Source organism: Paenibacillus sp. FSL R7-269 (genome assembly GCF_000517865.1).
GTDB lineage: Bacteria > Bacillota > Bacilli > Paenibacillales > Paenibacillaceae > Paenibacillus_AQ.
In genome coordinates this window covers 1-57671 of record NZ_ASPS01000147.1, presented here as the reverse complement: position 1 = coordinate 57671, position 57671 = coordinate 1, and the positions used below count along the sequence as shown (strand labels likewise).

Here is a 57671-nt window from a genome sequence, read left to right as displayed (position 1 = left end):
AGTATATCACATTTTTTCAGCAGGTTAATGCAACACTCGTCATAGTTATGTCATTGGATTGTCATTCCCTGCAGCGCCCGGGAGTTGTTAGCCGCTTACAAAAGGGGCATAATAATGATATGTGTTTAATCACAGTATTCTATCAAATCTAATGGAGATCTTATCATGACCTACAACGACACTTTTATCCGTGCCTGCAGACAGCAGAACACGGAGTACACCCCGGTATGGTACATGCGGCAGGCTGGCCGGTATGATCCCGACTACCGTACAATCAAGGAGAAATATTCGTTGCTTGAGATCTGCAGGCAGCCCGAGCTTGCGGCTGAGGTGACCCTGATGCCTGTGCGCAAGCTGGGCGTGGACGCAGCGATTCTGTATTCTGACATCATGAATCCGGTGGCCTCCCTCGGTGTAGATTTTGACATTGTGAAGAACATCGGGCCGGTTATCGAGAATCCGATCCGCTCTGCAAGCGATGTGGACAGGCTGAAGCCGATTGATGTGGAAGGCGATCTGGGCCATATTCTGGAGACCATCGCTATACTGGACAAGGAGCTGGACGTTCCGCTGATTACCTTTGCCGGAGCGCCGTTCACCATCGCCAGTTATTTGATCGAAGGCAGACCGTCCAAGACTTATCACCGCACCAAGGAGCTGATGTTCAGCCAGCCTCAGGTGTGGGAGAAGCTGATGGAGAAGCTGGGCGATATGGTTATCGCCTATCTGCGCGCCCATGTCGCCAGCGGCGGGAAGGCGTTTCAGCTGTTCGACAGCTGGGTCGGGGCGCTGGCTCCGCGTGATTTCGAGCAGTATGTGCTGCCGACGATCACCCGGATTTTTGCTGAATTATCCGATCTGGAGGTTCCGAAGATTTACTTCCCCGGTGTTAGCTCAGGGGAGCTGCTCCCCAGCTTGACCAAGCTGCAGGCCGATGTGATCGGACTGGACTGGCGGGTAAGCATCACCGAAGGACGACGCAGACTGGGCGGAGGCTATGCGGTTCAAGGCAATCTTGATCCATACCTGCTGACCGCTCCGATGGAGTTGCTCAAAGCCCGGGCCAAGGAACTGATTGATGAAGGCATCACGCAGCAGGGATATATTTTTAACCTGGGACATGGATTGTTCCCTGAAGCTTCACTCGATACGCTCAAGGAATTAACGGATTACGTGCATGAGTATTCAGCAGCAGCAATGAAACAGGCGGCACCGCCGCTGGCATAGCTGAAGAAATAGCATCAAGATGGCAGCAGCCTTTGCTGCTCTCTTTGCTGTATAGGACGTTAATTATTCGTAAAAAGGGGATGGAAACCGTGGCCAACAAAATTGGAGTACTCGTGATGTCGTACGGCACGCCTGAGAGTCTTGAGGATGTAGAGGCTTATTATACGCATATCCGCCGGGGGAACGCTCCTTCTGCTGAGCAGCTCAAAGAATTGACAGACCGCTATAAGGCGATTGTCGGCGGGGTTTTTCCGCTTAGAGAGAATACCGACCGTCAGGTGGAAGCCTTGCAGGCCAAGCTGAACAGCGGGCAGATCCAGTATGTCTGCTACCAGGGGCTGAAGCATGCCAGACCGTTCATCGAGGATGGTGTCGAGGCAATGGTCCGGGACGGAATTACCCAGGCGATAGGCATCGTGCTGGCTCCGCATTACTCTGTGATGAGTGTAGGAACCTATATCAAGCGCGCCAAGGAAAAAGCCGAAGCCTGCGGTATTCAAATGGAGTTCGTTGAGAGCTACCATATGCACCCCGAGCTGATCGATGTACTAAGCCGGAGAGTGACTGCCAAGCTGGACGAGTTCGAAGAAACGGGCGCGTCGCGGGAAGAAGTGCGCGTGCTGTTCAGTGCACATAGTCTTCCTGAACGTATTCTGGCGATGGGCGATCCGTACCGTGACCAGCTGCTGGAGACCTCTAAGGCGATTGCTGCACAGGCAGGGGTTGAATCCTGGCAGTTCACTTGGCAGAGTGCGGGCCGGACAGCGGAGCCTTGGCTGGGACCGGATATTCTTGATACACTGCGTGAGCTGGCCGAGAGTCAGGTAAAATACGTGCTGTCAGCCCCGATCGGCTTCGTGTCCGACCATCTGGAGGTGCTGTACGATCTGGATATTGAAGCGCAGCAGCTTGCCTCCGAGCTGGATATGCGTCTTCTGCGGATTGACTCGCTGAACAGTGATCCGGCTTATATGGCGGTGCTCAGCGATGTGGTGCGTACGAAGGCGAACCAGTTGAAGGTGAATCTGTCATGACAGATTCACCGCGCAAGGTGGTCATCATCGGCGGAGGCCTCAGCGGCCTCAGCGCCGCGTTCTATATCCGCAAGTTCTACCGTGAGGCGGCAGTAGAGCCGCAGATTACCTTAATCGAGAAGGACAAGGTCCTTGGCGGCAAAATCGAAACGTTGCACCGTGACGGCTTCGTGATTGAGAAGGGACCGGATTCCTTCCTGGCCCGCAAGACAGCTATGGTCGATCTGGCCAGGGAGCTGGAGTTGGACCACGAACTGGTAAGCACCAATCCGAACGCCAAGAAGACCTACATCCTGCAGCGGGGCAAGCTTCATCCGATGCCTGCCGGTCTTGTGCTGGGCATTCCGACAGAGCTGAAGCCCTTCCTGAAGAGCGGACTGGTCTCCTTCGGCGGCAAAATGCGGGCGATGATGGATTTCGTACTCCCGCCCCGCCGCAGCGCTGAGGATGAGTCGCTTGGCGATCTGATTGAGCGCCGTCTGGGTACAGAGGTGCTGGAGAATATGACGGAGCCGCTGCTGGCAGGAATCTATGCAGGCGATATGCGCAAGATCAGCCTTCAGGCGACCTTTCCGCAGTTCGGTGAGGTCGAGCGCCAGTACGGCAGCCTGATCCGTGGAATGACGACCGGCAGGAAGCCGGTGGAGACCCATACCGGGACGAAGAAAAGCGCCTTCCTCACCTTCCGTCAAGGGCTGCAAAGTCTCGTGCACACGCTCATCCATGAGCTGCAGGATGTGCGGCAAATTACGGGGACAGGAGCGAAATTCATCCGTGTATTGGGAGGTGCCGGTTCTTCCGGCACTTCCCGTTATGAGGTGGAGCTTGAGAGCGGTGAGCTGCTGGAAGCAGACGACATCTATGTTACGGTGCAGAACTTCGCAGCCGCAGAGCTGCTGCGTCCCCATGTGGATGTGTCGGCGCTGGATGCAGTGAACTATGTATCGGTAGCTAATGTTGTTCTGGCGTTCACCCGGCAAGATATCGTTACCGAATACGACGGATCGGGCTTCCTTGTTCCGCGTAAGGAAGGGCGGAACATTACCGCCTGCACCTGGACCTCTACCAAATGGCTGCATACCAGCCCTGATGATAAGGTCCTGCTGCGTTGTTACGTGGGACGGTCTGGGGATGAACAGAATGTGGAGCTGCCGGATGAAGCGCTGGCGGAGCTGGTCCGCAAGGATTTGAAGGAAATCATGGGGATCACCGCAGCACCGCTGTTCACAGAGATCACCCGGCTGAGGTCGTCCATGCCGCAGTATCCGGTCGGCCATCCCGGCCGGATTGCCGGCCTGCGCAGCGAGCTGGCGCAGAAGCTGCCCGGCGTCTACGCCTTTGGTGCAGGCTATGACGGCATCGGGATGCCGGACTGCATCAAGCAGGCGAAGCTTACGGCTGAGACTGCCGCAGCCAGCCTCCCGAAGCTGCCGGAGCCGGCGGGAGCTACAATCTAAAAAGAAGCGGTGGAGCGGAGCAGTGGCGCTCCACCGTTTTTAGATATGAGGCCCCCGCAAAGTACCTGAGTCATCATCTAAGCTAAATCCCCACTTTTGCTGGGTTATTTAGTAAATGGCTCCGTTCCCGGCTTGGAGCGGCAGCTGATAGATATGCTATAATAGAAACACTTTAAGGGTAAAGGAGATTACTTGCACTCATGTATCCGCCGAGATCAGGCAATAGACAAGGCAAGAGACAACATAGCAGGCGGCGGCGCAGAAGGATATGGGCTTGGGTCAATGTGGCGTTGCTGCTGATGATTACCGCTGCGCTCGCTTATTCATTCATGGACGACAAGGACCCGCAGGGCTCTGCTGCTCCGCCAGCGGCGCTCGTTACCTCGCCTTCGCCGGAAGAAGCAGCAACGGCGGCTGCCCCTACGGAAGCCGTCCCTACAGAGGAACCGCCTGGGACAGTGGCTACAGCTACTGCTGGACTTGCTCCGGAGGAGACACCGGAGGCTTCTCCAGAACCTACGGCTACGGCGGCAACCATTACGGCAGCTCCTACCCCTAGACCAGCGGATCAGGCAACCCCTACGGATGCGCCGAAGGCCACAACGGGAAGCAGCAGCGGGCGGGTCGCAGGCTTGCCGGAGAACACCTCCGGCGGGACGGTGAAGCTGAGCTTTGCCGGAGATATCATCTTCAGCGGAAAAGCAGGCGCGCTGCTGGAGCAGAAGGGCTACGATTATTCCTACAGCGCGCTGGATGGAATGTTCAAGAAGGATGACCTCACGGTAGTCAATCTGGAAACTCCGATTACTGCACGCGGGGTCGGGGCCAAGAACAAGCAGTTTGTATTCAAGGGCCCGCCGAAAGCACTGGATGCGCTCAAGGCCGCCGGTGTGGATGCCGTCAATCTGGCTAACAACCACACGCTGGATCAGGGGGAGGAAGGTCTGCTGGACACCCTGAAGCATCTGGGCGAACGCGGAATCCCTCACGTGGGGGCAGGGCGGAATAGCCAGGAGGCCTATTCGGCACAGTATTTTGAGCGTAATGGAATTAAGATTGCCCTGCTGGGCTTCACACGGGTGATGCCGGTGATTGAATGGAAGGCGGAAGCGGGCAAGCCTGGCCTTGCCTCGGTGTATGACAGTGCGGAAGCGCTCAAGGCGATTACCGCAGCCAAGCAAAAGGCCGATGTCGTCGTTGTCGTCGTCCATTGGGGACGGGAGCGGATGGAGCAGTATGACAAGACCCAGCAGGTGCTCGGGCATAGCTTCATTGATGCCGGAGCGGATCTTGTGATGGGCGGCCATCCGCATGTGCTACAGGGAATTGAACCATATAAAGGCAAATGGATCGCCTACAGCACAGGCAACTTTATTTTCACACGCGGTTCTATCCCGGCTACTTGGGAGACGGCGGTATTCCAGGCGGAATGCAGCAAGCAGGGGCAATGCGCTCTTAAGCTGAAGCCGATGGATGCCGAGCTGGCGCAGCCGGTGCCGATGAATGATGCCGACGGGCAGCTACTGCTGCACAGAATACAGTCTATTTCTTCCGGCCTGATCAAGGTCCGCAATGACGGCACTGTGACCCAAGCGGTGAAATAGCCGGAGGTGCTTATAATGATGAAGAATATGTGTGTAGCCCACCGCGGTTTTTCCGGTAAAGCGCCTGAGAATACACTGGCTGCCGTACGGATGGCGATTGCGTTGCCTTATGTACGCTGGATAGAGATTGATGTGCAGCTGACGAAGGACGGGGTGCCTGTAGTCATCCATGATTATTCCCTGGACCGCACGACCAACGGACACGGCAAGGTGAAGAATATGGAGTATGAACACATGCGGCGGCTGGATGCGGGGGGCTGGAGGGGGCGTGCTTTTCGCGGAGAGCGGGTGCCTTCACTGGAAGAGGTGCTTGCTCTGGCGTCAGGCCGGCTGCGGCTGAATATTGAACTGAAGACGGTGGGGGAGATGTATCCCGGTCTTGCACAGGCGGTCATTGATCTGGTGAATGCCAGAGGAATGCGCGAGGAAGTGGTGCTGACCTCGTTCGATGCCAGTGTATTGCGGCGGATCAAGGAATTGGACGCGAGGTTTCATACGGGGCTTATCTATGACTCCAGATCCGGTGATCCTGGGGGTAAGCTAGATGAGCTGGGCTGTTCCTTCTTATCTATAAGCTTCGACCGGCTTAGCCCGGTTCTGGCCAAATCCCTGATTGAACGCGGGGTGCAGGTGATGGCCTGGACCTTGAACAAGGGCAAGGAAATGCGCCGTCTGTCGGAGATTCATTCCGATATTATGATCTGTACCAACCGTCCGGATATTTGGGGCGAACTCTTTTTGAAGGCTTGATCAGGCAGCTGTAAGCACACCAATTCATAGAGGAAGAGAGCTGAAGGAACAATGAGCAGTGCGATCAATAATGTATACTGTGTAGGACGTAACTATCAATTACATGCGGAGGAGCTGGGCAACAAGGTGCCTGCTGAGCCGCTGATCTTCCTGAAGCCGTCTCATGCTGCTGTGGCCCTGGATAAAGCGATCATCCATCTGCCCAAGGACGCCGGACTGATTCATTATGAGGGTGAGCTGGTGCTGCGAATTGCACGTGATTACGTGCCGGGGATGAGTGTGCAGGAGCTGGTGGATGTGATGGCGCTGGGCCTCGATTTCACGCTCCGTGATGTGCATAATGATCTGCAGCGCAAGGGTCTGCCGTGGACTGCTGCCAAGGGCTTCAAGAACGCGGCTCCGCTGACCCCTTACATGGCATTGCCCGAGGAAGAGGAACTGGAGGCCACTGACTTCACCGTCCGCAAGAACGGAATTGAGGTTCAGCGCGGGAACGTGAAGAACATGATTTTTTCCCTGCAAAAAATCGTTGACTTCATCGCCGCCCGCTACGGTCTGGGCAAAGATGATATTATCTTCACCGGAACCCCCGCCGGGGTAGGTCCGGTAGTGGCGGGCGATTCGTTCGAGCTGTTCTGGGGCGAGCGCCTCATGGGCACCTGCCTGATCGGTTAAGGCGATGTTCTCAGGACTTGAACTACTGCAATGGCTGATCGGGGCCTGCGGTGCGCTGCTGGTTGCCGGGGCCGCCTACTGGAAGCAGTCGCTTAGCTTCTCAGGGATGGTGGCGGCAGTGGTGATGGGGACGATCTATTTCGGTGCAGGGAATCTGTTCTGGTTCGGTATCCTGCTCGTGTTCTTCATCTCCTCCACGCTGCTGTCGAAGCTGCATCATGAGAATAAGGCAGAGCTGGAGGCCACGTATGATAAAACCGGACGCCGCGACGCGGGCCAGGTCTTCGCCAACGGCGGACTCGGAATGCTGGCCGTTCTACTGAACGCGATCTATCCGCTGGAGCTCTGGAGCTTCCTATTCATCGGGGTGATGGCTACCGTGACCTCGGATACATGGGCGACAGAGATCGGCACGCTGGCCCGGAAGCCTCCCCGGTCGGTGCTGACCGGTAAGGTGCTCCAGGCAGGCACCTCCGGCGGCGTATCCCTGCCCGGGACGCTGGCTGCAGCGGCGGGAGGGGCGCTCATCGGCGCAGCCTCCTGGGTGCTGCGGGCGGCCTCCGGCATGACGCCCCATGCCTTCTGGCTGCTGGTGCTGGCCGGACTCCTGGGCGGGCTTGCGGGAGCTTTTGCCGACTCGCTCTTGGGTGCTACTGTGCAACGGATGAACCGCTGCACGGTCTGCGGCCGCGAGGTCGAAGCCTCTAAGCACTGCGGGAAGCCTACGGTATACGCCCGGGGCTGGCGCTGGATGGACAATGATACTGTAAATGCTGTAAGTTCTATAATAGGCGGTGGTGTAGCGCTGCTGGTCAGTTATATAAGTTACATAGGATAAGGACGGACCTGAGGGTTAAGCCTGCCGTTGCGTTATCCGGTAACATGCTGGATTTTATGGGTTGGGAGGTGAACCGTTGAGCAGTGCATCCGTAGACAAACATGCAGCTATTCTGGATGCCGCTTATGAGCTTTTCGGTTCAGGCGGCTTTTATGAGACGAAGATGTCGGAAGTGGCCGAACGTGCTGGCATTGCCAAGGGTACGGTTTATTTATATTTTAAAAGCAAAGAGGAGCTCTTCATGGCGGTTACCCGCCGCGATTGCGATGGCTTCCTTGAGCAGCTTGAGGGCAAGCTGAGGACCCGCTCCACATTGACAGACAAGCTCTCCGTTATTGCGGAGCATCATCTGTTCTATTACTATGAGCGCAAGCAGCATACGAAGCTGTTCTTCCGTGCGCCTAACAATAACCCTGAGCTGGTGGCTTATATGGCACAGTTCATGGAAGCCTATATGCAGGCTGTGGTGAAAGTGCTGCTGGAAGGCGGGGCTACCGAGCCCGAGCTGATGGCGCAGTCGTATATCGGGATTCTGGACCGTCTGAAGATGGACATCCTGTTCGACCCTGAGTTTGCCGAGGCAGATGCGGATAAGCGGGCAAAGTTTGCGGCGAGGCTCTTTATCACCGGGGCACTGGGCAGCTTGGATTCGGCGCTGGGGGACTTCCCTGCTGAAGCTGAATCCTAAGGGAATACAGCCAATTCCGGTTTCAAAATATAAGGCAAGCGAGGACAACTGATGAATATTATGACGGTGGAACACCTCTCCAAGAGCTACGGGGAGAAAACCCTGTTCCGTGATGCCTCCTTTGGCATGGACGACAGGGATAAGATAGGCGTAATTGGCGTCAACGGCACGGGAAAATCAACCTTTCTGAAGATTATCGCCGGGCTCGATACAGCAGATGCAGGGCAGATAAGTATCGGCAATGATGTGCGGGTGCAGTTCCTGGCACAGAATCCGCCATATGAGCCTGGAAATACGGTCTTGCAGCAGGTATTTGCCGGAGAAGACCCGGAGCTTGCGACGATGCGGGAATATATGGAGGTTATGTCTCTTCTGGAGCAGAATCCGGGAGATTCAGGGCTGGAGAGCAGGCTTGTCCGGATTGGGCAGGCCATCGACGCCGCCGGCACTTGGCAGCTGGAGAGTGAGGCTAAGACGGTCCTTACGAAGCTGGGCATTACCCAATTCGATGCCCGGATGGAGAGCCTGTCCGGCGGACAGCGCAAGCGTGTCGCGCTGGCTGCGGCGCTGATTACGCCGTCGGAGCTGCTGATTCTAGATGAGCCTACCAACCATATTGACACGGATTCCGTAGCCTGGCTGGAGCAGTATCTGCAGAAGCGGCGCGGGGCGCTGCTGATGGTAACGCATGACCGTTATTTCCTGGAACGGGTAGCCAGTGTAATGCTGGAGCTGGACGGCGGGAATCTGTACCGGTATGAAGCGAACTATTCGCGGTTCCTGGAGCTGAAGGCAGACCGTGAGGAACGGGAGGCTTCGGCCGAGCAGAAGCGCAAGAATCTGCTGCGCACCGAGCTGGCCTGGATTCGCCGCGGGGCTAAGGCCCGCTCCACGAAGCAGAAGGCGCGGATCGACCGCTTCGAGAAGCTCAAGGAGAGCACGGGAGGCGCATCGGCGTCAGCTATGGATATCTCCGTAGCCTCTACAAGACTTGGCCGCAAAATCATTGAGATTCAGGATCTCACCAAATCGCTGGACGGCCGGACCTTAATTAAGGATCTGAATTATATTGCTGTGCCGCAGGACCGCGTGGGGATTGTCGGCAAGAACGGCAGCGGCAAGTCTACGCTGCTTAACCTGATTGCCGGTAAGCTTACACCAGACAGCGGCGAGGTACAGCTTGGGACGACCGTGAAGCTGGGCTATTTCACCCAGGAGCATCAGGACATGGATCTCAGCCTGCGGGCGATCGAGTATGTGAAGGAAGAAGCCGAGATCATCAAGACCGCAGACGGTAGTGTCATCACCGCCGGGCAAATGCTAGAGCGCTTCCTGTTTCCGCCCGCGATGCAGTGGACGCCAATCTCTAAGCTATCCGGCGGCGAGAAAAGACGGCTCTACCTGCTGCGTGTCCTTATGGGAGCCCCGAACGTGCTGCTGCTCGATGAGCCGACGAATGATCTGGATATCGGCACACTTGCTGTGCTGGAGGATTACCTTGATGAATTCCCTGGTGTAGTCTTCACCGTATCGCATGACCGCTACTTCCTGGACCGTACTGTGGATAAGCTGATTGCCTTTGAGGATGGGGGAATCCGCCTGCATGTCGGCGACTATAGCGAATATGAAGAGTGGCTGGCGAAGAACGTCCCTTCCGGCAGCTGGAACTCCGGCAAGGCAGAAGGCGGCTCCGGCCGCAGCGCCAGCGGGGCTGGTGCCGCTGCTGAGCAGGGCGGGAATGCACAGGCCGGGTCAGCGCCGCGCGAGAAGCTGAAATTCACCTTCAAGGAGCAGCGCGAGTACGAGGGCATCGACGAGGCCATTGAACAGGCGGAGCAGCATCTGACAGACCTCTCGGCACAGATGGAAGCGGCCTTTGCCGACTCCGGCAGACTCCAGGAGCTGGTGGAGAAGCAGCGGCAGGCCGAGGCAGAGCTGGAGCGCCTGATGGAGCGCTGGACGTATCTGAATGAATTGGCGGAGAAGATCGCGGGTAAGTAGGTTAGAGTAGGTAAGAGTAGGTAAGTAGTAACGCTCAGAGAGGAGCCAGTGACCCAATGACTGCGACTCATTCGATAGATGCTGCCGTGCAACTCCGGTCCTCTGGCCGGGCAGAAGAAGCAAGGACCATGCTGCTAGAGCTGCTGTCAGCAGACGGGAGCAATGCCGAGCTGCATTATCAGCTGGCGTGGACGCATGATGTGCTGGGCTTGGAACGCGAGGCGGTATCCTATTACGAGCAGAGTCTTGCCCTGGGGCTTCCAGATGCGGAGCAGAAGGCAGGCGCGATGCTGGGCCTGGGCAGCACGTACCGGACGCTGGGGCAGTATACAGAGTCCCGTACGCTGCTGGAGCAGGGTGCGCTTGAATTCCCGCAGCGTGCGGAATTCAATGCTTTTCTAGCCATGACGCTGCATAATCTCGGTGCACACACCGAAGCCATGGAACTGCTGCTTACCCTGCTTGCGGATACATCCAATGATCCCGGTATCCAGGATTACCGCAAGGCTATTAAGTATTATGCGGACAAGCTGGAGCAGGTATGGCCTTAACCGGAGAATAGGGGAAGGTGAGCCGGAGCCGGCCCAGAATGAGATGCAGAGTCAGATGGGGAAGCGGAAATCCTGCCCAAAATGCAACATCTCAATCGTCAACAAAGCGCTAATCCGCTATTGTTGTACAAAAAGCAGCATCACCCGATTCTAGAGCGGATTAAAAGGATAATTGTTGTATTTCATGCAGGAATCCATGCTAATGTCCAAGAATTCATGCGACTGGGTTGCAATAGTTGCAACATTTCGGTCTGGTAGGACCAAATATACTCAACCCAAAAGGCAGCACCAGCTATCTAAATGAGCTGGTGCTGCCTTTTGGGTACTGTGAGTGTATATCTTAGTAGACAATCAGATTAAAATAAGTGATTTCATTCCATAAATGCGGTAAGGGGTGAAGCTGCGTTCTTAGCGAAAAAACAGGGATAAGTGTATTCTGTGCAACTAAAAACAGTGAAACGGGTGGACTTCCTCGTCTAATTGTAGTCTGTACAACTAAATTTGTCCGGATTGGTGAAAATCCAGAACTAGAGGTATTTTAATTGCACCAAATACAGCTAAACAGAGATTCGGCGGCACCTCCGGCGATTTAGTTGTACAAATTACAATTTAGCCTACCTCTTGCACCTTAATCGGGGCGAGGTAAACCCTCAGCAAGCCATTAGTTAAAGTAATTCTCACATGTTTAAATCTGATTAGCTACTAGTCCCCCTAGTTCTTTACGCCGCCTTGATTGAGAAAATTCGGCTGTGAAGCGAATAGGTGAGTGGCTGTCCCCGTCCAACTTTAGCGACTCACTCCAGCGGCTACTGCTGTAGAGCGTGACCTGCCATGGCTATTTGCCGCCTGCCACCGCAATCATCTGTACGACCGGCCGTGAATCGCCGGTCAGTACCGCCTCGTCTGCGTTCATCTGCGATGAGCCGTCTCCGTCGAGGAAGATTCCTTCACGTCCCTCGCCCGGGACGGTCTCCTGCACGGCGGCGCGGAATTCCGCCGCCGTGCAGAGCGAATTCGTGACGAGCAGCCAGAGCTTCCCGGACTGGTCATAGACCAGCCCGGAGCGCAGGCGCCGCTCACCCTCATAAGGCAAATGCTCTGCGGTCGCAGCCGCCTCCCACAGCTCTTCCTGCTGCAGGTTCATGCTGATCCCGCCCTGCGCCCAGTAATGCCCGCGATCGCTTACCGCCAGGTCATCGCCAGAGGCGGCGACCTGTACGCTGAGGGCTCCCGCAGCACCGTCCCAGACCAGCGTTCCACGCGCATACTTCGCGTTGAACCAGCCAGAACCGTAGCTGCGGGCTTCATCGTTCACGGGCTGGTCGTTCATGATGGCGATGGACAACAGGTCATCGCCGTAAAAGAAGCCGCCATTGATCCCATAGGCGGCAATCTGACGCAGCGGTAAGCCAGCGCGCCGTAGCACCACATCCTCCGGGTTCAGCGATAGCATATGCAGTTGAACCCCGCCCGGACCTGCAGCTTCCCGATAGGTGTAGTTATGCGGAAGGCCCGAGAAGACCTCGCGCTGACTTGTACCTGTAAGCGGGAACACAGCAAAGAGGAGCGCGCTTAGCATCAGCAGCGCTCCTATAGCCAGAATCCTTAACTGCGCCGCCCTATCAGTTCGCCCCAACATAAGCCGCCAGCAGCTTCGCCGTATTCAGCACAGCTTGCTTGTGGGTACGTTCCATGGAGTGGGAGGCGTGTACGCCCGGTCCAATCAGTGCGGCCCGGATGTTATTTCCGCCACGCAGCGCAGCAGAGGCATCGGAGCCGTATTGCGGATAGATATCGACCGCGAAGGGTATAGCCAGACCGTTCGCCAGCTCGATCATGCGGCTGGTCATGGCATAGTCATAAGGGCCGGAGGAGTCCTTGGCACAGATGGAGACATCGGTCTCCTTACAGCTTAGGTCATCGCCCATCGCGCCCATGTCCACAGCGATCATCTCATTGATCTCACCCGGAATCCAGGCAGCACCATGACCAACCTCTTCATAGTTGGAGATGAGCAGGGACAGGTTATGAAGCGGCTTCCAGCCTTCGCGCCGGATGCTCTCCAGCAGCCCGAATAAGGCAGCTACGCTGGCTTTGTCGTCCAAATGACGGGATTTGATATATCCGCTGGGGGTAAGCACCGCCCTTGCATCGAACGAAATAAAATCACCAACCGAAATCCCCAGCTTCAGCACATCATCCTTGGTGGAGACCAGCTCATCAATCCGGATCTCCATGTTCTCTTCCGCACGCTTGAAATCACGGGCATCAGCATATACATGCACAGATGGATGACTGGTCAGGATTGTACCGGTATAAGTTAAGCCGCTGCGGGTATGGATGATGCAATATTCATTCTCAATGCTGTTCATACTGAATCCGCCTACAGAGGTTAAACGGAGGGTACCATTAGACTTAATGGAGCGGACCATGGCACCGAGCGTATCCACATGGGCGCTGATGCCGATCGTGCGCGAAGGATCAAGTCCGGGTACACTCAGCATCGCGCCGCCTTTTTCATTCCAGGTAAGCGGAATACCCAGCGCTGCCGCTTCTTCGGCCACCAGAGCCATCACCTGGGCGGTGAAGCCGCTGGGGCTTGGGGTGTCGAGCAGTTTTTTGAGCAGATTCAGGATATATTCTTCATTGGGCTGGATGTTAAGCAAGGATAGTTCCTCCTATTCGTCTATGAATTACAGCTGGGATGATCCTTCTGGAGTAAAAGGGGCACTCTCAGCAGGGATAGGCTCCATATTAATACTTCCCGCGTCACGCAGCTTGGCAAGCTCGGCATTCAGGCTCTTGATCTGCTTCTGCAGCTTATACTGGCGGAAAATCCCGTACGAACCCACCACCACACCGCCAATCAGCGCACAGCCAAGGATGACGAGAATTAGCGGGATGCTGACCACGTCAAAGCCGAAATTCACCGGAACCGTATCGACATTCATTACTGCGAATACAGCTGTCAGCAGTGCAAAAAATAAACCTAATATAAGTGACCATTGAAATTTCATATATCTTCCTCCTCAGGATCTATGACAATACAAATCCCCTGCCCGCAGAGGGCAAGGGATTACTGTAATACTAAGCTTTCTGCCTCATTTGGTCAACTGCTCCATCTGCTCAATCACGCTCTCAAATACGCTCATGGCTTCACGGATCGGTTCAGGAGACGACATATCCACCCCGGCTTTGCTCAGGATATTGATGGAATAATCGCTGCCGCCGCTCTTCAGGAAGCCGAGGTAACGGTCAACCGCCGGTTTGCCTTCATCCAGGATCTGTTTGGCGAAGCTCGTCGCTGCCGAGAAGCCGGTAGCATATTTATAGACATAGAAGCTGTTATAGAAATGCGGAATCCGTGCCCACTCCATCTCAATATCCTGATCGATCACCATATCCTTGCCGTAATACTTTACATTCAGATCGTAGTAGATGGAAGAGAGATCCTGCGGTGTGAGCGATTCGCCTTCTTCGGCGCGCTGGTGAATGATTTTCTCAAATTCAGCGAACATCGTCTGCCGGAATACCGTCGTGCGGAACTGGTCGGCATAATAGGTAAGCAGGTACATTTTTTCCTTCGGGTCTGTGGATTTGTTCAGCAGGTAATCCATCAGCAGCGCCTCATTGGTAGTAGAAGCAACCTCCGCCAGGAAAATAGTGTACTGCGCGTCCCGGTATTTCAGCGCCGTGTCCGAATAGTAGGAATGCAGGGCGTGACCCATCTCATGCGCCAGTGTGAACATGCTGTTCAGATTATCGTTATGGTTCAGCAGCACGAAAGGATGGGTGCCGTAAGCCCCCCAGCTGTATGCGCCGGAGCGTTTGTTCTCGTTCTCGTAGACATCGATCCAGCCTTTGTCATAGCCTTCCTGCAGAACACTCAGGTAGTCCTCGCCAAGCGGCTTCAGGCCTTCCTTGGTAATCTTCTTAGCCTCGTCAAAAGTAATATCCAGCTTATATTCGTCCACGAGCGGAGCGAACAAGTCATACATATGTAGCTCATCTACCCCGAGCAGCTTCTGGCGCAGCTTCATATAACGGTGCATCAGCGGCAGACTCTCGTGAATCGTATCGATCAGATTCGTGTAGACTTCCTTCGGAATATTGTCGCCGTAGAGCGACATCTCCAGCACGGAAGGGTATTTGCGCGCACGGGAGTAAAAGACATTCTTATTCACATTTGCGCTCAGCGTGGCGGCAATAGTGTTCTTTTGCTTGCCGTAAGTTTCATAGACCGCTTTGAATGCGTTTTTGCGTACCTCACGGTCTGGGCTTTCGAGAAATTGAATATAGCTTCCGTGGGTTAGCTCGACTTCCTTGCCTTCTTTGTTCTTAACCTTCGGGAACTTCAGATCCGCATTATTCAGCATGCTGAATACAGTTTGCGGGGCTTGGGCGATCGTGCTAACCTGAGCCAGCAGGGCTTCTTCCGCTTTGGACAGGACATGGGCCTTCTCGCGCTTCATTTCAGTCAAGGTGAAGGTGTAGTCGGAGAGCGAAGGGTCGGCGATGAACTGGTTCAGCGTCGCGTCAGGCAGGGCCAGAATCTCAGGTGTGACAAAAGAAAGAGCTTCACCCGCTTCAACGCCAAGCTTCTTGGCCTTAGAGGAGAGAGCCTGGTACTTCGGAGCTGCTGTATCCTCATCCTGGCGCATATGTGCATAGACATAGAGGCGTTCAGTCAGCAAGGACAGCTTATCGTCCAGCTCGAAGCATTTCTTCAAGGCATCGGGAGAATCCAGCTTCCCTTGGAAGGCGGCAGCGCTTGTGATCAGTGCCTTCACTTCCTTATATTCGGCATCCCATTGCTCCTCTGAAGCAAACATATCTTCAAGCTTCCAGCGGTTCTCGGCGGGCACTTCACTTCTCTTAGGTAATTGTTCCATAGAAATCCTCCTCGGTAGTTGGGATGCGGCTGGGCTGCTCTCCGCCTGCGGGAGCGCTGACGACAGATTTCCTTGCAGCAGGCTGAGCGCAAGCAGGAGCGGGAGTGATTTGGCGGTAACGGACATGACGGCAGCCTCCTGATTCTCAAAGTCTGCTTAGTATGCCCTGCCAATTCATGTTTATTAAATAAGTGTGCTTACAGATGAAGTTATGTGAGCAGGCTATAAATAATGAAGACAAAAGCCAGCGCAATCATAATGACTGCGGTCAATGCCATCCCGCGCTTCATGTGCGGGGGCATTTTGTCCTTGCTCATAATCAGTACAGCACCCAGACACAGGACGACAATGACATAAGTGACAAGACTCTCATTATTCATGCCGGACTACACCTGTTTGAAGGCTGCGATGATATTCTTGTACTCTTCTTCATTATCCTTGTAAGACTCTTTGTTGAAGCGGTTGTTCACCCACTGCATCATAGCCGGACGGCTCATGAAGGTATGTGTTTCTTCCCCCCATTGGTCGGAGATTTCACGAAGGATAATATAACGTCCCTGAACCTCCACCGTCATCATGTTCCACTTGTCTGTTTTGTATATTTCATGTTTTTTGATCATTATCATTACCACCCTGGCGATTTTTGGCTTTTGGGTCAATGATAACGCACCGAAGAAGGGAAAAGCAAATTAAATCATGAAATCAGGGAAAAGATGGATTGCTTTACAAGTATAGAAAGAGTATAATGTAAGCATACGCCATATATGGCGGTATTTTTAGGAGGTTGTTCATTTGAAAGGTACAGTAAAATGGTTTAACGCAGAAAAAGGTTATGGTTTCCTTCAAGTTGAAGGCGGCGAAGATGTATTCGTTCATTTCTCATCGATTCAAGGCGACGGATTCAAGACTTTGGATGAAGGCCAAGCGGTAGAATTCGATGTTACTGACGGTAACCGTGGCCCACAGGCAGCGAACGTAGTTAAATTATAAAATACGGCCAAGACAGAGCTTCTGTCAGCCGCAATATATATATTTGATCTAGCACGCACTGGCATGAGTAATATCAGGCAGCTTGAGCAGCACAGTTCCTTCGGGGGCTGTGTTTTTTTAGTTTAGAAAATTATAGTTTCCTGCTACTGAGGTGTGTGTAAATGGGCTGGTACAGCGGCACACGGCCCGAATGTATGTCAAAAACAGCATACATTGTGTTCGTGTGAAGGTAATCTTGTTCATCCGATCCGTTAGGGTGATTTTGTTCTTTTTTTAGAACCCTCCCCCCGCCCATAATCACTCAGAGCGGGGTCTTACTTTTGTTTCTTAGAGGACGGTCTGCGCCGCCCCCGAGGTCCAACAGATGCTTGGACAGGAAGCCGATGAAGGCCAGAATCGAGAAGCCGGTAGCGACCAGATAGAAGATATTCCGGCCGGCGTCCTGGTAGATCAGCCCGCCGAAGGTACCGCTAAGCAGACCTGCGCCGCTGGACCATACAACGGTGAAGAGTGCCATTCCGGTTGCCCGCAGATGATCAGGGATGATCCGTGTGATGTAGCGGACGGCGGTTACATAATAGATGCCGAACGAAATACTGTGCATGGCCTGAATGGCAACCACGGTACCCGGCTCCTGGGCCAGCGACATGAACAGAAAGCGCAGCGTGAACATCAGGCTGGCAAAGGCGAGCAGCGGCAGCTCCTTGAACTTGTCGCCATATCTGCTGAGGAGGAAGAAGATGGGGATCTCACTGAGCGCGGAAGCCAGCAGCGCCCAGCCCACGATCTCATCTCCTGCATTCATGCCCTTGAGGCTGATCGTCAGGAAGGCCTCGTTCATCCGGTAGCCGATGGCAAGCAGGAAGACAGAGCCGAAGAACCACAGCACTTCCTTTTGCAGCAGAATCTCCCGGAGTCCGGAGCCCTTCAGCGGTTTGTCCATAGACTCCTTGTCTACAGAGAGTGGTGCCGCTTCGGTTCGCTTCACATCCTTCAGCCCAATCGTAATCAGAAGCGCAGTTACGACAATCACAATACAAATCGCTACGCTGTACTGAGGTCCCAGTGTTCTGAGTACATAGCCGATTGTAAGGGCGAAGAAGGAGTATCCGAGCGAACCGAATACACGGATGGTGATGAAATTCCGTCCGTGGCGCTGGGCAATTTTGATAGCCATCGTATCTGCCAGTGGAAAAACAGGGTAATAGAAGAAATAGAAAAAGGACAAAATAAGCATGACACTAGAAAAATCGGTGGCTCTGGCCAGAATAATGGCGGTAATCAGCTGGCCTCCAAGCAGGAGGGCCATAATCTTACGGACGGTACCCAGCCGGTCGCTTATCATACTCCAAAACAGATTAGAGAGAATCGAGATTAGCGGGCCTACGGAGTAGAGCAGACCCATTTGCGGACTGCTGAAGCCCAGGTGGGCATAAAATAACGGGAAATAAGAAACAACCAGCACACTGGTGCCGTACAGCGTAAACATAAAGGATCGCAGCCAGTTTTGATCACTGTATTGGCCGCCGCTCCGCCTCGCATTCATGATTGTGCACTCCTTTGGAATATAGAAAAGTATAGTATAGCATAAAGCGGAGAGGCCGGGGGTTTCGTAAAATATCGATTTTCTGAATCTTTCAAGAGTTTGCGAAAGTGATTTTGTTGTTTGTACAAATCCGCTCTGCATATTATAATAATCATGATTTGGATAAGGAGACAACAATGTGGAGGCACTGTCATTGAATGAATTTGAGCAAGGCCGTAACCGTAGTCCGCGCGGTCCTATTGGACTCATGAAGAGGGTCTATAAGTACGTGCTGCCGGAAGTGCGATCATGTCTCGATTTCTGGCGCAAGGATGCAGAAGGAATTCCCGATCCCGAGCTCCGCAAGCAAGCGCTTGCCAGCATTGAAACGAAGCAGTTTCATTGCGAAGGCGGCGGAATCTATGCCGCCGGCAATTTGTCGATGAGACATATACTGATTCCGCTAATTGTTGCTTATCAGACGATCAGTGATTATTTGGACAACCTGTGTGACCGCAGTACTTCGCTGGACCCGGCTGATTTCCGGCTGCTGCATAAGTCCATGCTGGATGCTGTTACCCCCGGCGCAGAGCCTGTGAACTACTACGCGCTGCGGACGGAACAGAATGACGGAGGATACCTGCACAGACTGGTCCGCAAATGCCAGGAGATGACCTCCCGGCTACCCGGGTACGGCGCTGCTGCTGAAGAGGTCTATAATCTGGCTGTATTGTATACCGATCTTCAGGTATATAAGCACATTCACCCGGAGCTCCGGGAAGCTGCCCTCAAGGAATGGTGGGAGAAGGAGGGGCACCGGGCGCCTCATCTCCAGTGGAATGAATTCGCGGCCGCAACCGGTTCAACTCTGGGCGTATTTATGCTTTTTCTGGCGTCCTGTGATCCTAAGCTAAGTACAGTGGCATCATCATCCATTCGTGCTGCTTATTTTCCGCATGTGTGCGGTCTGCATATCATGCTGGATTATCTGATTGACCAGGATGAAGACCGGGCCGGCGGTGATCTCAATTTCTGCAATTATTATGAGAATACGGATATGATGCTGAACCGGATCGCTTCCATTGTGGAGTGGGCCCGCAAGGATGTCCGGAGTCTTCCCGAGAACTCCATGCACCGTATGATCATCGAAGGACTGCTGGCACTGTATTTATCCGATCCCAAGGTTAGTGAGCAGCGGGAGGTCCGCTCGGTATCTCGGAGGCTGATGAAGAATAGTCCGCTGACCAGACTCTTCTTCTTCGTCAACAGCCGCTGGATACGCAAACACATGTATTAGATGCTGCTGGGTCTTCTTCGGGTAAGGGGAGAAACCGGCACAAATTTAAGGAGGAACTAACAGAATGTCAAACGTAAAAAAAATCGCAGTATTAACCAGCGGTGGAGACTCCCAGGGGATGAACGCCGCAGTGCGTGCGGTTGTCCGCAGCGCGATCTACTTTGGAATTGAGGTATTCGGCATTCAGCGCGGGTATCAGGGCCTCTTGAACCGTGACATTTTCCCGATGGATCTGCGCAGTGTCGGAGATATCATCCAGCGCGGAGGTACCGTTCTGCAGTCTGCACGTTGTCTGGAATTCATGAAGCCGGAAGGCCAGCAGAAGGGTGCTGACATTCTGAATGAGCTCGGCATCGACGGTCTGGTTGTTATCGGCGGAGACGGCTCTTATCATGGCGCCAACAAGCTCAGCAAGCTGGGAATCAAGACGATGGCTCTTCCGGGAACCATTGATAATGATATCTCTTTCACGGATTACACGATTGGATTCGATACGGCCGTAGGCGTGGTCGTGGATGCGATCAATAAACTGCGCGACACCATGTCTTCCCATGAACGTTCATCCATCGTGGAGGTTATGGGCCGTCACTGCGGGGACATCGCCCTGCATGCGGGTCTTGCTTCCGGGGCGGAGACGATTCTGGTGCCGGAAATGCCTTATGATCTGAATGAGGTAGCAGACCGGATGAAGGATAATTTCGCACGCGGCAAACGTCACAGTATTGTCATTGTGGCTGAAGGCGTCGGCAAGGGTGAGGATGTTGCTCAGGCGCTCAAAGACCGCCATGCTTCCCTGGATGCCCGTGTTACGGTTCTGGGACATATTCAGCGCGGGGGTACTCCAACTCCGGGAGACCGTAACCTTGCCAGCCGTCTGGCTGATTTCGCGGTCCGCAAGCTGATTGAAGGCGAATCAGACAAGGCATGCGGGATTATTAAAGGGGAACTGGTTCTTACTGATATCGACAAGGTAGTGAACACGAAGAAAGATTTCAATATCGAGCTGTATGAATTGGCTTCCCGTCTATCCCAGTAACAACTCCAAGAATTCATCCAATCTCCATTTCTTAGCGGAGCAGTCATCCTTCCATTACCGGAAGAGACTGCTCCGTTTTTTGGCTTGACTATATACCCCCACCCGTATATTATAATACCCATAGGGGTATACAAATGGGAGGGAAATAATATGAGCAGAACTATAGTCATTATCGGCGGAGTTGCCGGAGGGGCATCCGCTGCAGCACGCTTAAGAAGACTGAACGAAGAAGACAACATTATAATTTTAGAGCGGGGAGAGCATGTTTCTTTTGCCAACTGCGGCTTGCCTTATTATATTGGAGAGACTATTGATTCAAGAGATAAGCTGTTCCTGCAGACACCGGCTGGTATACAGGCGCGCTTTAATATCGATGTGAGAATCTTCACCGAGGCAACGGCGATTGACCGTGAACGCAAGCAGGTACATTGCCGCAATGTTACAACAGGTGAAACGCTGCACATTCCATATGATATTGTAGTGCTCTCTCCGGGGGCGAAGCCTATCGTTCCGCCGTTTCCCGGAATCGCTGAGGCGGATAACCTGTTTACACTAAGGAATATTCCGGATACAGACCGTATCAAGGCATATGTGGACAGCCGTCACCCCCGGCATGCCACTGTAATTGGAGCAGGTTTTATCGGTCTTGAAATGGCTGAGAATCTCCGGGAACGGGGGCTTGCCGTAACCGTAATTGACCGGGGACAGCAGATTCTGAACCCGCTTGACCTGGAGATGGTTCGTCCGCTGGAGGAGCATATGCGTCTGCATGGGGTAGAGCTGCGGCTGAATGAGGGCGTAGAGGCTTTTGAACAACAAGGCCGTCTGGTTCGTCTCTCCTCAGGCGGGGAGCTTAGCACGGATATGGTTATTCTGGCGATTGGGGTCAGTCCTGAGAATGACCTGGCACGAAGCTGTGGACTTGAGCTGGGCATCCGCGGGGCGGTTAAGGTGAATGCTTCACTGCAGACGAGTGATCCGGCTATCTATGCTGTTGGAGATGTCATTGAAGTGAAGGACCGTGTTCAGGGGTTCGATACCATGGTGTCCCTTGCCTGGGGTGCCAACCGTCAGGGGCGTTTGGCCGCTGATCATATCAATGGCCGGGAAGCCTCGTATACAGGAGCATTAGGTACTGCGATTATCAAGCTCTTCGATATGACTGCTGCGCTGACCGGAAATAATGAGAAGACGCTTAGTTCACTGGGCGTTCCCTTTGAAGCTGTGCATATCCATCCGAATTCCCACGCCGGCTACTACCCCGGTGCTGCACCGATAGCGCTCAAGCTGCTGTTCAACCCGCAGACCGGAGAGATATATGGAGCGCAGGCGGTCGGCAGTGCCGGTGTCGATAAAAGAATAGATGTCATTGCCACCGCTATCCGCAGCAAGCTTAAGGCTGATGAGCTGGCGGATCTGGAGCTGGCGTATGCGCCGCCGTATTCCTCAGCCAAAGATCCGGTCAATATGGCGGGCTATGTGGCCTCCAATCTGATGGAAGGACTCGTCCGCAATCTACAATGGCATGAAGTGGATGAATTCACCCGCACTGGCGGCCTTATCATTGATGTCAGAGACGAAATAGAGCGGGTAGCCGGTTATATCCCCGGTTCTATCAATATTCCACTGGCTGAGCTGAGAGAACGGCTTACAGAGATTCCGGGGGATCAGGAGATCGCCGTATCCTGTCAGGTAGGGCTGCGCGGCTACATTGCTGCCCGGATGTTAACCCAATATGGATTTGCAGTACGAAACGTTGACGGAGGCTACAAAACATATGCGGCCATGGTAAGGGGGAATCAGACTGGCAATCCGGGAAAGCCAGAGGTGCCAGCCTTGAAGTTGAAGGAACAGCCCCAAGCAAGTATAGTCCGCGAGCAGGAACAACTTAGCAGTAAACCGCGTCTTGTGCTGGATGCTTGCGGACTACAGTGCCCAGGACCTATACTTAAAGTATATGAAACCGTGAATGCAATGGAGGAAGGCCAGCAGGTAGAGATTCTTGCTACAGATTTTGGATTCGCTGCTGATATAGGGCAGTGGTGCAGCAAGACTCACAACACTCTGGAATCGGTGGATGTCTCCGGCGGCAAGGTGAGGGCACTGGTACGCAAAGGACAAGACCTGTCGGACAGCACCGGCGTTCAGGCCGCGCAGACAGCGGTCGACGAAGGGACAACGATGGTTGTATTCAGCGGCGATCTGGACAAATCCATTGCCTCGTTCATTATTGCTATAGGTGCCGCATCGATGGGCAAGCAGGTCACCATGTTCTTTACCTTCTGGGGGCTGAATGTTCTTCGGCGCGCGCAGTCTCCGCAGGTGAAGAAGTCGGGTCTTGAGACCATGTTTGGCATGATGATGCCTAAGGGGACACGCAAGCTTCCTTTATCCAGAATGAATATGGGCGGGCTCGGTGCCAAAATGATCCGGTATACGATGCGCCACAAAAATGTAGATTCCCTGGAACAGCTTATGCAGGCGGCTATGAATGCCGGGGTGAAGCTAATGGCCTGTACGATGAGTATGGACATCATGGGGATTAAGCAGGAAGAACTGATCGAAGGTGTAGACTTCGGCGGTGTTGCCAGCTATCTTGGAGCTGCCGAGGACTCCGGCGTGAATTTATTCATCTAGAGGGGGCTGATTGACAGTGGAATATGATAAAGCTATTACCAACCGGTTGAAGCGTATCGAAGGTCAGGTAAGAGGAGTGCTGGGGATGCTGGAGGAAGGCAAGGATTGCCGTGAGATTGTCAATCAACTGACTGCGATCCGGACAGCCGTAGACCGCTCTATTGGTGCAGTAATCGGAGACAATCTGGAGCACTGTATCCAGGAAGAGCTGGCGAAGGGGAATTCTCCTGAACACGTGATTAAGGAAGCGGTAGATCTGCTTGTAAAAAGCCGGTGATGAAGAACAGCCACAGACGAAGGGGATCTCCCGAATGTCTGTGGCTGTTTTTATTCAAATATAAGAATTGAAGTATACATTCAAGCTGTAGCTGCACTTTGCGGGGGGATTTATGCCTTCTCCGGGGCGAATCTGCGCTGCACCCTGACGAGCCGGGCCAGCAGCAGAATTGCGCCGATTCCAAGGCCGGTAATGAGTCCAATCCAGTAGCCGTAGGCCCCAAGCTCAGTATAAGTGGCGAGCAGGTATCCGACGGGCAGGCCGATCACCCAATAAGCAATGAAGCAGATGACGAACGCTGGATTAACATCCTTATATCCCCGCAGCACGCCTTGGGTGGGGGTTGCGATGGCATCGGAGATCTGGAAGAAGATCGCGTAGATCAGGAAATGCTGGATCAGCGAGATAACCTCTTGGTCATCCGAATACAGTCCGGCGACATGATTCCCGGCGAAGATCAGCACCAGTGCTGTGAGCAGGGAGAGGACAGCCGCCGTACCAATGCCCATAATGCCATACTGGCGCGCGTCCTTCAACCGGCCGGAGCCGTTCTCGAAGCCGACGAGAATCGTCAGACTCATACAGATGCTCAGCGGAATCATATAGAGGGTGGAGGCGAAGTTAATGGCGGCCTGATGGGCAGCGATTGTAATCGTATCGAAGCGGCTCATCAGCAGAGTTACAGCCGAGAACACCGCCGTCTCGAAAAAGATCGAAAAGCCGATAGGCACACCAATCTTCAGCAGCTCCTTGAGGCTTACCAGGGACAGCGCGTGAAATTTACGGAAAATCTGCAGGTTACGGAAAGGCTCGGCCCGGTAGACGAAGATTAGGGCAATCAGAAAGATGACCCAGTACGTGATTGCAGAGGCTACGCCTGCGCCTACTCCGCCAAGGCGGGGGAAGCCAAAGTTGCCGAAGATCAGCAGATAGTTAAGCCCCACATTGATCGGCAAGGCAATCAGGGTGATGAACATGGAGACGCGGGTCTGACCCAGGGCATCAATACAGCTACGGACAACGGTATAGCCGAACAGCGGGATAACGCCGAAGGAGATGGCACCGAGGAAGCGGAAGGCAATATCGCGTACCGCAGGCTCCAGATTCATGAAATTCAGGATCGGTGTTAGAGCGAGGCTGCCAAGAATCAGCACGAGCACCGATACGATCAGGGAGAGCCAAATGCCCTGCATCACCTGGTTGGCCACATCCTTGTCCCGCTTGCTGCCGAGGAGATGAGACACAATGGGTGTGATCCCCATAAGAATACCGCTGAGGCCTGTCTGGATCGGAATCCACAGGCTTGTGCCGATGGCTACGCCAGCCAGATCATTCGTGCCGAATTTGCCGGACATATTGGTGTCGAAGAAGGTAATGGCCGACAATGCAATCTGAGTAATCAGAATCGGAAGCAATATATGCAGGAATTGCCCGGCCTTTTGCTTAATGGAAGAAGTCTGTTTCATAATCATCAATGCCCCGTTATCTTTATTTTGAATACTTATATTCCCAGTAAAAAGCCCGGCAGCTGCCGGGCTCTCTAATATAGTGCGGCTATGGATACATCCGGATAATTGCAGAAAGCTTATTGGTCGTACTTCACATCGGCAGTATAGCGGTTGTTGGCATTCCAGAGCAGGAATTCGTCGATATTCTGATCCTTCAAGGCACGAATCTGATCTTCAACCTGCTTCTTGCCGTATTTGACATAATGCCCGCTGCCCAGCCAGCTGGCGGTGAAATCCTGAATCCATGGGCGGATCACCGGTTTGTAGCTGCCTAGCGGATTCAGCTTCTTGTGCGTATCAACCATTGAGCCCTTAATGGTAGCATAAGGGTCTTTGTCCGGGTCCTTCACATCGAACCAGCCGGTGGAATAATGGCTCGGATAGACCATCGGGCTGATAACATCGACATTCTTGGAGATCTTCACGAAATCCTGGCCGATGCCTTCTGCGGCAGGTACCGAGGCGGCATAACCGAAGATATCTACAGAGATCCGAACTCCCAACGGTGCCAGCTCAGCTTTGGCATACTTGACAAAGTCGGCGATGATTTCCACGCGCGGTCTGTCGCTCTTCGTGTATTTCAGAGTGTCCGCACGCTTCTCGAAGCCTTCAGGGAAGCGTACATAGTCAAACTGGATTTCCTTGAACCCGAGCTTAACGGCCTCCTTGGCAATATCTACGTTATACTTCCACACATTTTCGTTATAAGGATTGACGAAGCTGTCTCCGCCTTTGTTGGCCCAGACAGAGCCGTCTTTGTTAACGAATGATAATTCCTTGTTCTTTTTGGCGAGCACTGAATCCTTGAAGACTACAATCCGCGCAATCGGGTAGACATTATGCTCCTTCAGGCGGGTCATCAGCTTGTTGATATCCCCTATGAACGGCTGGGGATGTCCCATTTGCTGAAGCTCAGCATTGTCTGTCTTGTAGGTGATATATCCGGCATCATCCTTAATATCGATAACCATAGAGTTCAGCTCAGTCTTGTCCAACAGGGCAAGCAGAGTCTCCATCCGTGCGCCCCCGGCGCTGTAGGCAGTCACGTATATCCCCTTAACCTTGGGAGCATCCGGCTGCGGATCAGCAATACGTGCTGTCTCCGGCGATGCGCTTGGTGAAGGTGCAGGAGAGGCAGTGCCGCCTCCGTTCGGTGATGCTGCTGCGTCAGGATTCGTTGTGTGTTCTGCGACGATGGGGGGATTCATGGCGCCCTGCAGTACTGCTGCCACATCGGCTTCATGTCCTTGATTCGGGACACCCACGCCTCCCAGTGCCATCATCAGTAAAGCCCAGGTGATATTCATTTCTTATTCGCTCCCTTTATGTACATTCCTTATAAAGTATAAGGTAACGGATGCACCCAAAAAGAACAGACTTGTAACAATACCCGTAATTTTTTGATGTCATCTTTCAGCTCTTGTTGTTTATAAACGGGATGTACAGATTTTGAACCGCTGAATATAAAAGTAAATGCCGCCCCGGACTGGCACGAAGGCCAATGACCAGGGCGGCAACTATTACAACTTGCTCTTTAGGGCAGCTTGCTTAATGAAGATACGCAGAATTCTGATGCTCGCAAATGCTGTAATGGATGATATCCATGGCATCTGCCGGTTCCAGAATACTCAGACCGTCACGCAGTACGATTACAGAATTGAGTTCGTCCTGCTTCAGGAACGGTATCATATCCGGATACCACCTCATGACGATTGCTGACAGTTTTACCGTTTCCATTTCCACAACAATCACCCTTTCCTTTTTCGAATCGAACTGAATCAGAATTCAGGGTCCACCCGGAAAAACGAAGTGCCTGGAAAAAAGAGGGTAAATCACAATCTTCATGAAATTGTTAAGGTCCTGCGTAGCTATAATATAACATAAATTTGAAAGGATAAGCATTTTCTTATAAATTACCGTTTGCGGAAAGAGCCCATCACACCGACAGTCTCAACAATATTAACAAAAGCCTGCGGGTCGCTTGTTTTGATAATACGCTTCAGCTCTGCAAGCTCATACCGTGTGGTCACTGTCATTAGCATGTCCCGTTCTACATGAGAATAAGCACCTTCTGTCTTGAATTTTGTAACTCCGCGCTGAAGGCCCAGCAATTGCTGCAGCAGCTCGTCAGTCCGGTTGGTGATGATGTATACGGTGACTTTGATGTGACTGATATGAATTAGGTCGACTACCTTGCCAGTGACGTAAATGGAGACCATGGATGCAAGCGCCAGATTCCAGTTGTCGTCAAAATAAGCCGCAGCAAGAATGACGAGACCATTGAGGCCAACAAGCACACTGCCTACCGGGAAATCCCGGTACCGTGTTATAATGGAGCCCAGAATATCGAAGCCGCCCGAGGAGCCTCCTACGCGGAAGGATACACCAGCCCCGACACCTACAAGCACCCCTCCGAATACAGAGGCGAGCAGCATATCCGAGGATACCTGAACGACAGGCACGACTGTCATTAACCAGGTTGTTGCCCCTACAGAGACAATGCTCAGAATGATAAATCTCCGGCCCAGCTGGAACCATCCGGCAGCAAGCAGCGGGATATTGAAGAGTAAATACAGTAAGCTGATGTTAAAAGGAGTGAAATAACCGGCCAGCATCGCTAGGCCGGATACGCCTCCGCTGAGCAGTCTGTGGGGGATCAGGAACAGATTAAAGCCGCTCGCGATCATCGCTGACCCGAAGAGAACGGCAAGAAAGCTCCCGAATAATCTTAGTTTAACCAAGCAAATTCACCTCTGAATGTAGTGTGAGTGTCATGTAAGTAATGAAAGTAAGGAATACACTGGTATTCCTGATCGGGTTTGTGATATAATGTATAGGATATTCTTGAGTAGGACGTTACAATGGTATTTTTGCATTGCTTTAGAATGCGAAGCTGCAATTGTCAGGTGTAAGTAGTGGCCTGATCATAGGACATTTTTTTGTCCCAATACGCGCTAAACCATGCAGGAAATACGGCATGATTGGACAGCCTATAAATGTGTTTACCGCTACTTAAGAATACAGACAAGCATGTGGAATGTCCACTGTATAGAAGGAGCATGAATAATTTGAAAACATTCGCAGAATTCGGCTTGGAGCCAAAAGTACTTCAAGCAATCACAGAGCTAGGATTTGAGGAAGCAACACCCATCCAGGAGCAGGCTATTCCGCTTGCAATGGCCGGATCGGATCTAATTGGCCAGGCACAGACGGGTACAGGTAAGACCGCAGCCTTCGGGATTCCCCTCATCTCCAAGATCGCAAGAGAAGAAGAGAAGATTCTGGCACTGATAATGACGCCAACACGTGAACTTGCCATCCAGGTCGCTGAAGAAATCGGTAAGTTGACCCGCTTCAAAGGACTTCGTTCACTGGCTATCTACGGCGGGCAGGATATCGGCCGCCAGATCCGCGGACTGAAGAGAAAACCACAGATTATCATTGGTACACCGGGACGCCTCCTGGACCATATCAACCGCAAGACCATCCGCCTGGATGATGTTCAGACGATCGTACTGGATGAAGCCGATGAAATGCTCGATATGGGCTTCATGGAGGATATCCAGACCATCCTCAAGCTCGTTCCTGAAGAACGTCAGACCATGCTCTTCTCGGCTACTATGCCTCCTAACATTCAACGCCTTGCCCAGCAGTTCCTGAAGAACCCGCAGCATGTATCCGTAATTCCTAAGCAGATTAGCGCACCGCTTATCGACCAGGCTTATGTTGAAGTGCCTGAACGCCAGAAATTCGAAGCGCTTAGCCGCTTGATTGACATGGAATCGCCAGATCTGGCAATTGTATTCGGCCGCACCAAGCGCCGGGTAGACGAGCTTGCTGAAGGCTTGCAGAAACGCGGCTATTCCGCTGACGGCCTGCATGGCGACTTGTCGCAGAACCAGCGCGATGCTGTAATGCGCAAATTCCGTGACGGCAGCATTGATGTATTGGTTGCTACAGACGTAGCTGCACGCGGCCTGGACGTATCCGGCGTAACGCATGTAATCAACTTCGACCTTCCGCAGGACCCTGAGAGCTATGTACACCGTATCGGCCGTACAGGCCGCGCCGGTAAAGAAGGAACTGCCTGGTCCTTCGTAACTCCGCGCGAAATGGATCACCTGCACCTGATCGAACGCGTGACCCGTCACCGCATTACCCGCAAACCGCTTCCTACAATGGCTGAGGCTATTGAAGGCAAACAACGCATTACAGCAGAACGTTTGCTTGCAATGGTTGAGGATGGCGGCGAACTGAACGAATACAAAGGAATTGCCATTCAATTGCTGGAGCAATACGATTCTGTACAGCTGCTGTCCGCAGCAATGAAGCTTCTTACCGGCGATAACAAGGATGCGCAAATTGAGTTGACTCCGGAAGATCCGATTCGTGCCAAACGTCGCGGCGGCAAAAACGATATCCGCAGCGGACGCAAGCCTAACGGCGGCGGCTATGGCGGTAACCGTACAGGTTCCGGTTCTAGCTCCGGTGGCGGCTATCGCGGCAACCGGGACAATGCAAGCGGCGGCGGCTATCGCGGAAATCGTGACAACGCCAGCAGCGGCGGAAGCACCCGTGGCGGCTACAGCAGCGGCTATGGCGGCAACAGCGGAAGCGGCAGCAGCTACGGCGGCGGCTACAAAGGCAACCGTGATGGAGCGAGCCGTAACACAGACGCAAGACCATCCTCGCGTCCGAGCAGCACAAGCACCCGCCCGGCCAAGCAGGATTTTGACGCTTAAGTCGTAACAGCACACCTTGAAGAAGACGAGCAACCGTTACCGGTTCCCGTCTTCTTTTTTACTGTGGACTCGCTTAGATGAAGGTACGGCTAATGATGACCAGCAGGATGAAGAGTACGAGAATCGTTCCAGTGGAAGTCCAGGGATTGCAGCAGCCAGGTGCGGACATGAGGTCAACCTCCTTTGAGCATGGGGGATTTGTTGTGGTTACAATGTAATATATGGACGTATTACAGAGCTTGCTTAGACACATACCTAGAACTTGTAAACTTGGGCGCTGGAAAAGTCCTGTACAAACAGGTATAGTTAAGATACGCAGTACGCACAAGATAGACAGGAGGAAGGGAATTGGAGTTTAAAGGAGCAATGGGCGGTATATACCGCATCACGGAATGGATCTCACGCATCGCCTTCAGCAATATTTTATGGGCATTGTGTTCGATACCGTTCCTGTTCGCAGGAATTATGAAGATCCTCATGCTGGGTTCAGAAGCAGGCGGGCCGAATGAGCAGATTATGCTGAACTGGGTACTTGGTGTATTCGCGCCATTCACTGTATTTCCGGCGACGTCGGCGTTATTTACAGTGGTGCGCAAATGGGTAATGGGCAATACTGATGTAAGTACATTCCGCACTTTTTTTCAGGGGTACAAAGAGAATTATCTGAAAAGCATGCTGGGAGGGCTTATCTACACCCTGCTGTTTGTCGTGATGTACGTTGATGTGACCGTATACATGACGCAAATGCCGAATTTCAAGATCGTCGGTATCCTGATGCTGGTGCTGATGATTATTTTGTTCGTATCGATGTTTAACTTCTTCTCCATCGTGGTTCACTACCAGATGACGTTCAAGGAAGTGGTAACCAATTCGATTCTGCTCACGATCGCCCGGCCGATCCGTGTGTTCTCGACGTTGATTGGTTCTGGCGTTCTTCTCTATATAGGTCTGCGGTATCCGGTTCTCTACGTGATTTGTATTCCTACACTGATTGCTATGCTCGCCTTCTTTAATTTCTTCGCTACATACAATAAGCTGCAACTGCAAGTGGAGAAGAAGAAGCTGGCTGAAGAGCAGGCCGCGCTGGAAGCGGCAGAGAATGAAGGTCTTGCGTCCGACGACGAGGATGATGACGATGAAGACGACAGAGACAAGAATACCGGTAAGGATTTCAAGCGGACTTAACATTCCATTGATCATCCGGGCAGTAATGTCAACGGTAAATGATCCCGGTGTTAAATAAAGCGCATACAGGTTTACTTTTTCGTCAAAAGGCAATATAATGATTATAAATCCTGCGATGTACGTTATGGTTGCTCGTTGTTTTGAACCAATGATAATGTCTTGGGAGATCTACATGAAGCGCGGCTGAACAGCCCTGTCTATATGACCTGGGGAATTCAAAAACGACTTCTGCGGTCACCCACCTGCTCTAGCAGGTTCAGAAGACACTGCAGCCGGACGGCATAGGCGGGTTTTCTAATGCAATTGACAAGGCACCCTGTTACCTGCTTTCTGCGGGTAGAGGGTGCTTTTTTCAAGGTTAAAGTGAGCAATGCCCTTTTGTTCCGCGGACAAGAGTGTTACACTTAGAGTAATGAACTTGGGATTTGAAGAGGGGGAAGAATTTTGTCGTTGAAAAGAACCTTGGTCGGTTTATTTCGCAGTCATGACGGAACAAGCGACCGTGCCAAAGATCCGACACTTAAAACGCGTTATTACAATCTTTCAAGAGACAAGGCGTGGGATGAAGTATCCGCAACGCTGAAGAAAATTCCTGGATATAAGGTCTTGCATGAAGTACAATCTGTAGGGGAGATTACCCTAGAGAAAAGAACGGCGTTAGGCCGCTCGCTGGATATTACCGTATCTGTGCTAAGCACCACGCCCGTACGCTGTGCCGTAGATATATATTCAGCATCCAGAGGGTCGCTTGGAGATCTGGGTGCCAATTACCGTGTCATTCAACGTTTGTATCAGTCTCTGGATAAGAAGCTAGGCAAATATAAGGTAGATTAAGGACAAGTATCCAGGCATGTATTGCCGGGATTGTATGCGGTTTCCGGGGGGCGGGACAGCCTGCTCGTGGCGCGAATATCCTTATTGATCATCATACGCAAAAAGCGGAGAAGGATGACCTTCTGCCGCTTTTTTTCAAAAATGAACATTTATAGCTTCGAATGCTGTAAAACATATCAGTGCTGTCCGTTCCAGCTTACAGCAGAGCTTTAACTGCGGAAACTGCCGCTTCGTAGTCCGGATGCTCAGCCATTTCACCGAGATACTCGACATAAGCCAAAGTGCCTTGCTTGTCCACAACGAAGATGGAGCGCATGTCGAGGCGGAATTCCTTGATCAGGACGCCGTAGGCTTGTCCAAAGGAAGTCTCCTTGTGGTCGGACAGGGTGATTACACTGTCGATGCCTGCGGCGCCGCACCAGCGGGCCTGGGCAAAAGGAAGGTCAGTGCTGATGGTGAGGATGACTACATCATCGCCAAGACCGGCAGCCTCGCTGTTGAAGCGGCGGGTCTGCGCATCGCACACACCGGTATCCAGGGAAGGTACAACGCTGATCAGCTTGATTTTGCCAGCGTAATCTGTGAGAGTAACATCTTCCAGAAGATTCTTGCTAACCGTGAATTGCGGCGCGGGATCTCCGGCTTTCAGCTGCGGGCCTACCAGAGTGATGGGGTTGCCCTTAAATGTGGCTACGCCTGTTCTTTCTTGCGTCATGTCCTTGTTTCCTCCTTGAATTACATTATTGGCATGTACCTGCCAGAATAAATTATAATCTTTTTAGAAGCTGGATGTCGAGCTTGGACAACATACATAAAAGGATGGGTGTCATGATTTTTATAAGATATGAGAAGTGGAGAAGTTATCTCCGGTATTATCCGGTGACCTGTGCGCTGATTCTGGCCAACGTGGTTATGTTCATCGTGCTGTCCCTGAATGGCGGCTCTACCAACCTGTACACGCTTGTAAAGTATGGGGCTACAGTCAATGTGGGTCCTGAGAAGGATGAGCTGTGGCGCTACGCCGCGGCGATGTTCCTGCATAACGGCTTCGCCCATTTGTTCTTCAACAGCTTCTCGCTGCTTGTGTTCGCCCCGCCGCTGGAGCGGTTAATGGGCTGGTGGCGGTATGCGCTGTTGTATCTGGGCGGCGGCTTCATTGCTAATCTGCTTGGGGTTGTTGTTAGCAGCCGCGGGACTGTGGAGATTGGGATTGTCTCTGTAGGGGCCTCGGGAGCGATCTACGCCGTCTATGGCGCGTTCCTCTATATTGCATTGTTCCAAAGGGCAATGATGGATGAGGGCTCGCGCAAGACGCTTTACGGACTTCTGATGATGGGGATTATCACGTCCTTTGCTGCTCCAAATATCAACTATATGGCTCATATCGGCGGCTTGATCGCCGGATTCTTCATTTATGGGCTAATCATCCGTGTATTCAAACGAAACCGGCGATAAGGAAGGGTGTAATCGTGGAGCTTAGACAGCTGCAGTATTTTCTGAAGGTTGCCCAGAAGGAACATGTTACCAGAGCGGCGGAGGAGCTGCATGTCGCACAATCTGCGGTGAGCCGCCAGATTCATCAGCTGGAGCAGGAGCTGGGGGTGGATCTGTTCATGCAGAAGGGGAGAAACCTGCAGCTTACGCCTGTCGGACAGCTCTTTTGCAAAAGAGTGGAGTCGGTGCTGAATGAACTCGACCGGTCGGTGGCGGAGGTGCATGAATTCCTTGACCCGGAGCGCGGCGAGATTCGCATCGGCTTCCCGCACAGTCTCGGAACACATCTGATTCCTTCAATTGTGGCGGAGTTCCGCAGTCATTATCCCCATGTGAAATTCCGCTTCAAGCAGGGGGCCTATCCTTCCTTAATCAAGGATGTTATCTCTGGAGAGGTGGATCTGGCATTCATCTCGCCGTTCCCCGAGAATGTGGGGCATGTGGCCGGAGATGTCGTCATGACCGAGGAATTGTTCGCCATTCTGCCGCAGAATCATCCGCTTGCCAGCGAAAAAGTGATCCGGCTGGAGCAGCTGCGGGAAGAGAAGTTCGTATTATTCAGCCAAGGCTACTCGCTGCGGCCGATTGTGTGGCAGGCCTGCCTTGCGGCAGGGTTTAAGCCGCAGATTGCTTTTGAGGGCGGGGAGACCGATACGATCCGCGGTCTTGTAGCCGCCGGGATGGGGGTAAGTCTGCTGCCGGAGATGGCGCTCTACCAGACCAACCCGATGCAGCCTGCGCAGGTCCGGGTGGTGGAGCCTACGATTACCAGAACCGTGGGGCTGATTCACCGGGCAGAAGGTAAGCTCCCGCTGGTCGCCCAGTCCTTCCGTAACTTCCTGCTTACCTATTTCAAAGACAGACACACAGACAATACCCCGGTCGGCTCATAGCCTACCGGGGTATTGTCTGTCTAGTCATATAGATCTTAATCGCGGTTGCCGAGGAACATCAGGATCAAGCGGATCAGTTCGATCAGGGATACCAGCGCTGCTGCAACATAGGTGAGCGCTGCGGCATTCAGGACCTTGGCTACGCCGCGCTCTTCATCGTTGCGGATGAAGCCCTGCTGTAACATAATCGTGCGCGCACGGCTGCTGGCGTTGAATTCGACAGGCAGTGTGACCAGCTGGAAAGCTACTGCGGCGGAGAAGAAGATAATACCTAGACCAATAAGATTGAATGAGCTGAAGATGAAGCCCGCCAGCAGCATGAAGGGGGCGACCCCGGAGGCAAAGTTCACGACCGGGAACATCCGGTGGCGAAGCGCCAGCATTGGATAATGCTCCTTGTGCTGAATCGCATGGCCAATCTCGTGACAAGCGACGGAGACCGCTGCGATGGAGCTTTCATAATATACAGGCTCCGACAGCCGCACAACGCGGTTAATCGGGTCGTAGTGGTCTGTAAGGGTTCCCTGAACCGGTTCAATGGGAACATCGTAGAGTCCATTGGCATCCAGCATACGCCGGGCAGCTTCGTAACCCGTTAAGCCGTTCATGTTAGGCACCTTGGCCCATTTCTTGAAATTGCCCTTGACCCTGAACTGGGCCCATACAGAAAAGATAAACGCGACAGCTAACAATAGATACATTAGTGGCATCATAGGTGCTCATTCCTCCATTATAAATTACAAGCTGTTACATTGGCGGCCCCTGGGTCAGCAGAAGCCGGATCGCTTCCATACAGGCGACGCCCTGAGGAATCAGTGCGGCCAGTGCACGGTTGGCCTGGCCAGGCTTCAAACCGCTTATCACGGGCTCCAGGGCCTTGACTTCCCGTTCAAGCTGTTGCATCTGAAGCTCAAGCTGGACCAGCTTGCCGGAGACCTCGGCCTCGGGTGTGGCTGCATTCCACTTGCCCATCAGGGATTTGATTTCTTCCAATGTATATTTCTCTTGCTTAAGCTGATTAATACGTTGCAGAATGACTAAGGTTTCATGACTGTAGAGCCGGTAATTCTTCATGCTCCTGGATTCAGGTGTAATCAGTCCAAGCTTCGTATAATAATCAATGGTACGTTCACTGATACCGGCCGCCTTGGCCAGCTCTCCGATCCGGTAAAGGGTCATATCTCCAAGTTATCTCACCTCACTATTTCCTGCGTAAAATAATCATATCAAATTGGAAACCGTACAGTCAAACGTGACGCTTACTTTAAAGTATATGCTGACTTTTCATAAAGATGCTCGGGAGGCAATAGAACCAGAGTGTTCCTTAGGGGGATGAAGTTATGCTTAACATGACATGAAGTGTTATATATTGAGTGGATAAGTCAACGGTAAATCATCAGGGTTACAGTAGGCTGAGAGTTGTAGGGGGAGTAATCTAGGATAAAAAAAGGCATGTTTACTAATGGACGTTAATAAAAATGCAGTATGAAGGTAAGGGGGGAACTCTATTGACTGTATGCGTTTGCATAATTGGTACGTAAAGAGACGCGCTAATTCTGGCGGGTTACCGGTAATCGTGATTGGGAGTAGTCCTTGAATGAAGAATGGCACAGCTTCCAAAATTAAATTAAAACATTCAAAAAAATAGTCTTGTCAATTTACCTGACTTCTGATTATAATGACATTAAGAGTTTCACGCTTTGTTAGAAAATATAACATTGGGGAGTGGGGTACAATATGAAAAAAAAGATGTTGATGATGTTCCTGGGTATGATTACACTGATGATCTATCCGGTCAGCGCCTTCGCAGCTGAGGGTCCGGCAGCACCGGATCTGCAGATTGGACTTGACACTGCATTTACGTTCCTGGCATTTATCCTTGTATTCTTCATGCAATCAGGATTCGCACTACTTGAGGCTGGTTCGGTCCGGATGAAGAATGCCGGTCACGTGGCCGGTAAGACGGTACTGACATTGGCGATTGCAAGCTTGTGCTTCTGGGCACTGGGCTTTGGCCTTGGCTTTGGTAACGGGAACAGCTTCTTCGGAACTACAGGCTTCTTCTACGGCGGCGATTCAACAGCCTCTGCATTCGAATCTTTGGCCTTCTCCGATGTTACCCTAAATACGAAATTCCTGTTCCAAATGGCATTTGCGGCAGTCTCCCTGGCCATTGTATCCGGCGGTATGGCTGAACGTGCTAAGCTTAGCGTATATATTATCTTCGGAATTCTCTTCTCAGTTGTGATTTATCCGGTTGTAGCTCACTGGGTATGGGGCGGCGGCTGGCTGGCGGAGCTGAGCATGCAGGATTATGCAGGTTCTACAGTAGTCCATCTTACAGGTGCAACGGCGGCTGTAGTGGCGACCATTCTCCTTAAGCCCCGTCTTGGCAAATTCAACAAAGAAGGCAAGCCGGTCATTATTCCGGGACATAACCAGGTATTCACTGTACTTGGTGTAATCATTCTCTGGTTCGGCTGGTTCGGCTTCAACCCGGGCAGTGCGTTGTCTCCTATGGGCGGATTCTTCGGACACGTAGCACTGACTACTAACATTGCAGCGGCGGCAGGCGGTCTGGCAGCACTGGCAGCTTCCTGGCTGTACTTCGGCAAATCAGATATTCCGGCCATGCTTAACGGCGTACTGGCAGCCCTGGTTGCCATCACCGGTGCCTGTGCCTTCGTAGAGCCTTGGGCAGCCATCGTTATCGGTCTCATTGCCGGTGCCTTCACCTTCATGACTTCGCAGTGGCTGGAGCGTGCAGGACTGGATGATCCGATCTATGCTTTCTCTGTACATGGTATCGCAGGTATGTGGGGTGCGTTGTCTACAGGCCTCTTCGCAGCACCAGATCTGATTGAAAAAGGCGCACTTGTAGGTAAAGCCGGTCTGTTCTACGGCGGCGGCTTCCATCAGCTAGGCGTGCAGGCGCTGGGTGTAGTCGGAACCTTCGTGTTCGTAGCCGTGATGTCCTTCGTTATCCTGTATGTAATGAAGATGGTTATGGGTATCCGTGTGACGGAAGAAGAAGAATTGATGGGTCTGGATATCAGTGAGCACGGTACGTACGGTTATCCTGAGCAAATGAAGCTGATCAGTGAATCAGAATCCAAAACCCTCAAACACTAATATTTATACTCAGGCAGGGAGGCGGACCGAGTGGCTTCGATGGAGGCAGCAGATTGGAACGAAGAAGAAAGTTACTTGTCCATCGTAACAGCCGGTTCGCCGGAGGAGCTTAAGGCGAGGCGTACCGCATGTCAGCGAATGCTGCTGGAGCAGCTTAACGTGATTCCCGTTCAGGATTGGATGCACCGGGTCAATGCGATGCATGACCAGCTTGCCGGGACAGCGGTACGGATATGTGAGGCGCAGATGAAGGAGGCGGGCTACGGCCTGCCTCCCTGCGCCTATTCCTTTATTGTATTCGGCAGTGCGGGCCGGCAGGAGGCTACGCTGTGGAGCGATCAGGATAACGGCTTGATTGTGGAGGAAGCGCTGGAGGGTGAGCGGAAAAGGTATTTCGAAGCTTTTGGCAGTATGCTGTCGGATGTGCTTGAGGCCATTGGCTATGAGAAGTGTGAGGGCAGGGTCATGTGCTCTGAGCCGCTCTGGCGGAAGTCACTGGCTGACTGGAAGCGCCAGCTGGCAGACTGGATGGAGCAGCTCGAATGGGAGCCTGTCCGGTACCTGATTATAGCTTCGGATATGCGCCATGTTGCGGGGAGTAAGGCGCTGTCTGCGCAGTGGCGGGAAGCCCTGCACACAGGATTCACGGATAACAGCAAATTGACGATGGCGGTATTGCGCAATACGGTGCGCCACAAGGCAACTCTGAATCTGCTGGGGCAGGTGCTCACGGAACGGTTCGGTGATAATGCAGGCGGTTTCGATGTCAAATATGGCCTCTACATTCCGCTTGTCAATATTGTCAGGCACTTGTCGCTGCTGCATGGAATCGAAGCATCTTCGACACTGAAGCGGCTGGATGAGCTGGCTAAGCTGGAGCAGTATCAGCATCTGGAAGAAATCAGGCGGGCTTGTCTGACAGCGCTCAGGATGCGGGTGAATACGCCGTTTACGGTGAAGGACGGCCTGCTCGTGAGCAGTGATTATTATGCCGAGAATGATTTGAAGAATAAGCAGCTCCGGGCGGAGCTGCGGGAAAGCCTGCTGCTGATCAGACGCCTGCATAAAGCGCTGCAGCGGCAGCTCCGGTCAGCGGAAAGGAGACAGCTATGAAGGAGCCGAGCAAAGGCGGAGGATTCTGGAATAATCTGCGGCAAGGCGGAATGCCCTCAGCCATCGCTTCCATGAGGGGCGGAGAATCGGCGCAGCAGACAGCCCAGCAAATGGCCTTTATCCGTTCCCTGATGCGCGAGAAGCGGCGTCCCGAGGTGCTGCATACTCCGCTGTCTGAACTGGAGACGGTAATATTCGATCTGGAGACTACGGGCTTCTCCCATCAGGGAGGGGACGAGATTATGTCCATCGGGGCGATCCGGGTAGTAGGGGAAGAGATCAAGTCAGAGGAATGCTTCTATACACTGGTGAACTGCGGGGCAACGATTCCTGACAATATTACGAGACTGACCGGAATTTCAGCCGAGATGACCTCCTCTGCTCCGCCGCTGATGGATGGCCTGCATAACTTCATGTCCTTCGTCGGGCAGCGGGTGCTGGTGGCGCACGGAAGTGCCCATGATAAGGCATTCCTGAACGCTGCCTTATGGAAGACCTCCAAGGTCCAGTTAACCCACCGGGTGCTGGATACGATGATGCTGGCCCGCTGGCTGGAGCCGCACCGCAGCAATTACACGCTGGATGAGCTGCTGGCGATCCATGGGATTCCTATTGAGGGCCGCCATCATGCGCTGGAGGATGCCAAGATGACGGCGAAGCTGTGGGTAGCTTACATCCGCCAGATCTTACAAAAGAATCAGGTAGATACGCTAGGCGACTTGTACGCCTATCTAAGCAGGACCTGAGGGCTATTGTATAAGACTATCCGGATTGCAGTGCAAAGCGGGGACTCATTAAGGTATAGCAGGAAGGCGGCGGGTCCGGCGCTACGTTGCGTATCGGCCTTAGGGCCAATACACATGCCACCCGCTGCGGCAGCGCCAGCAGCTGTCCGCAGGTCTCCTGTGGCAGCCGGGCAGCAGAAGCTTCCCCAGCCTTTGCTGTACGGAAGAGTCCGGTCTGAACAGCCGGAGGCTTCCTTGGCCGCTGTCAGCTTTACCCCTCTCTCTTCATGGGATTTCGTCTTTGACGGAATCCTCTTTTTTATGAATTACGTTTGAAACTGGAGCAAGTGGGGGTACAATAGAGAAAAATCCTCCATGAAAAGGATCTGAACTCTATGAAAGCAGTCCATAAACGGAATGTAACGATTCTGGCCTTGATTGTTTTTCTGGCCGTTCTTGCCATAGAACATAAAATGAAATCGGAGCCTAAGGCGGTTGCAGTCCTGCAGCAGAAGGCGGAACCGGAGATTGGTGCCTCCGCCGGACTTAAAGCGCCTCCTTTTACAGTGCAGGAAGGGGATAAGCAATATGGGGTCGATGGGGCAAGGGAGAAGCCGGTCATTCTTAACTTTTGGGCCTCCTGGTGCGATCCTTGCCAACAGGAGGCTCCTGAGCTGAATAAGCTGGCTATGAAATACAGCAAGGTGCTGGATGTCTACGGAATTAACGTGGCCAGCCAGGATTACAAGCCTAATGCGGAACGCTTCGTCAAGAAGTACATGCTGACCTTCCCGGTGATGTATGATCTGAAGGGCCAGATCTTCGACAAGTATAACGGGGCGGTGTTCCCGACCAATGTATTGATTGATAAGAATGGGATAATCAGCGAGATTATTCTGGGGGTCCTGAGCGCAGAGGAATTGGAGAAAAAGATTATCGCGCTGACCGGCTCTTAGCACAGGCGATCAGCCCCATAGTGAAAAGCCCTCCTGCGCGGAAAAAGTTCCGCATCGGAGGGCTTTTGGAGTAAATAGAGCGAAGCCATAGAGGTCAGTGATTGACCAAACCTCTCGGTTCACTGCTGGCAGGAATGCCCTGGTCCAGTGAGATCTGTCCCAGAAGGGCATAGCGCATGGAATCGACCAGAGCCTCCCAGCTCGCTTCGATCACGTTGCTGGATACGCCTACGGTGCTCCAGGTGTCGCTATAGTCCTTGGATTCAATCAGTACGCGTACCTTCGCGGCTGTCTGATCCTGCTCATCCAGCACGCGGACTTTATAGTCGGAGAGGTGCATGTCTTTAAGCTGCGGGAAGTAGGTCTGCAGCGCCTTGCGCAGCGCATTATCCAGTGCGTTGACCGGTCCGTTGCCTTCGGCGGCCGTGTACAGGCTCTCGCCGCCGACCTTCAGCTTGACGAAGGCTTCGGAGACGACAGGGCGGCCGGCGGTTTTCTCAACCAGCATCTTGAACGATTCGAAGGTGAACAGCTCGTTCATCTCACCGGTCGCTTCCCGGAGCAGCAATTCAAGCGAAGCATCCGCGCCTTCGAACTGATACCCCTGATGTTCAAGATCCTTGATCTTGTCAATCACCTTGCGCGCCTGCTCGCTGCTTGGATCAAGGCTGAGTCCCATTTCCTGAGCCTTGGACAGCACATTGCTCTGTCCCGCAAGCTCGGAGACGAGGACACGCTGCTTATTGCCGACCAGCTCAGGGGCGATATGCTCGTACGTTCGTGAATCGCGTAATATGGCGGATACGTGAATGCCGCCCTTGTGGGCGAAGGCAGCTGTGCCGACATAAGGCTGATTCACCGGCATGTTCACGTTGGCGACCTCACTGATGAACCGGGCTGTATTGGTTAACTGCGGCAGAGAATCGCCAGGGATGCAGTGATAGCCCATCTTCAGCTGCAGTGTTGGAATGATGGAACACAGATTGGCATTGCCGCAGCGCTCGCCGTAGCCGTTAATGGTCCCCTGGACCTGCCGGGCACCGGCGCCGATTGCGCTTAGGGTGTTGGCAACCGCAAGCTCACAATCGTTGTGTGTATGAATACCGAGCGATGCTTCCGGGAGCATCACACCGATGCTTGTCACAATATCATGAATCTCATGCGGCAGGGTGCCGCCGTTCGTATCGCACATCACCAGCCAGTCTGCTCCGGCCTCGCGGGCACGGGTGAGAACAGCGGCAGCGTAATCAGGGTTATTTTTGAAGCCGTCGAAGAAATGCTCTGCATCGAAAATGACCTCAAGCCCCTTGTGCTTCAAATAAGAGATGGAATCGCCGATCATGGCCAGGTTCTCTTCCAGAGTGGTCTGCAGGGCAGTATGAACATGGAAATCCCACGATTTGCCCACCAGGGTAGCCGCCGGAACGCCAGCGTTAATCATCCGCTGCAGCCCCTCGTCCTGCTCAGTCACCGTGTTCTTGCGCCGGGTGCTGCCGAATGCGGTAATTTTGGCATTCAGATGAAGCTCCTGGACTCTTTTGAAAAACTCGATATCCTTGTTGTTGCTGCCCGGATTGCCGCCTTCAATATAATGGACACCCAGATCGTCGAGTTTCCTGGCAATCTTCAGCTTGTCATCCGCCGACAGACTGATCCCCTCGCCTTGTGTTCCGTCGCGCAGGGTAGTATCGAAGATGGAGATAGACTTAGACATGAGTGTCCTCCTAAAAGTGTTATTAGCCTTCGCATAGGAAATTAATTTTTATATTATAGCATTTTTACGCGGGAAAGTAACAAAGAACTTTTCACTGCGCTGTCACAAGCGGCTCTCTGGCAAGTTGACCTCCCGCCGGGGTAGAGGTATGCTGACAATAACAATGGAACCCCGAAAGATAAGAAGGTGGATACCATGCAGAGTGTGGATCAATATTATCCGGCAAGCGGCAGGGTTATTCTGCATGTGGACATGAATGCCTTTTACTGCTCTGTGCATGAGGCGGAAGATCCGGAGCAATATAAAGGTAAGGCGACAGCGGTGGCGGGCAGTGTGGAGGCTAGAAGGGGGATTATCGTCACCTGCTCCTACGCCGCGCGCAGGCTGGGCATCTCCACTGGCATGCAGGTGCAGAAGGCGCTGCGGATTTGTCCGTCTTTAATGCTTATTAAGCCGGATTTCCATCTATACCGCAAGTACTCGAATGCTTTTATGCAAATTGCCTACAGCTATACCCCCTTGCTCGAAGCGGTCTCTATAGATGAATGCTATCTCGATATCACCGGCTCCCGTCAATTCGGTACCCCGCTGGAGATTGCCGAGGCGCTGCAGCGGCGCATTATGGAGGAGCTGGGTCTGCCTTGCTCCATCGGGATTGCCCCCAACAAGCTGCTGGCGAAGATCGCTTCTGATCTGAAGAAGCCCAGCGGTATCTCCGTGCTGCGGCTGCGCGATGTGCCGTCCGTGCTGTGGGACAAGCCGTGCAATGAGATGTTCGGCATTGGCGGCAAGACGGCCGAGAAGCTGCGCAAGCTGGGCATCTACAGCATCGGACAGCTGGCGGCCGCAGACGAGGCGATGCTGGTCGGCCATTTCGGCGTCATGGGTGCCTGGCTGAAGCGGGCGGGGAACGGGATTGATCACGGGATCGTGAATCCGGAGCGGGAGCAGAGCAAATCCATCGGCCATACAACCACGCTGCCGCATGATGTAGTGGGCTTGGCTGAGGCGCGCCCGATTCTGCTGAACCTAAGCGATCAGGTCGCGCGGAGGCTGAGGAAGCAGGGGCTGGTTGCAGCGGGGGTACAGCTGACGATCCGCACGCCGGATATGAAGACGATTACCCGCTCCCGCCAGCTTGAGGCTCCCACGGAGAGTGCCGAGGACATCTATAAGGTGGCATGCGACCAGTTCGCGCGCCACTGGAAGGGTGACAAGCCGGTGCGGCTGCTGGGGGTAACGCTCCAGGGGCTGATACCCAAAGAGGAGTCGGCCATTCAGCTGGACCTGTTCGACTACGAACGGCAGCCGAAGAAGGAATCGCTCAATAAGGCGATGGATATGCTGCGCAACAAGTTCGGCGAGAATGCGGTGCTGACCGCAGGGATGCTGAGCGACAGCCACTCGGCGCGGCTGCGTAATCATAAGGAGCGGGGCACCTCGCTGCAGAAGGACAATCTGGGCGGCGCAGACAAGGATATAGACTGAGTTAAGGCCCGCCATCAGCCGCCTGGAGCACCGCAGAGAATGAGGCAATAATGTCAACACATTGAAAATTCATTGAAATTGTATCCTATTTATATTAATATGAGAAAAATAACAGGCTGCGACTGCAGGCTGTATAGTTAAGCGGGAGGCAGAGAAAAAATGGCTAAGTACACTTGGGTCGAGAAGGACACATGCATCGCTTGTGGTGCTTGTGGCGCGACGGCCCCTGATATTTTTGATTACGATGATGAAGGTTTGGCAGAAGTGATCTATGAGAACGACGGCAACCACGGTAATGTAGTGATTCCGGACGACTTGTTCGATGACCTGCAGGATTCAGCTGACGGATGCCCTACAGATTCCATTAAGATTGCAGATGCACCTTTCAACAAAGAGGGCTAGCTTCTGCCGTCTACATAAAGACATCTCCGGTCCGCAATAAATGCGGCTTGAGGTGTCTTTTTTTGCATTCCTTGCCGATATAAAATAGAAGATACATACGCATACATAACCATATAACCAAAAGCGGGAAGGATCGGAGGGGGACTTAAGGATCGGCTGGAGCGTAAGCGGCCGGAGGTGAGAGGGGTTCCCCGCAGTGACGACTGAGCTTAAAGTGGAGGCCAACATGAAGAATGCTCAGCATCTAAAAGCCTATGTACAGATGCATCCGGATAATAAGATGGCATGGTACTTGCTTGGTAAGGAATACTATAAGAACGGCCAGTATGGAAAAGCGAATTACTGTTACAATCAGGCCGGGGAAGTGTATGAGGCTTTTGAACGCAGCAAGGTGCCGGCGGAAATGCTGCAGCAGTACGAGGAAGGGCTACTGGAATCGGCCCGGGAACGGCAGACCGCGAGGCTCAGGAAGCGCCGGGTGCTGCTTGCTCTAATGCTGCTGCTGCTCATGCTTATTCCGGCTGCCGTCGCACCGGGAATTCAGCCGGAGAGAGCGGGTACCGCTGCGCCAGCCGCGAATATTTCAGCCGTGCTGCCGCCGGAGAGCGCCGAAGAGACACAGGTGAGTCCGCGAGAACCGGCAAGTCTGGATTTCACGGCTGTCGCGGCGGATGCTGCTACGGGAGGCGGGGGGCTGGCAGCCATCCTGAAGTCTGCGAAGACGCCTTCCGCCACCGCACTGCTCAGTATGAAGCGCTCGGGCAAATGGCTGCTGTGGAAGAAAGGGCTGCCGCTGGAGGCTACCCTTGCTAAGAGCGGAGAAGGGCGTATAGTCTATCAGTCCTATAATCAGGCAGCGTGCGCTTGCCAGCCGCCGGATCCGGCAGAGCTTAAGCAGCAGGGGCTGAACTGGCAGAAGCAGCAGGAGGAGCTTGCTGTGCTCTGGAGTGCGCTGCGTGCGTACAAGAACAGCAAGGGAGCATATCCCGAAGTGGTACAGGAATTAGTGAAGCCGTTCCCGGCGAACGTGCTGGGCGGCATCACCCCGCTGATGAAGGAAGCCTTCGCACCGCTGCGCAGTGCCGCACGGGGAGAGGCGCCGCTGCTCTCTGCATCTCCACAGCCGTCAGGAGGCCAAGAGGCGGGTACTCCGGGGCAAGAGCAGACAGGCGGACGTCCGGCGGCGGGGCCGGGGGAGAAGCTTTTTTTCAAACAACCGCTTGCTATCATTGTTGATAAGCAAAACTACCGTCTGGCGGTCACCAGCGGAAATGTGATTGTACGGAATTATCCTGTGGGACTCGGCGGAGATAAGACACCTGAAGGAGAGTTCTTCATTAAGGATAAGGTCGTGAACCCGAACGGGCGCGATAACGGGGAATTCGGCAGCCGCGGTATGCAGCTCTCGGACAGTAATTATGCAATTCATGGGACAAATGAGCCGGATAGCATCGGCAAGGATGAGTCGCTGGGGTGTATCCGGATGAGCCGGAAGGATGTGGAGGAGCTGTTCGCGATGGTGCCGATGGGCACGAAGGTTCAGATCAGTCAAGGGGTTCTGCCTGAGGAGCTGGTCGTACCGGAGGAACGTTTCCCTTCGGATTCGCCCCGCAATCAGACCAACCCCCACAAAGTGTACCATTGGCTGAACTAATTCCCGACTAAGATAAATAAAACGGCGATAAGCGCAATCAGCAGTACCAGACTGGCGCTGATCCACAGAATGGCTTTGCGGTTCACTTCTTCTTTTTTCTGCTGGAGTGTAGGAGGCTTACGTTTGGTTGACATTATGTCACGCTTCTTTCTCTCTTAGTCTGTGATAACCCTTACATGTGAGGATTGGCGGCGGTGTATTGAACTTGTGCCCGCTCCTCTATTCTAGTCTGGATGAAAAGACAAGTCTAGCTGCAATCTCTTGCGGCAGGACTGGATTGCCGAAGCCTTAGTCTATACAGAGGAATACCGGCTGGAGTATCATAAGGAAGGTTTCATGCTGGAGCGTAAAGAACACAGAAGCAGGAGTGATGCTGCCATGGCAAGCAGATCCAAAAGCGAAATTCCGGTGCTGCTATACCGCTATGCAGGTCCCCGGAGGAATATAGGGTTCACCTTTTCCCGGTATAATTTGAACATGGAAGAGGGCGGGAGTGCACCTGAAGAGATGCTGTTTATCTATGAAGAGGACTTCGAGTATCTTAAGCCTGCGGTGGCCAGGGTGTTCCCTGTAGCCAATCCCTTCACTGGAGAAGAGCAGACATCGCTGGACCCGTGCTGGGAGAATCCTATTCCAAAGAGCTTGTGGGAGTCCATCTTGTCTGAGCTTGAGCAGCAGCGGGTTAGAGACTCTGAACTACAGGATTTCCTGAACCAGTTCATAAGCTGGGCAAGGAATCACCTGCGGACTGCGGACGGAATTGAAATTACGGGGAATCTGTGAATTGGCGGCGGCGTCAAGGAAGTGCGGCAAGGCGGGGACAATTGCTGCGGCAAAAAACTTTTCTTTTCCCCCGGAAACGGATAAAATTAAGAAGAAATCTATAGATACGGGAGTCGTCATGTCAATTGTGGTTCCCTTGAAGGAGCGAGAACGGTGCTGTATCGACATTTTGGCAAGCCAATTTTCTTTAAAATGGATCCGGAGACGGCGCATCATCTCGTCATCGGGGGACTGAATAAAGCAGATCTGGTTCCCGGCGGGAGCGCAGCTATGCGCTTGATGTACGGGGTTCCTGAGACAGCTGATCTTGCAGTGGACCTGTTCGGGGTACATTTCCCGACCCCAGTAGGCTTAGCGGCAGGACTGGATAAGAATGCGGAAGCGGTAGGAGGATTCTCTTCGATCGGCTTCGGATTTATGGAGGTAGGCACGGTAACTCCGGTAGGCCAGCCCGGCAATGACAGTCCCCGGCTGTTCCGGCTGCTGCCTGACAAGGCGCTTATTAACCGGATGGGCTTCAATAATGAAGGCGCTGAGGCTATGGCTGAACGTCTCAAGAAGCTGAAGAAGCGCAGAATTCCGGTGGCGGTCAATATCGGACGAAACAAGGCCACCCCGAATGAATTGGCGCATGAGGATTACCGCAAGTGTATCCGTACGCTGTATCCGTACGGTGATTTTTTTGTGGTCAATATCAGCTCGCCGAATACCCCGGATCTCCGGAGTCTTCAGCATGGCAGCGAGCTCTCGAACCTGCTTAGCGAGGTTAAGGAAGAGATGGAGCTGCAGCGGGTCAAGACGGGCATCACGAAGGGGCTGCTGGTCAAGATCGCTCCCGATGTCAGTGACGCTGAGCTGGAATATATGGTACATACCATCACGGAAGCCGGAATGGACGGCATCATTGCGACCAATACGACACTCTCCCGTGAAGGGCTGCAGAGCGACAAAGCCGGTGAGACAGGCGGGCTGAGCGGCCAGCCGCTGCGCGAACGTTCTACAGAGATTATCCGCAGAATCTATAGCCAGACGGGCGGCAAGCTGCCGATTATCGGGTCGGGCGGGATCTTTACAGCCCAGGATGCTTACGATAAGATACGGGCGGGCGCCAGTCTGGTCGAAATTTATACAGCACTCATCTATGAAGGGCCGGAGGTTAACCGTAGAGTGCATGCCGGACTACGGCAGCTGCTGCGGCGGGACGGCTTCCAGAGGCTCCTTGATGCGGTAGGCGCTGATCATCACTGAAGGATGAATGGACAGGAGGACAAGGCGATGGACGTCAGGGACTGGGGAACTTTTCTGCTTCCTTATGAACAAACGGTGGAGGAATTGAAGGTTAAATTCAAGACGATGCGCTCCGAACTCAAGAAAAGGGAAGAATATACTCCAATTGAATTCGTTACCGGCCGTGTGAAGCGGCTGTCTAGCATACTTGAGAAGGCCAAACGGTTAAACGTAAAAATGGAGGATCTGGAAACGGGCATCGAGGATATCGCCGGCATTCGCATTATGTGCCAGTTCGTCGAGGATATCCGCAGAGTGGCGGAATACATCCGCGCCCGCAAGGACCTTGAAGTGTTATATGAGAAGGACTACATTACCAATTATAAGGAGAGCGGCTACCGCAGCTTCCATATGATAATAAGGTATCCGGTACAGACTGCACTGGGTCAAAAGATTGTACTGGCTGAAATTCAAATCCGTACACTGGCGATGAACTTCTGGGCAACCATTGAGCATTCGCTGAATTATAAATACCGGGAGAGCCTGCCCGATGAAATGCGGGTGCGCCTGAAGACGGCAGCAGAAGCGGCTTCCATTCTGGACAGCGAGATGTCCAGCATCCGGGAAGAGATTCTGGAGGCCCAGAAGACCTTCGAGGAGAACTCGAACATGACGACCCAATTGCTGAAGGCCATTCATCAACTGTATTTCTATCATCTTGTGAATGAAGCGATTGAGAGCCAGGAGCGGTTCAATGCGATCTGGCAGGCTCAGGATATGGATGCAATGAAGGACCTGCTGGATCATGTGCGCGAGCTGCTCTCGAATGCCAAGAAGGGCAGCGAGCCGGATGGCTTATGAACCGCTGTATCTGGCCTACCTCATCTACTTCAACCGGGACAGGGATTATTTCGAATGTCATGAGGTGCTTGAGGAATTATGGCTGGAAAAGCAGCGTGATCCGTTATACAAAGCTCTGCTGCAGGTGGCAGTCGGGCTGTACCATTTCCGTAATGCCAATGTGCGCGGCGGTCTGATTCTGCTGAAGCAGTCTCATGAAGTACTGGGCAGATATCCGGCGGTGACGCTGGGGATTGATTTGGGGAAGCTGGTCCGGGAAGCTGGGGAGTATGTTGCCCGTCTGGAGGCTTACGACGATCAGCCCTTTGATTATTATGATTTGACGATTAGCATCTTAGACCCCCTGCTGGAGGAAGAAGTCAGGCTGGCGGCTGAGTCTACTCCGCCTGTGCTGCCCCAGCGGCGTGGGCCGCAGCGGCCGGATAGACCCAGGCATAGGCCGGATGGCGCTTGACCATAGCAAGGTTACAACAGGAGCACCCGCAGGGGTGTTCCTGATTATTTGAGCGGGAGGAAGGCATCATGACAGCACAACTGCCCGGAGCTTTCGCAGAGCGTATGAAAGAGCTGCTGGGACCGGAATATGAGCAATTTGTAGATACCTATCAGCAGTCACCTTACGGGGGAATTCGGGCCAATACACTGAAAATAACGGTGGACGGGCTGCGGGAGCGTTCCCCCTTCACCCTGGAGCCGATTCCCTGGTGCCCTTCGGGGTTCTATACCGGAGAGGGAGCCAGACCCGGCAAGCACCCCTATTATCATGCGGGGCTGTACTATATTCAAGAGCCGAGTGCCATGGCCCCGGTTGAACTGCTGGACGTTCAGCCGGGGGACCGTGTGCTTGATCTGTGCGCAGCCCCGGGCGGCAAGTCTACCCAGATTGCTGCCAAGCTGCAGGGCGAAGGCCTGCTGATTTCGAATGACCTGCATCCTGAACGGACGAAGGCGCTCGCGAAGAATTTGGAGCTGTACGGCGTACGGAACGGCATTGTACTGAACGAGCGCCCGGAGCGGATTGCGGCGGCCTTTCCCCGCTTCTTCGACCGGATTCTGATCGACGCGCCGTGTTCCGGTGAAGGCATGTTCCGCAAGGACGAGGATATGGTCAGACAGTGGGAGCCGGGAACCCCGGACAAATATGCGGAGATGCAGCGGGAGATTTTGCGGGCCGCAGCGACGGCACTGAAACCGGGCGGAACGATGGTCTACTCGACATGCACCTTCGCGCCGGAAGAGGACGAGGAGTTGGTGGCCAGGTTCCTGTCCGGGCATCCGCAGTTCTCGCTGGTTCCCGTAGGCGGAACCGGCCCGTTCGCTGCGGGCCTCAGTCCATTGCTGGGTGCGGCGCGGCTGTGGCCGCATAAGGTCAAGGGGGAAGGGCATTTCATGGCGGTACTGCGCCATGATGGAAGTGGCGGAGCGGAGAGTGAGGCATTTGAGGCCGGTTCAGCAGAGAATGGAGCTACGGTGACAGACACTTTAGAGAACGTAAAAGCAGGAAATGATCTTAACGAGAGAAGTCTGTCCGCTGCGCCCCGGAGCAAGGCTGGCAAAACAGACTTTCATAGTAAGGCAGTTCCCGGTAAGGCAGATCACGGCCGGGGCAGCAAGGGAGGACGCGGATCTGGACACGGCTCCGGCTCTGGTAGAGCCGGAACGGGTCCAGGTCCGCAGTCACAGCGAACTGGCGGGGAAGCGATAGCGTTCGCGGTCTATGCGGACTTTATTCAAGAGCTGCTGGGGACACAACCGCCCGGACATGCCATATGGTTCGGCGACCATCTATATATATCCCCGTTACCGCGTGAAGCGCTGGACGGTCTGAAGACAGTTCGGCCGGGCTGGTATGTGGGGCAGATCAAGAGCGGAAGATTCGTTCCCGGTCATCCGCTCGCTACAGCACTGCGTCCTGAGGAATGCAGCCGCTGGGTATCGCTATCCAGCGCCGGCGGGGAAGCAGTCTCCTACCTGAAGGGGGAGACCTTGTCAATCCCCGTAGAGCGCTTGTCGATTAAGGAAGGACATGCTTACAAAGGTTATACCCTCGTCTGCATCGATGGCTTCAGCGCAGGCTGGGGCAAATGGCAGGAAGGGCTACTGAAGAACGAATATCCCGCAGGGTGGAGGTGGACTTAGAATATGGCTACAGGAGGAACTGCGAATAAGAAGCAACGGATTGACAAGGTGCTGTCCCACATGGGGATCGGCTCGCGCAGTGATATCCGCAAGCAGGCCAAGCAGGGCCTGATCACAGTAAATGGAGCTGTCGTCAAAGACAGCGGATTCCACGTAGACACGCAGCATGATCGCATAGAGGTTGGCGGGGAGCCGGTCCTCTACCGGGAATTCATTTATCTGATGATGAATAAACCGCCGGGTGTATTATCCGCTACCGAGGATAAACGGGACCGCACGGTTCTGGATCTGCTGAAGCAGGAGTATGTGCTGTTCGAGCCGTTCCCGGTCGGGCGGCTGGATAAGGATACCGTGGGTCTGCTGCTGCTCACGAATGACGGCAAGCTGGCACATGAGTTGCTGTCCCCGCGTAAGCATGTCCCCAAAACCTACGAGGCCACTGTCGAGGGTGAGGTCGATGCAGCGGATGTGGCTGCTTTTGCCGAGGGTGTGGAATTGGAGGATGGTTATGTGACCCTGCCTGCGCAGCTTAGCATTCTAAGCAGAGAACGGGGCAGCCGCGTGCTGTCGTATATCTCACTCACCATTACGGAAGGCAAATTCCATCAGGTGAAGCGGATGTTCGTGGCTGTCGGGAAAAAGGTAGTGTTCCTGAAACGGGTGTCGATGGGCGAACTGAAGCTGGACGAGACGCTGCCCGAGGGAGCTTGCCGGGAGCTCACGGCCCGTGAGCTTACGCTGCTGCGCGGCGGCGGGGCTGCGGAATAGAGGTATACTATACAGAGATAGGATGATGGGGTATGAAATACAAACTGATTGCACTGGATGTAGACGGAACATTGCTGAATGATGATCATCAGCTCAGTGAAGAGAACAAAGCGGCGATTGCCGAGGTCACGCGCCAGGGCGGGCAGATTGTACTCTGCACAGGGCGCAGTCCGCAGAATTCGATTCCTTTTATGGAGGAGATGGGCTTGTCAGGGTATGTGCTGGGCCATAACGGAGCGGCTACGGTGAGTGTCAAGGACCGTAAGGTACTGCACCAGTATGGGCTGGATGCCAGAGGGCTGGATCCGTATATTGCCTATTGCCGCGAGCGTGATATCCATTTTGATGTGAACACTGCGTTTGAGATGTATGTGGACAATGTGGAGAACCTTACGAAGGAAGCTCACTTTATGTATGAGCATTTCCGTATTATGCCTGCATCTCTTCCGGCCTGGGAGGAGTTTCGCGAACCGATTGTAAAATTCACTGTGTTCACACAGTCGGATATTCTGGATGAAGCGCAGCGGGAGTGGGCTACTTGGGGAGAGCAGTACAATATTCTGCGCAGCGGAGAGTTCTTCGTTGATTTGATGCACCCGGAATCCTCCAAAGGCAATGCCCTGAAGCATCTGGCAGCTGAGCTTGGCATCCCGCAAGAGCAGGTGCTGTCGATCGGCAACTATTATAATGATATTTCCATGCTGACGTATGCCGGTCTGGGTGTGGCGATGGATAACTCTCCGGTGGAGGTCAAAGCATCCGCAGATGTGATCACAGGCACCAATAATGCGAACGGCGTGCGCGATGCGCTGGTGAAATATTGTTTGTAAGTGGAAAAGTGCAATATGTATAGTGATGAAAAAGCAGCCTGCCCCCATTAAGGGAGCAGGCTGCTTGAGGTCCGTGTGCTGTGCTGCTTACAGCGGAATTAGACGAACAACGAACGGGAAATGATTACGAGCAATATGAAGAGTACCAAAATCGCACCGGTCGAAGTGAAGCCTACACCTGCACCCATGTCTGATTCCTCCCTTGATTCATGTCTGTTCCCATTTGCCGGCACTTAAGTCCGGCGGATCTCCATGGGATAATGACATCATATGCGTAGGGAGGCTTCATGAACTGGTCAACTGCCTAAACCTCGTCAAGATGGGCTTTTAGAATCCGCAGGCCCTTGGGCAAATGATTCTTGAGCTGGCCTGAGCTGGCTTTGCCCCAGCCTACGGGCAAGCCGTCTACGGTCACCAGGGTCCAGCCATGCAGGCTTGGCGGAACCGGCAGACTCTCCCCGCGCAGCCAGGCCTGGATCTCCGGGCCTTCCGCAGGCATATCATAGCTGCGCGCCGCCTGATCCGGCTGGAGTGCCATGGCCAGAGCGTGGGCAGGCTCGATCCGGTTCTTCTTAAGATGGGCAATATGCAGTCCGGCACGCGGTACCTTGAGTCCGTCCAGTATCCCGGTATGCAGCCGCTCGCTGAACACCTCAGGCAGCAGATACAGGGATTCGCCGAATAGAAGCGGAACGCCGCGATCGGCGAATCCGGGCAGCTCTGCCTCTGCCCAGCTCATGAATTGTTGATAGGCCTCCCTAAGCGTAGCATTTGTCTTCGGACCATTACTGCCGCGTTCACCGCGCTTGCCTTTGCTTTTACGTGGAGCAGAATCTGTCTGGTCAGCGGAAGCAGCCTTGTGCAGCAGGGCCACGAAATGCCCTTCACCCCGCTCCAGGTGCGGCCACAGCCGCTTCGTAACGATCAGCTCCATATCGGGATAGGTCTGCACGAAGCGCTCCATTGTCTCCTCATTCTCCTTGCGGTTGAAGGTACAGGTCGAATAGACCATATGACCGCCAGGCTTCAGCATCAAATACGCATCCTGCAGAATATCCCACTGTCTGGCTACACAGATCTCCACATGCTTCGGGGACCATTCGTCTATCGCCGCAGGGTCTTTGCGGAACATCCCTTCACCGGAGCAAGGTGCGTCCAGCATAATGCGGTCGAACACCTCAGGGAATCTTCGGGAGAGATCACCGGGAGCTGCGGAGGTAACCAGCGTGTTGCTTATGCCGAGCCGCTCTACGTTTTCGGCCAGGATTTTGGCCCGCTCCGGGTGGATTTCATTGGAGATGAGCAGCCCTTGACCTTGCATCAGTGAGGCGATATGAGTGGTTTTGCCGCCGGGAGCGGCCGCCAGGTCGAGAACGATCTCTCCGGGAAGCGGCTTCAGCAGCTCGGCTGCGGACATTGCGGAGGGCTCCTGAATATAATATAGTCCGGCGGTATGATAAGGATGTCTTCCCGGCCGAACCGGGTCCTCATAGTAGAAGCCTGACGGACACCATGCTATCTGTGACAGGCCGAATTGTGAGATTGCCTTCTCCGCTGCGGCGTGGCCGGAAGGTGCACTGCTTTTTAATGTATTGAACCGCAGACCCTGGGTCCGCTTAGCAAGATAGCTCTCCAGAAAAGCGTCCGCCGTATCCCCCAGCATCTCTCTAATGTTAGCGGTGTAAGCGGCAGGCAGCCGTTCTTCATTCATCTTTCATTCTCCTCTAGTCAAAATCCAAGATAAGTAAAGCTGTCATCTTAGTTGCTGTTTCGGGTGGATACCGATAAAATTAAGATATGGAACCTTAGCGTACCTACACCTGTAATTGTACCCGTATTTATTATTGTACATATACACAACTATATCATAATTGCCGGCCTTCACCGTAAATAGGGCAATTGTAAAGGGAGATGTACCTATATGAACTTGCTGCAAGCGCTATTCTTCCCGCCGGAGCAGCCCGGTGGTGTATCTTCTATGATCCCTTATCTGCAGGAACGTTTCCGCTCGAGCCGCTGGGAGATGGATTTGTTCTGGCTGCCGAAGCGCATCCGGGGCAAGGGACGCGAAGACATCGTCTTCGAGACCTTCGACTGGACCGTGTACTTTGATAGTCCGGTTGTACAAAAATACATTCAGACCTACCGGGATTACATCTGGTGGACCAAGCTGCGCATGAGCAAAAATTATGATCTGATCCATGCCCATCATCCGATTGCGGGGCTGGCGATGAAGAGAATCTATCCTGATGTTCCCTTGATTCAGACGCTGCACTCCAGCTATGAGCGTGAATTGATTCTGAACGGGTTGATCCGCGAGGGGGGACCTGAGCATCAGTTCCTGGTCGCCATTTACCGGGAGCTGGAGCATGTGAGTGACCGGCTGATGACGGTTTCGCGTGCTTTTGCCGATTATATGACTCCTTTTATTGAGCGGCCGGACAGCATCGGAGTGATCCCGAACGGATTCGACGAGAAGCGGTTCAAGCCTGTCCCGCATGAGAATGAGATTCCGCAGCTGGTCACGGTTACCCGTCTGGTGCCGGCCAAAGGCATCGATATTCTGTTCAAGGCCTGTGCTGAGCTGAAGAAGCGGGGGCATGAATATGTGCTGCATATTATCGGTGACGGACCGAGCCGGGCGGAGCTGGAGAAGCTTGCGCAGGAGCTGGGTATATATAATGAGACTATTTTTTACGGCTATACGCTGCATCCTGAGGAATTCATGCCGTTCTTCGATATCTTCGTATTGCCTTCGCGGGCGGAGGCGTTCGGTTCGGTATTTGCCGAGGCTGCGCTGAGCTGTCTGGCGCTGGTCGGGACTAATGTGGGCGGCATTCCCGAGCAGATTGAGGACGGGGTGAACGGGCTGCTGGTGAATCCGGATGATGAGTTAGGACTGGCAGATGCTCTGGAAAAAGTAATCTCTGACCCCGGCTACCGCTATGAGCTGTCACGCTCGGCTTGGGATAAAGCAAAGAGCCTCTATTCCCTGACCCGTGTAGCCAATGAGCTGAAGAAAACCTATCTGCAGTTTCAGCCGGGAATGAAGGGGTGAGGCTATGATTCCTTTTCGTTTCCTGCATGCAGCGGATCTGCATCTGGACAGCCGGTTCGCCGGTCTGTCCCATCTCCCGCAGGATATCCGCTCCTATCTCCGGGAGTCCACCTTCGCCGCCCTCGGGCGGCTTGTTGGCGTAGCCACGCTGCAAAAGGTAGATTTCGTGGTCATTAGCGGCGATGTCTACGATGTCTCGGATGCTTCGCTTCAGGGGCAGCTCCGGTTCCGGGAGGCTCTGGAGGAACTCGGACGCCACGGAATTCAGGTATTCCTGATCCATGGTAACCATGATCCGCTGGACGGCCCGCGTCTTAGCTCGGCGCCGCCTGCCCATGTTACGGTATTCGGCGGCAGTGAGCCGGAGCGTGTTACCGCCCGCCGCCGGGAAGACGGGAAGGAGGTCGCGGTGATCAGCGGCATCTCCTACCCGACCTCCAAAGTTACTGAGAATACCGCTCTGCGTTTCAGCCGTCAGCCGGGCAGCAGCCTGTTCCACATCGCTCTGCTGCACGGTAATGTGGACGGAGATCTCCAGCATGAGACTTACTCCCCGTGTACCCGGAAGGATCTGATTGGCAGGGGCTATGACTATTGGGCGCTGGGGCATATTCATAAGCGGAGTATTCTGCATGAGCATCCGCCTATCGTCTATCCGGGCAACATTCAAGGAAGAAGCATTAAGGAGACCGGGCCAAAGGGCTGTTATACGGTTGATGTCAGTGCAGAGGGTGCAGTCCGGCTGGATTTCCATGAACTGGACAGTGTACGCTGGCAGGTCCGCGAGCTCTCGATTGAAGGGCTCACTGACGAGGCAGAGTGGACCCTGGCTGTAGAGAATGCAGTGGAGGATATCCGTAGAGAGACTCCGCAGATGATGTCTGTGGTCAGGTTCCGCCTGACCGGGCGGGGCGATATACATAAGGTGCTGGCTGAGAAGGGGGCGGCGGATGATCTGCTGACCGAGCTGCAGCGGCGGGAAACTGTGCGCGCGGTGCGTAAGGAATATGCGGGCTTGGTCTGGACAGAGGGCTTCTCTATCGAAACAGGACTTGCGGTTGACCGGGAGCACTTGCTTCTGGAGGACAGCTTTCTGGGTGAAATGCTGCGGCTTGCCGGGCGCAGTGGCGGGAATGCCGCAGAGCTGGACGAGCTGGTTGCTACTGCGCTGAGACCGCTGATGGAGAATCAGGAGCTGCGCAGGCTGCTATTATCCGTAGGAGCCGAAGAGAAGCAGGAATGGCTGAGAGGTGCAGCGGAGCTGGGAATCACCCTGCTGAGCGGACTGGAAGAGCCCGGCGGGACGCTGCTGAATGCTGAGGAGGCTGGCAAGGCGTATTCTGCTGAGGGCAGTGAAGCAGGGCTGGAAGGCACTGGACGGGCGCGGGAAAATGCGCCGGCGGATGCTGGCGGATGGGTGATGAGTAAGAACACTGCCGGGGATACCGGAGATAGTGATGGACAGCAAGACCGGGAGGTAGAGGAATGAAGATCGATTCATTGCGGATCGGCGGCTACGGAAGGCTGGCTCAGCGGGACATCGGACTGAATGAAGGGGTCACGGTTCTGTTCGGACGCAACGAGGCTGGTAAAAGCACGACCCTGCAGTTCATCCGTGCCATGCTGTACGGCATCCCCAGCCGGGGGAATCCGGCTGAACGGTACGAGCCGCTGCAAGGAGGGACGCACGGCGGAGTGCTGGAAGCAAGGGATGAGTCCGGTGCATTATGGACCATCCGCCGGTATGCTTCCGGCGGCGCAGGGCCGGGCAGAGCGGAGAAGCTGCATATTGCACTCCTCCATCCGGATGGCCGCACGGAGGAGCTGAATCAGGCGGAGCTGGAGCGGCGTCTGCTTGGCGGCATCTCCCGCAGCATGTTCCGCCAGCTGTTCGCTGTCTCGCTTGACGAGCTGCAGGAGCTGAGTGCCTTGCAGTCGGGGGAGATGAGCAGCTACCTGTTCCATGCCGGGATGGGCGGCGGCGGGGAGATTATGCGGGCCGAGAAGCGTCTGGTCCAGGAGGCCGAGAAGCTTTACAAGCCGCGCGGCAAGGTCCAGGAGGCGGCCAGGATTCTACAGTCTATCGGGAAGCTGGAGCAGGAGGTAGCGGAGAGCCGCTCTTATCTGCCGAGATATAACGGGAACACGCTGGCCCTGGAAGCTGCGGAGCAGCAGCTGGAGCAGATGAAGCTGGACCGCGAGCTCGCCGGAGCAAGGCTGATGAAGCTGCGCAAGGCACAGGACATCCGGGAGCTGTGGCTGAAATGGAGCGAAGGCCGGCTGGAGCTGGAGGAGCTTCCTGTGATTGCTTCATTCCCGGACAACGGGGCGGAACGCTGGAGGTCGCTTACAGCCGATCTGCGCAGCTTGCAGGGTGCAGGGTTCCGGCTGGAACGGCTTACAGCAGAGCTTACCGCAGAGCTTGCGGCGAAGCCGCCTGATCCTCTGCTTGCGGAGCAGGGGCCTGCGCTCGAAGCGCTGGACCGCAGCCGCAGCAGCTATGAGGACAAGCGGGCGGAGCAGCAGCGGATTCAGGCGGAGCTGACGGCCCTGCGGGAGCAGCTTGAACGCCTGCTGCGCAGCATTGGCGCAGGCTGGGATACCGCAGAGCTTGCGGGCTTCACCCCGGCCGCCGCGGACCGCGAGGCCGCGCGGCGTTACGCCGCCTCCTTTGCCGGATATGACC

Annotated in this window: 56 protein-coding genes and 1 other RNA gene; 38 read left to right on the top strand and 19 right to left on the bottom strand. The window is 53.8% G+C overall.

Annotation, left to right across the window (positions count from 1 at the left end; genetic code table 11):
- Positions 1-165: 165 nt before the first annotated feature.
- The 10 genes from hemE to C162_RS33170 all read left to right on the top strand — a co-directional run bounded on the left by hemE (position 166) and on the right by C162_RS33170 (position 10825).
- A complete protein-coding gene (hemE, locus tag C162_RS33215) occupies positions 166-1227 on the top strand; it encodes a uroporphyrinogen decarboxylase (protein ID WP_036702243.1) in 1062 nt (353 codons plus the stop codon).
- 89 nt (positions 1228-1316) lie between these two features.
- A complete protein-coding gene (gene hemH / locus C162_RS33210) occupies positions 1317-2261 on the top strand; it encodes a ferrochelatase (RefSeq protein WP_036702241.1) in 945 nt (314 codons plus the stop codon).
- Entirely contained in the window at positions 2258-3718 is a 1461-nt protein-coding gene (hemG, locus tag C162_RS33205) for a protoporphyrinogen oxidase (RefSeq protein WP_036702240.1), read from the top strand. The genes hemH and hemG overlap by 4 nt, the downstream gene beginning before the upstream one ends.
- 200 nt (positions 3719-3918) lie before the next feature.
- A complete protein-coding gene (locus tag C162_RS33200) occupies positions 3919-5322 on the top strand; it encodes a CapA family protein (RefSeq protein WP_036702238.1) in 1404 nt (467 codons plus the stop codon).
- Positions 5323-5340: 18 nt separating this feature from the next.
- Positions 5341-6072 (top strand): glycerophosphodiester phosphodiesterase, encoded by a 732-nt coding sequence (locus C162_RS33195; RefSeq protein WP_036702380.1) that lies wholly within the window; start codon positions 5341-5343, stop codon positions 6070-6072.
- A 51-nt stretch (positions 6073-6123) separates the two neighbouring features.
- Positions 6124-6747 (top strand): fumarylacetoacetate hydrolase family protein, encoded by a 624-nt coding sequence (locus tag C162_RS33190; RefSeq protein WP_036702237.1) that lies wholly within the window; start codon positions 6124-6126, stop codon positions 6745-6747.
- Positions 6748-6772: 25 nt separating this feature from the next.
- On the top strand, positions 6773-7585 hold the full coding sequence (locus C162_RS33185; RefSeq protein ID WP_036702378.1) for a DUF92 domain-containing protein: 813 nt from the start codon (positions 6773-6775) through the stop codon (positions 7583-7585).
- 76 nt (positions 7586-7661) lie between these two features.
- Positions 7662-8273, top strand: a complete 612-nt coding sequence (locus tag C162_RS33180) for a TetR/AcrR family transcriptional regulator (RefSeq protein ID WP_036702235.1) — start codon at positions 7662-7664, stop codon at positions 8271-8273.
- A 51-nt stretch (positions 8274-8324) separates the two neighbouring features.
- Positions 8325-10274, top strand: coding sequence for an ABC-F family ATP-binding cassette domain-containing protein (locus tag C162_RS33175; protein ID WP_036702233.1), 1950 nt, complete (start codon positions 8325-8327; stop codon positions 10272-10274).
- Positions 10275-10330: 56 nt separating this feature from the next.
- The gene (locus C162_RS33170; RefSeq protein ID WP_036702231.1) at positions 10331-10825 is read left to right on the top strand and encodes a tetratricopeptide repeat protein; all 495 of its coding nucleotides are present in this window, start codon (positions 10331-10333) and stop codon (positions 10823-10825) included.
- Between the two features lie 835 nt (positions 10826-11660).
- On the opposite strand, the gene C162_RS33165 is transcribed toward C162_RS33170, so the two are convergent.
- The 6 genes from C162_RS33165 to C162_RS33140 all read right to left on the bottom strand — a co-directional run bounded on the left by C162_RS33165 (position 11661) and on the right by C162_RS33140 (position 16337).
- A complete protein-coding gene (locus tag C162_RS33165) occupies positions 11661-12404 on the bottom strand; it encodes a hypothetical protein (protein ID WP_235218604.1) in 744 nt (247 codons plus the stop codon).
- 43 nt (positions 12405-12447) lie between these two features.
- Positions 12448-13491, bottom strand: coding sequence for a M42 family metallopeptidase (locus C162_RS33160; RefSeq protein ID WP_036702228.1), 1044 nt, complete (start codon positions 13489-13491; stop codon positions 12448-12450).
- Between the two features lie 27 nt (positions 13492-13518).
- Positions 13519-13842: a LapA family protein gene (locus C162_RS33155; RefSeq protein ID WP_051494120.1), complete on the bottom strand. Its 324-nt coding sequence runs from the start codon at positions 13840-13842 to the stop codon at positions 13519-13521.
- 84 nt (positions 13843-13926) lie between these two features.
- A complete protein-coding gene (gene pepF / locus C162_RS33150) occupies positions 13927-15717 on the bottom strand; it encodes an oligoendopeptidase F (RefSeq protein WP_036702374.1) in 1791 nt (596 codons plus the stop codon).
- 209 nt (positions 15718-15926) lie between these two features.
- Positions 15927-16097: a hypothetical protein gene (locus tag C162_RS36770; protein WP_036702227.1), complete on the bottom strand. Its 171-nt coding sequence runs from the start codon at positions 16095-16097 to the stop codon at positions 15927-15929.
- A gap of 6 nt (positions 16098-16103) precedes the next feature.
- Positions 16104-16337 (bottom strand): hypothetical protein, encoded by a 234-nt coding sequence (locus tag C162_RS33140; protein WP_036702226.1) that lies wholly within the window; start codon positions 16335-16337, stop codon positions 16104-16106.
- Positions 16338-16509: 172 nt separating this feature from the next.
- On the opposite strand from C162_RS33140, the gene C162_RS33135 reads away from it, so the two are divergent.
- Positions 16510-16707 (top strand): cold shock domain-containing protein, encoded by a 198-nt coding sequence (locus tag C162_RS33135; RefSeq protein WP_036702223.1) that lies wholly within the window; start codon positions 16510-16512, stop codon positions 16705-16707.
- A 301-nt stretch (positions 16708-17008) separates the two neighbouring features.
- Here the strand turns inward: C162_RS33135 and C162_RS33130 are convergent, their stop codons facing one another.
- Entirely contained in the window at positions 17009-18253 is a 1245-nt protein-coding gene (locus C162_RS33130; RefSeq protein WP_051494119.1) for an MFS transporter, read from the bottom strand.
- A 193-nt stretch (positions 18254-18446) separates the two neighbouring features.
- On the opposite strand from C162_RS33130, the gene C162_RS33125 reads away from it, so the two are divergent.
- The 4 genes from C162_RS33125 (at position 18447) to C162_RS33110 (ending at position 23479) form a co-directional block, all read left to right on the top strand.
- A complete protein-coding gene (locus C162_RS33125; RefSeq protein WP_036702370.1) occupies positions 18447-19529 on the top strand; it encodes a tetraprenyl-beta-curcumene synthase family protein in 1083 nt (360 codons plus the stop codon).
- A 64-nt stretch (positions 19530-19593) separates the two neighbouring features.
- Positions 19594-20565 carry a 6-phosphofructokinase gene (gene pfkA, locus C162_RS33120; RefSeq protein ID WP_036702222.1) on the top strand — a complete coding sequence of 324 codons (972 nt, stop codon included), beginning with the start codon at positions 19594-19596 and terminating at the stop codon, positions 20563-20565.
- Between the two features lie 150 nt (positions 20566-20715).
- Positions 20716-23202, top strand: coding sequence for a CoA-disulfide reductase (locus C162_RS33115; RefSeq protein WP_036702220.1), 2487 nt, complete (start codon positions 20716-20718; stop codon positions 23200-23202).
- Between the two features lie 16 nt (positions 23203-23218).
- A complete protein-coding gene (locus C162_RS33110) occupies positions 23219-23479 on the top strand; it encodes a metal-sensitive transcriptional regulator (protein WP_036702218.1) in 261 nt (86 codons plus the stop codon).
- A gap of 110 nt (positions 23480-23589) precedes the next feature.
- Here C162_RS33110 and C162_RS33105 read toward each other — a convergent pair whose 3' ends face one another.
- The 4 genes from C162_RS33105 to C162_RS33090 form a co-directional block, all read right to left on the bottom strand.
- The gene (locus tag C162_RS33105; RefSeq protein WP_036702368.1) at positions 23590-24945 is read right to left on the bottom strand and encodes an MATE family efflux transporter; all 1356 of its coding nucleotides are present in this window, start codon (positions 24943-24945) and stop codon (positions 23590-23592) included.
- Between the two features lie 119 nt (positions 24946-25064).
- Complete coding sequence (locus C162_RS33100; protein WP_036702216.1) at positions 25065-26294, bottom strand: putative glycoside hydrolase; 1230 nt, start codon at positions 26292-26294, stop codon at positions 25065-25067.
- Between the two features lie 241 nt (positions 26295-26535).
- On the bottom strand, positions 26536-26724 hold the full coding sequence (locus C162_RS33095) for a hypothetical protein (RefSeq protein WP_171718441.1): 189 nt from the start codon (positions 26722-26724) through the stop codon (positions 26536-26538).
- Between the two features lie 176 nt (positions 26725-26900).
- Complete coding sequence (locus C162_RS33090; protein WP_036702214.1) at positions 26901-27728, bottom strand: YitT family protein; 828 nt, start codon at positions 27726-27728, stop codon at positions 26901-26903.
- Between the two features lie 327 nt (positions 27729-28055).
- On the opposite strand from C162_RS33090, the gene C162_RS33085 reads away from it, so the two are divergent.
- On the top strand, positions 28056-29729 hold the full coding sequence (locus C162_RS33085; protein ID WP_036702212.1) for a DEAD/DEAH box helicase: 1674 nt from the start codon (positions 28056-28058) through the stop codon (positions 29727-29729).
- A gap of 73 nt (positions 29730-29802) precedes the next feature.
- On the opposite strand, the gene C162_RS33080 is transcribed toward C162_RS33085, so the two are convergent.
- A complete protein-coding gene (locus tag C162_RS33080; RefSeq protein WP_036702210.1) occupies positions 29803-29898 on the bottom strand; it encodes a hypothetical protein in 96 nt (31 codons plus the stop codon).
- 179 nt (positions 29899-30077) lie between these two features.
- On the opposite strand from C162_RS33080, the gene C162_RS33075 reads away from it, so the two are divergent.
- The 3 genes from C162_RS33075 (at position 30078) to C162_RS33070 (ending at position 31748) form a co-directional block, all read left to right on the top strand.
- The gene (locus tag C162_RS33075; RefSeq protein ID WP_036702208.1) at positions 30078-30914 is read left to right on the top strand and encodes a YesL family protein; all 837 of its coding nucleotides are present in this window, start codon (positions 30078-30080) and stop codon (positions 30912-30914) included.
- Between the two features lie 104 nt (positions 30915-31018).
- Positions 31019-31210: non-coding RNA, 6S RNA (gene ssrS, locus C162_RS35090), on the top strand.
- A gap of 148 nt (positions 31211-31358) precedes the next feature.
- Positions 31359-31748, top strand: coding sequence for a DUF1499 domain-containing protein (locus C162_RS33070; protein WP_036702206.1), 390 nt, complete (start codon positions 31359-31361; stop codon positions 31746-31748).
- A gap of 196 nt (positions 31749-31944) precedes the next feature.
- Here the strand turns inward: C162_RS33070 and tpx are convergent, their stop codons facing one another.
- A complete protein-coding gene (tpx, locus tag C162_RS33065) occupies positions 31945-32463 on the bottom strand; it encodes a thiol peroxidase (RefSeq protein WP_036702204.1) in 519 nt (172 codons plus the stop codon).
- A 113-nt stretch (positions 32464-32576) separates the two neighbouring features.
- Here tpx and C162_RS33060 point away from each other — a divergent pair, with 113 nt between their 5' ends.
- Both C162_RS33060 and C162_RS33055 read left to right on the top strand, forming a co-directional pair.
- A complete protein-coding gene (locus C162_RS33060; RefSeq protein WP_036702202.1) occupies positions 32577-33203 on the top strand; it encodes a rhomboid family intramembrane serine protease in 627 nt (208 codons plus the stop codon).
- A gap of 14 nt (positions 33204-33217) precedes the next feature.
- Positions 33218-34135, top strand: a complete 918-nt coding sequence (locus tag C162_RS33055) for a LysR family transcriptional regulator (protein WP_036702200.1) — start codon at positions 33218-33220, stop codon at positions 34133-34135.
- 35 nt (positions 34136-34170) lie between these two features.
- Here the strand turns inward: C162_RS33055 and C162_RS33050 are convergent, their stop codons facing one another.
- The gene (locus C162_RS33050; protein ID WP_442792490.1) at positions 34171-34848 is read right to left on the bottom strand and encodes a zinc metallopeptidase; all 678 of its coding nucleotides are present in this window, start codon (positions 34846-34848) and stop codon (positions 34171-34173) included.
- 34 nt (positions 34849-34882) lie between these two features.
- On the bottom strand, positions 34883-35314 hold the full coding sequence (locus C162_RS33045; RefSeq protein WP_036702199.1) for a MerR family transcriptional regulator: 432 nt from the start codon (positions 35312-35314) through the stop codon (positions 34883-34885).
- Positions 35315-35872: 558 nt separating this feature from the next.
- Between C162_RS33045 and C162_RS33040 the strand changes: the two genes are divergently transcribed.
- The 4 genes from C162_RS33040 to C162_RS33020 all read left to right on the top strand — a co-directional run bounded on the left by C162_RS33040 (position 35873) and on the right by C162_RS33020 (position 40061).
- Positions 35873-37267, top strand: coding sequence for an ammonium transporter (locus tag C162_RS33040; RefSeq protein ID WP_036702197.1), 1395 nt, complete (start codon positions 35873-35875; stop codon positions 37265-37267).
- A 39-nt stretch (positions 37268-37306) separates the two neighbouring features.
- Positions 37307-38380 (top strand): DUF294 nucleotidyltransferase-like domain-containing protein, encoded by a 1074-nt coding sequence (locus C162_RS33035; RefSeq protein WP_036702362.1) that lies wholly within the window; start codon positions 37307-37309, stop codon positions 38378-38380.
- Positions 38377-39126: an exonuclease domain-containing protein gene (locus C162_RS33030; protein ID WP_036702195.1), complete on the top strand. Its 750-nt coding sequence runs from the start codon at positions 38377-38379 to the stop codon at positions 39124-39126. Before C162_RS33035 ends, C162_RS33030 begins: the two co-directional genes overlap by 4 nt.
- Before the next feature lie 374 nt (positions 39127-39500).
- A complete protein-coding gene (locus C162_RS33020) occupies positions 39501-40061 on the top strand; it encodes a TlpA family protein disulfide reductase (protein ID WP_036702191.1) in 561 nt (186 codons plus the stop codon).
- Positions 40062-40155: 94 nt separating this feature from the next.
- Here the strand turns inward: C162_RS33020 and cimA are convergent, their stop codons facing one another.
- Positions 40156-41775, bottom strand: a complete 1620-nt coding sequence (gene cimA / locus C162_RS33015) for a citramalate synthase (RefSeq protein ID WP_036702189.1) — start codon at positions 41773-41775, stop codon at positions 40156-40158.
- 195 nt (positions 41776-41970) lie between these two features.
- Between cimA and C162_RS33010 the strand changes: the two genes are divergently transcribed.
- From C162_RS33010 to C162_RS33000, 3 genes are all read left to right on the top strand, one after another.
- Positions 41971-43263 (top strand): DNA polymerase IV, encoded by a 1293-nt coding sequence (locus C162_RS33010; RefSeq protein WP_036702187.1) that lies wholly within the window; start codon positions 41971-41973, stop codon positions 43261-43263.
- Positions 43264-43422: 159 nt separating this feature from the next.
- Positions 43423-43665 (top strand): ferredoxin, encoded by a 243-nt coding sequence (locus tag C162_RS33005; protein ID WP_036702186.1) that lies wholly within the window; start codon positions 43423-43425, stop codon positions 43663-43665.
- Between the two features lie 196 nt (positions 43666-43861).
- Positions 43862-45319, top strand: a complete 1458-nt coding sequence (locus tag C162_RS33000) for a L,D-transpeptidase family protein (protein ID WP_327196404.1) — start codon at positions 43862-43864, stop codon at positions 45317-45319.
- Here C162_RS33000 and C162_RS36765 read toward each other — a convergent pair.
- Positions 45316-45453 carry a hypothetical protein gene (locus C162_RS36765; protein ID WP_179090444.1) on the bottom strand — a complete coding sequence of 46 codons (138 nt, stop codon included), beginning with the start codon at positions 45451-45453 and terminating at the stop codon, positions 45316-45318. The two genes, C162_RS33000 and C162_RS36765, sit on opposite strands and share 4 nt — an antisense overlap.
- 244 nt (positions 45454-45697) lie before the next feature.
- Here C162_RS36765 and C162_RS32995 point away from each other — a divergent pair, with 244 nt between their 5' ends.
- The 7 genes from C162_RS32995 to C162_RS32965 all read left to right on the top strand — a co-directional run bounded on the left by C162_RS32995 (position 45698) and on the right by C162_RS32965 (position 51927).
- Positions 45698-46102 carry a hypothetical protein gene (locus C162_RS32995; protein ID WP_036702361.1) on the top strand — a complete coding sequence of 135 codons (405 nt, stop codon included), beginning with the start codon at positions 45698-45700 and terminating at the stop codon, positions 46100-46102.
- Between the two features lie 153 nt (positions 46103-46255).
- Positions 46256-47350 (top strand): quinone-dependent dihydroorotate dehydrogenase, encoded by a 1095-nt coding sequence (locus C162_RS32990; RefSeq protein WP_036702182.1) that lies wholly within the window; start codon positions 46256-46258, stop codon positions 47348-47350.
- Between the two features lie 27 nt (positions 47351-47377).
- Entirely contained in the window at positions 47378-48190 is an 813-nt protein-coding gene (locus C162_RS32985; RefSeq protein ID WP_036702180.1) for a GTP pyrophosphokinase, read from the top strand.
- A complete protein-coding gene (locus C162_RS32980) occupies positions 48180-48644 on the top strand; it encodes a DUF309 domain-containing protein (RefSeq protein ID WP_036702178.1) in 465 nt (154 codons plus the stop codon). Before C162_RS32985 ends, C162_RS32980 begins: the two co-directional genes overlap by 11 nt.
- A 68-nt stretch (positions 48645-48712) precedes the next feature.
- A complete protein-coding gene (locus tag C162_RS32975; protein ID WP_036702176.1) occupies positions 48713-50329 on the top strand; it encodes an RsmB/NOP family class I SAM-dependent RNA methyltransferase in 1617 nt (538 codons plus the stop codon).
- A 3-nt stretch (positions 50330-50332) separates the two neighbouring features.
- A complete protein-coding gene (locus tag C162_RS32970) occupies positions 50333-51097 on the top strand; it encodes a pseudouridine synthase (RefSeq protein WP_036702174.1) in 765 nt (254 codons plus the stop codon).
- Positions 51098-51129: 32 nt separating this feature from the next.
- Positions 51130-51927, top strand: a complete 798-nt coding sequence (locus C162_RS32965; RefSeq protein ID WP_036702172.1) for a Cof-type HAD-IIB family hydrolase — start codon at positions 51130-51132, stop codon at positions 51925-51927.
- Positions 51928-52025: 98 nt separating this feature from the next.
- Here the strand turns inward: C162_RS32965 and C162_RS36300 are convergent, their stop codons facing one another.
- Positions 52026-52115 carry a sporulation protein YjcZ gene (locus tag C162_RS36300; protein WP_143803672.1) on the bottom strand — a complete coding sequence of 30 codons (90 nt, stop codon included), beginning with the start codon at positions 52113-52115 and terminating at the stop codon, positions 52026-52028.
- A gap of 116 nt (positions 52116-52231) precedes the next feature.
- Positions 52232-53638: an RsmB/NOP family class I SAM-dependent RNA methyltransferase gene (locus tag C162_RS32960; protein WP_036702170.1), complete on the bottom strand. Its 1407-nt coding sequence runs from the start codon at positions 53636-53638 to the stop codon at positions 52232-52234.
- Between the two features lie 210 nt (positions 53639-53848).
- Here C162_RS32960 and C162_RS32955 point away from each other — a divergent pair, with 210 nt between their 5' ends.
- The 3 genes from C162_RS32955 to C162_RS32945 form a co-directional block, all read left to right on the top strand.
- Entirely contained in the window at positions 53849-54985 is a 1137-nt protein-coding gene (locus C162_RS32955) for a glycosyltransferase family 4 protein (protein ID WP_036702169.1), read from the top strand.
- Between the two features lie 4 nt (positions 54986-54989).
- Positions 54990-56474, top strand: coding sequence for a metallophosphoesterase family protein (locus tag C162_RS32950; protein WP_084649122.1), 1485 nt, complete (start codon positions 54990-54992; stop codon positions 56472-56474).
- A partial coding sequence (locus tag C162_RS32945; RefSeq protein WP_036702168.1) for an AAA family ATPase occupies positions 56471-57671 on the top strand: 1201 nt, incomplete at its 3' end. The genes C162_RS32950 and C162_RS32945, both read left to right, overlap by 4 nt.

Coding starts and splice junctions, on each gene's coding strand:
- C162_RS33195 (WP_036702380.1), top strand. CDS start 5,341: ATGAAGAATATGTGTGTAGCCCACCGCGGTTTTTCCGGTAAAGCGCCT.
- C162_RS32955 (WP_036702169.1), top strand. CDS start 53,849: ATGAACTTGCTGCAAGCGCTATTCTTCCCGCCGGAGCAGCCCGGTGGT.
- C162_RS32970 (WP_036702174.1), top strand. CDS start 50,333: ATGGCTACAGGAGGAACTGCGAATAAGAAGCAACGGATTGACAAGGTG.
- C162_RS33030 (WP_036702195.1), top strand. CDS start 38,377: ATGAAGGAGCCGAGCAAAGGCGGAGGATTCTGGAATAATCTGCGGCAA.
- pfkA (WP_036702222.1), top strand. CDS start 19,594: ATGTCAAACGTAAAAAAAATCGCAGTATTAACCAGCGGTGGAGACTCC.
- C162_RS33190 (WP_036702237.1), top strand. CDS start 6,124: ATGAGCAGTGCGATCAATAATGTATACTGTGTAGGACGTAACTATCAA.
- hemG (WP_036702240.1), top strand. CDS start 2,258: ATGACAGATTCACCGCGCAAGGTGGTCATCATCGGCGGAGGCCTCAGC.
- C162_RS33165 (WP_235218604.1), bottom strand. CDS start 12,404: ATGCTAAGCGCGCTCCTCTTTGCTGTGTTCCCGCTTACAGGTACAAGT.
- C162_RS33170 (WP_036702231.1), top strand. CDS start 10,331: ATGACTGCGACTCATTCGATAGATGCTGCCGTGCAACTCCGGTCCTCT.
- C162_RS33045 (WP_036702199.1), bottom strand. CDS start 35,314: ATGACCCTTTACCGGATCGGAGAGCTGGCCAAGGCGGCCGGTATCAGT.
- C162_RS32960 (WP_036702170.1), bottom strand. CDS start 53,638: ATGAATGAAGAACGGCTGCCTGCCGCTTACACCGCTAACATTAGAGAG.
- hemE (WP_036702243.1), top strand. CDS start 166: ATGACCTACAACGACACTTTTATCCGTGCCTGCAGACAGCAGAACACG.
- C162_RS33035 (WP_036702362.1), top strand. CDS start 37,307: ATGGAGGCAGCAGATTGGAACGAAGAAGAAAGTTACTTGTCCATCGTA.
- cimA (WP_036702189.1), bottom strand. CDS start 41,775: ATGTCTAAGTCTATCTCCATCTTCGATACTACCCTGCGCGACGGAACA.
- C162_RS33175 (WP_036702233.1), top strand. CDS start 8,325: ATGAATATTATGACGGTGGAACACCTCTCCAAGAGCTACGGGGAGAAA.
- C162_RS32995 (WP_036702361.1), top strand. CDS start 45,698: ATGGCAAGCAGATCCAAAAGCGAAATTCCGGTGCTGCTATACCGCTAT.
- C162_RS32965 (WP_036702172.1), top strand. CDS start 51,130: ATGAAATACAAACTGATTGCACTGGATGTAGACGGAACATTGCTGAAT.
- C162_RS33100 (WP_036702216.1), bottom strand. CDS start 26,294: ATGAATATCACCTGGGCTTTACTGATGATGGCACTGGGAGGCGTGGGT.
- C162_RS32980 (WP_036702178.1), top strand. CDS start 48,180: ATGGCTTATGAACCGCTGTATCTGGCCTACCTCATCTACTTCAACCGG.
- C162_RS32950 (WP_084649122.1), top strand. CDS start 54,990: ATGATTCCTTTTCGTTTCCTGCATGCAGCGGATCTGCATCTGGACAGC.
- C162_RS33095 (WP_171718441.1), bottom strand. CDS start 26,724: ATGGAAACGGTAAAACTGTCAGCAATCGTCATGAGGTGGTATCCGGAT.
- C162_RS33010 (WP_036702187.1), top strand. CDS start 41,971: ATGCAGAGTGTGGATCAATATTATCCGGCAAGCGGCAGGGTTATTCTG.
- C162_RS32975 (WP_036702176.1), top strand. CDS start 48,713: ATGACAGCACAACTGCCCGGAGCTTTCGCAGAGCGTATGAAAGAGCTG.
- C162_RS33060 (WP_036702202.1), top strand. CDS start 32,577: ATGATTTTTATAAGATATGAGAAGTGGAGAAGTTATCTCCGGTATTAT.
- C162_RS32985 (WP_036702180.1), top strand. CDS start 47,378: ATGGACGTCAGGGACTGGGGAACTTTTCTGCTTCCTTATGAACAAACG.
- C162_RS33050 (WP_442792490.1), bottom strand. CDS start 34,848: ATGATGCCACTAATGTATCTATTGTTAGCTGTCGCGTTTATCTTTTCT.
- C162_RS33140 (WP_036702226.1), bottom strand. CDS start 16,337: ATGATCAAAAAACATGAAATATACAAAACAGACAAGTGGAACATGATG.
- C162_RS33115 (WP_036702220.1), top strand. CDS start 20,716: ATGAGCAGAACTATAGTCATTATCGGCGGAGTTGCCGGAGGGGCATCC.
- C162_RS36765 (WP_179090444.1), bottom strand. CDS start 45,453: ATGTCAACCAAACGTAAGCCTCCTACACTCCAGCAGAAAAAAGAAGAA.
- C162_RS33005 (WP_036702186.1), top strand. CDS start 43,423: ATGGCTAAGTACACTTGGGTCGAGAAGGACACATGCATCGCTTGTGGT.
- C162_RS36770 (WP_036702227.1), bottom strand. CDS start 16,097: ATGAATAATGAGAGTCTTGTCACTTATGTCATTGTCGTCCTGTGTCTG.
- C162_RS33080 (WP_036702210.1), bottom strand. CDS start 29,898: ATGTCCGCACCTGGCTGCTGCAATCCCTGGACTTCCACTGGAACGATT.
- C162_RS33020 (WP_036702191.1), top strand. CDS start 39,501: ATGAAAGCAGTCCATAAACGGAATGTAACGATTCTGGCCTTGATTGTT.
- C162_RS33105 (WP_036702368.1), bottom strand. CDS start 24,945: ATGAAACAGACTTCTTCCATTAAGCAAAAGGCCGGGCAATTCCTGCAT.
- tpx (WP_036702204.1), bottom strand. CDS start 32,463: ATGACGCAAGAAAGAACAGGCGTAGCCACATTTAAGGGCAACCCCATC.
- C162_RS36300 (WP_143803672.1), bottom strand. CDS start 52,115: ATGGGTGCAGGTGTAGGCTTCACTTCGACCGGTGCGATTTTGGTACTC.
- pepF (WP_036702374.1), bottom strand. CDS start 15,717: ATGGAACAATTACCTAAGAGAAGTGAAGTGCCCGCCGAGAACCGCTGG.
- C162_RS33200 (WP_036702238.1), top strand. CDS start 3,919: ATGTATCCGCCGAGATCAGGCAATAGACAAGGCAAGAGACAACATAGC.
- C162_RS33130 (WP_051494119.1), bottom strand. CDS start 18,253: ATGAATGCGAGGCGGAGCGGCGGCCAATACAGTGATCAAAACTGGCTG.
- C162_RS33040 (WP_036702197.1), top strand. CDS start 35,873: ATGAAAAAAAAGATGTTGATGATGTTCCTGGGTATGATTACACTGATG.
- C162_RS33155 (WP_051494120.1), bottom strand. CDS start 13,842: ATGAAATTTCAATGGTCACTTATATTAGGTTTATTTTTTGCACTGCTG.